Source organism: Psychrobacter sp. UBA3480, from assembly GCF_002377945.1.
Lineage (GTDB): Bacteria > Pseudomonadota > Gammaproteobacteria > Pseudomonadales > Moraxellaceae > Psychrobacter.
On the sequence record NZ_DFQV01000012.1, the window covers coordinates 1 to 57,671 of the forward strand.

Annotated in this window: 39 protein-coding genes and 1 pseudogene; 15 read left to right on the forward strand and 25 right to left on the reverse strand. The window is 42.7% G+C overall.

The annotated features are described in order from the left end of the window. Positions 1–49: 49 nt before the first annotated feature. The 3 genes and pseudogenes from B2863_RS04455 to B2863_RS04465 form a co-directional block, all read right to left on the reverse strand. A pseudogene (locus B2863_RS04455) lies at positions 50–982 on the reverse strand (methionine synthase); the annotation flags it as partial. Positions 983–1,036: 54 nt separating this feature from the next. Beyond that, positions 1,037–2,074: a DUF1852 domain-containing protein gene (locus B2863_RS04460; RefSeq protein ID WP_201566766.1), complete on the reverse strand. Its 1,038-nt coding sequence runs from the start codon at positions 2,072–2,074 to the stop codon at positions 1,037–1,039. A gap of 309 nt (positions 2,075–2,383) precedes the next feature. Next, positions 2,384–3,271, reverse strand: a complete 888-nt coding sequence (locus B2863_RS04465; RefSeq protein ID WP_296207820.1) for an SDR family NAD(P)-dependent oxidoreductase — start codon at positions 3,269–3,271, stop codon at positions 2,384–2,386. Positions 3,272–3,481: 210 nt separating this feature from the next. Between B2863_RS04465 and B2863_RS04470 the strand changes: the two genes are divergently transcribed. Beyond that, positions 3,482–3,883 carry a DUF1622 domain-containing protein gene (locus B2863_RS04470; RefSeq protein ID WP_296207823.1) on the forward strand — a complete coding sequence of 134 codons (402 nt, stop codon included), beginning with the start codon at positions 3,482–3,484 and terminating at the stop codon, positions 3,881–3,883. Positions 3,884–3,962: 79 nt separating this feature from the next. On the opposite strand, the gene dusB is transcribed toward B2863_RS04470, so the two are convergent. From dusB to B2863_RS04485, 3 genes are all read right to left on the reverse strand, one after another. Beyond that, positions 3,963–4,994 (reverse strand): tRNA dihydrouridine synthase DusB, encoded by a 1,032-nt coding sequence (dusB, locus tag B2863_RS04475; protein WP_296207825.1) that lies wholly within the window; start codon positions 4,992–4,994, stop codon positions 3,963–3,965. Between the two features lie 120 nt (positions 4,995–5,114). Beyond that, on the reverse strand, positions 5,115–7,160 hold the full coding sequence (locus B2863_RS04480; RefSeq protein WP_191115093.1) for a BCCT family transporter: 2,046 nt from the start codon (positions 7,158–7,160) through the stop codon (positions 5,115–5,117). 311 nt (positions 7,161–7,471) lie between these two features. Beyond that, positions 7,472–7,912, reverse strand: coding sequence for an HIT family protein (locus tag B2863_RS04485; protein WP_296207829.1), 441 nt, complete (start codon positions 7,910–7,912; stop codon positions 7,472–7,474). A 233-nt stretch (positions 7,913–8,145) separates the two neighbouring features. On the opposite strand from B2863_RS04485, the gene B2863_RS04490 reads away from it, so the two are divergent. From B2863_RS04490 to B2863_RS04500, 3 genes are all read left to right on the forward strand, one after another. Next, complete coding sequence (locus B2863_RS04490) at positions 8,146–8,901, forward strand: hypothetical protein (RefSeq protein ID WP_296207831.1); 756 nt, start codon at positions 8,146–8,148, stop codon at positions 8,899–8,901. Positions 8,902–9,121: 220 nt separating this feature from the next. Further along, positions 9,122–11,008 (forward strand): dihydroxy-acid dehydratase, encoded by a 1,887-nt coding sequence (ilvD, locus tag B2863_RS04495; protein WP_296207833.1) that lies wholly within the window; start codon positions 9,122–9,124, stop codon positions 11,006–11,008. Between the two features lie 250 nt (positions 11,009–11,258). Then, positions 11,259–12,506, forward strand: coding sequence for a cation:proton antiporter (locus tag B2863_RS04500; RefSeq protein ID WP_296207835.1), 1,248 nt, complete (start codon positions 11,259–11,261; stop codon positions 12,504–12,506). Positions 12,507–12,561: 55 nt separating this feature from the next. Here B2863_RS04500 and B2863_RS04505 read toward each other — a convergent pair whose 3' ends face one another. The 4 genes from B2863_RS04505 to B2863_RS04520 form a co-directional block, all read right to left on the reverse strand. Then, positions 12,562–13,998, reverse strand: coding sequence for a serine hydrolase domain-containing protein (locus B2863_RS04505; RefSeq protein ID WP_296207836.1), 1,437 nt, complete (start codon positions 13,996–13,998; stop codon positions 12,562–12,564). Between the two features lie 211 nt (positions 13,999–14,209). Then, positions 14,210–14,782: a beta-lactamase hydrolase domain-containing protein gene (locus B2863_RS04510; RefSeq protein ID WP_296207838.1), complete on the reverse strand. Its 573-nt coding sequence runs from the start codon at positions 14,780–14,782 to the stop codon at positions 14,210–14,212. A gap of 57 nt (positions 14,783–14,839) precedes the next feature. Further along, a complete protein-coding gene (locus B2863_RS04515; RefSeq protein WP_296207840.1) occupies positions 14,840–15,754 on the reverse strand; it encodes a MaoC family dehydratase in 915 nt (304 codons plus the stop codon). A 324-nt stretch (positions 15,755–16,078) separates the two neighbouring features. Then, complete coding sequence (locus tag B2863_RS04520) at positions 16,079–17,479, reverse strand: 3-oxoacyl-ACP reductase (RefSeq protein ID WP_296207841.1); 1,401 nt, start codon at positions 17,477–17,479, stop codon at positions 16,079–16,081. 549 nt (positions 17,480–18,028) lie between these two features. Between B2863_RS04520 and B2863_RS04525 the strand changes: the two genes are divergently transcribed. Together B2863_RS04525 and ppk2 are read left to right on the forward strand one after the other, a co-directional pair. Then, the gene (locus B2863_RS04525) at positions 18,029–19,543 is read left to right on the forward strand and encodes an acetyl-CoA C-acetyltransferase (RefSeq protein WP_296207843.1); all 1,515 of its coding nucleotides are present in this window, start codon (positions 18,029–18,031) and stop codon (positions 19,541–19,543) included. Positions 19,544–19,730: 187 nt separating this feature from the next. Next, a complete protein-coding gene (ppk2, locus tag B2863_RS04530; protein ID WP_296207844.1) occupies positions 19,731–20,810 on the forward strand; it encodes a polyphosphate kinase 2 in 1,080 nt (359 codons plus the stop codon). Between the two features lie 166 nt (positions 20,811–20,976). Here ppk2 and B2863_RS04535 read toward each other — a convergent pair whose 3' ends face one another. The 10 genes from B2863_RS04535 to rsmG form a co-directional block, all read right to left on the reverse strand. After that, positions 20,977–21,324 carry a PilZ domain-containing protein gene (locus B2863_RS04535; protein WP_201572079.1) on the reverse strand — a complete coding sequence of 116 codons (348 nt, stop codon included), beginning with the start codon at positions 21,322–21,324 and terminating at the stop codon, positions 20,977–20,979. 111 nt (positions 21,325–21,435) lie between these two features. Then, on the reverse strand, positions 21,436–22,566 hold the full coding sequence (locus tag B2863_RS04540) for a DNA polymerase III subunit delta' (protein ID WP_296207848.1): 1,131 nt from the start codon (positions 22,564–22,566) through the stop codon (positions 21,436–21,438). 110 nt (positions 22,567–22,676) lie between these two features. Then, positions 22,677–23,489 (reverse strand): 3-deoxy-manno-octulosonate cytidylyltransferase, encoded by an 813-nt coding sequence (kdsB, locus tag B2863_RS04545; RefSeq protein WP_296207850.1) that lies wholly within the window; start codon positions 23,487–23,489, stop codon positions 22,677–22,679. Positions 23,490–23,538: 49 nt separating this feature from the next. Continuing rightward, positions 23,539–24,669 (reverse strand): tetraacyldisaccharide 4'-kinase, encoded by a 1,131-nt coding sequence (gene lpxK / locus B2863_RS04550; protein WP_296207851.1) that lies wholly within the window; start codon positions 24,667–24,669, stop codon positions 23,539–23,541. A 66-nt stretch (positions 24,670–24,735) separates the two neighbouring features. Continuing rightward, positions 24,736–26,523 carry a lipid A export permease/ATP-binding protein MsbA gene (gene msbA, locus B2863_RS04555; protein WP_296207852.1) on the reverse strand — a complete coding sequence of 596 codons (1,788 nt, stop codon included), beginning with the start codon at positions 26,521–26,523 and terminating at the stop codon, positions 24,736–24,738. Positions 26,524–26,598: 75 nt separating this feature from the next. Next, positions 26,599–27,030 carry an ExbD/TolR family protein gene (locus tag B2863_RS04560; RefSeq protein ID WP_057759437.1) on the reverse strand — a complete coding sequence of 144 codons (432 nt, stop codon included), beginning with the start codon at positions 27,028–27,030 and terminating at the stop codon, positions 26,599–26,601. A 65-nt stretch (positions 27,031–27,095) separates the two neighbouring features. After that, positions 27,096–27,821 (reverse strand): MotA/TolQ/ExbB proton channel family protein, encoded by a 726-nt coding sequence (locus tag B2863_RS04565; protein WP_296207854.1) that lies wholly within the window; start codon positions 27,819–27,821, stop codon positions 27,096–27,098. 86 nt (positions 27,822–27,907) lie between these two features. Then, positions 27,908–29,077, reverse strand: coding sequence for a ParB/RepB/Spo0J family partition protein (locus tag B2863_RS04570; protein WP_296207856.1), 1,170 nt, complete (start codon positions 29,075–29,077; stop codon positions 27,908–27,910). Positions 29,078–29,235: 158 nt separating this feature from the next. Beyond that, positions 29,236–30,015, reverse strand: coding sequence for a ParA family protein (locus B2863_RS04575; RefSeq protein WP_296207858.1), 780 nt, complete (start codon positions 30,013–30,015; stop codon positions 29,236–29,238). 238 nt (positions 30,016–30,253) lie between these two features. Next, positions 30,254–30,970 (reverse strand): 16S rRNA (guanine(527)-N(7))-methyltransferase RsmG, encoded by a 717-nt coding sequence (gene rsmG, locus B2863_RS04580; protein WP_296207860.1) that lies wholly within the window; start codon positions 30,968–30,970, stop codon positions 30,254–30,256. 357 nt (positions 30,971–31,327) lie between these two features. On the opposite strand from rsmG, the gene B2863_RS04585 reads away from it, so the two are divergent. The 3 genes from B2863_RS04585 (at position 31,328) to B2863_RS04595 (ending at position 36,297) form a co-directional block, all read left to right on the forward strand. After that, entirely contained in the window at positions 31,328–34,168 is a 2,841-nt protein-coding gene (locus B2863_RS04585) for an ATP-binding protein (protein WP_296207862.1), read from the forward strand. A gap of 241 nt (positions 34,169–34,409) precedes the next feature. After that, positions 34,410–35,552 carry a helix-turn-helix transcriptional regulator gene (locus tag B2863_RS04590; RefSeq protein ID WP_296207865.1) on the forward strand — a complete coding sequence of 381 codons (1,143 nt, stop codon included), beginning with the start codon at positions 34,410–34,412 and terminating at the stop codon, positions 35,550–35,552. Positions 35,553–35,649: 97 nt separating this feature from the next. Then, positions 35,650–36,297: a TerD family protein gene (locus tag B2863_RS04595; protein WP_296207868.1), complete on the forward strand. Its 648-nt coding sequence runs from the start codon at positions 35,650–35,652 to the stop codon at positions 36,295–36,297. 127 nt (positions 36,298–36,424) lie between these two features. Here B2863_RS04595 and B2863_RS04600 read toward each other — a convergent pair whose 3' ends face one another. Then, positions 36,425–37,408, reverse strand: a complete 984-nt coding sequence (locus tag B2863_RS04600; RefSeq protein ID WP_057759421.1) for an ion transporter — start codon at positions 37,406–37,408, stop codon at positions 36,425–36,427. Positions 37,409–38,122: 714 nt separating this feature from the next. Between B2863_RS04600 and B2863_RS04605 the strand changes: the two genes are divergently transcribed. Beyond that, positions 38,123–38,755, forward strand: coding sequence for an OmpW/AlkL family protein (locus B2863_RS04605; protein WP_296207900.1), 633 nt, complete (start codon positions 38,123–38,125; stop codon positions 38,753–38,755). Positions 38,756–38,951: 196 nt separating this feature from the next. Here the strand turns inward: B2863_RS04605 and B2863_RS04610 are convergent, their stop codons facing one another. Beyond that, complete coding sequence (locus B2863_RS04610; RefSeq protein ID WP_296207870.1) at positions 38,952–40,676, reverse strand: 2-oxo acid dehydrogenase subunit E2; 1,725 nt, start codon at positions 40,674–40,676, stop codon at positions 38,952–38,954. A 28-nt stretch (positions 40,677–40,704) separates the two neighbouring features. Beyond that, positions 40,705–43,515: a pyruvate dehydrogenase (acetyl-transferring), homodimeric type gene (aceE, locus tag B2863_RS04615; RefSeq protein WP_296207872.1), complete on the reverse strand. Its 2,811-nt coding sequence runs from the start codon at positions 43,513–43,515 to the stop codon at positions 40,705–40,707. Between the two features lie 587 nt (positions 43,516–44,102). Between aceE and B2863_RS04620 the strand changes: the two genes are divergently transcribed. The 5 genes from B2863_RS04620 to B2863_RS04640 all read left to right on the forward strand — a co-directional run bounded on the left by B2863_RS04620 (position 44,103) and on the right by B2863_RS04640 (position 55,451). Further along, a complete protein-coding gene (locus tag B2863_RS04620) occupies positions 44,103–46,157 on the forward strand; it encodes a hypothetical protein (RefSeq protein WP_296207874.1) in 2,055 nt (684 codons plus the stop codon). Positions 46,158–46,398: 241 nt separating this feature from the next. Next, positions 46,399–46,863: a hypothetical protein gene (locus B2863_RS04625; protein WP_296207876.1), complete on the forward strand. Its 465-nt coding sequence runs from the start codon at positions 46,399–46,401 to the stop codon at positions 46,861–46,863. 77 nt (positions 46,864–46,940) lie between these two features. Further along, positions 46,941–49,052, forward strand: a complete 2,112-nt coding sequence (locus B2863_RS04630) for a beta strand repeat-containing protein (protein WP_296207878.1) — start codon at positions 46,941–46,943, stop codon at positions 49,050–49,052. A gap of 139 nt (positions 49,053–49,191) precedes the next feature. Beyond that, positions 49,192–54,519: an SdrD B-like domain-containing protein gene (locus tag B2863_RS04635; protein ID WP_296207879.1), complete on the forward strand. Its 5,328-nt coding sequence runs from the start codon at positions 49,192–49,194 to the stop codon at positions 54,517–54,519. A 155-nt stretch (positions 54,520–54,674) separates the two neighbouring features. Then, positions 54,675–55,451, forward strand: coding sequence for a hypothetical protein (locus B2863_RS04640; RefSeq protein WP_296207880.1), 777 nt, complete (start codon positions 54,675–54,677; stop codon positions 55,449–55,451). 116 nt (positions 55,452–55,567) lie between these two features. Here B2863_RS04640 and B2863_RS04645 read toward each other — a convergent pair whose 3' ends face one another. Both B2863_RS04645 and B2863_RS04650 read right to left on the reverse strand, forming a co-directional pair. Further along, positions 55,568–56,260, reverse strand: a complete 693-nt coding sequence (locus tag B2863_RS04645; RefSeq protein ID WP_101205430.1) for a TetR/AcrR family transcriptional regulator — start codon at positions 56,258–56,260, stop codon at positions 55,568–55,570. A gap of 236 nt (positions 56,261–56,496) precedes the next feature. Continuing rightward, positions 56,497–57,519: an endonuclease/exonuclease/phosphatase family protein gene (locus tag B2863_RS04650; RefSeq protein WP_296207883.1), complete on the reverse strand. Its 1,023-nt coding sequence runs from the start codon at positions 57,517–57,519 to the stop codon at positions 56,497–56,499. Positions 57,520–57,671 lie beyond the last annotated feature (152 nt).

Consider the following 57,671-nt stretch of genomic DNA (forward strand, 5'->3'; position numbering starts at 1 on the left):
CTGCGGCGTGACCACGTGCGACTTGGCGAGACAAAGGTGCCATGCCTCAGTTGGTCGCAGTATACAGCTTATCAGCATCGACAAATTGTAGCGCTTTTCGTATCGTATCTGCCACCTCTTCTGGTGTCTCCATAGTGTTGGTTGCCACCTCAATGCCACCGACCATCACCGTTTTACCGCGAATCACTTCAATCAGATCCATAGGTACACGTGAGTTTTGACACTCCAGTGAGATGATATCGATTTTCGACTGTTGCAGTTTAGGGAATGCTTTTTCGTATTCGCGCCACTCTGAGCCCAGTGTCTTTTTCCAATCGGTATTGGCTTTGATGCCATAGCCGTAGCAAATATGAACAGCTGTCTCACACTTTAGACCTTCAATGGCACGCTCTAAAGTTGCAATACCCCAGTCGTTTACATCATCAAAGAACACATTAAATGCGGGCTCATCAAACTGGATAATATCGACACCAGCCGCTTCTAATTCTTTTGCTTCTTGATTCAGGATTTTAGCAAATTCCCAAGCCAATTTTTCACGGCTTTTATAATGACCGTCATATAACGTATCAATCATCGTCATCGGCCCTGGCAACGCCCATTTGATTGGCTGATCGGTTTGCTGACGTAAAAACTTGGCATCATCAACGAACACGGACTTTGGACGGCTCACCGCACCAACGACTGATGGCACGCTCGCATCGTAGCGATTACGGATTTTGACCGTCTCACGCTTCTCAAAGTCAACACCATCAAGGTGTTCGATGAACGTAGTCACAAAATGCTGACGGGTCTGCTCGCCATCACTTACAATATCAATCCCTGCATGCTGCTGCTCTTGCAATGATATACGCAGCGCATCTTGCTTGGCTTCAAGCAACTGCTCGCCCTCTAACGCCCAAGGTGACCAAATTTTCTCAGGTTCTGCTAGCCAAGACGGTTTTGGTAAGCTGCCAGCGGTAGACGTCGGTAATAGTAGTTTCATACGATTTATCTTCTGATTAATTTATTTTTTATTATGTTGATGAGTGATGCTCAGTTAAGCGGCTTGCTTCCTAGCCGTTTCTTTATCAGCAGCTTCTTTTTGAGCAGTATCGCCTGTTACATCATAGCTTGTAGCCCATTCCTCAAGGATTGTTTGATACGGCTTAATAAAATGTGTCTCAGTAAATCTGCCTTGGGTCACTGCCATCTGACTACGTTCGGCACGGTCATAGACCACTTGAGTCAATGAATAGTCTTGGTAGTTCAGGCTAGGTTGATACACTTGTCCAGCGCTTGAGTTGGCATTGTAAATCTCAGGACGGTAAATCTTCTGAAAGGTCTCCATAGTACTGATTGCACTAATCAGCTCAAGATCGGTGTAATCACTCAGCAAGTCCCCTGCAAAATAAAATGCTAATGGCGCGGCGCTACCTTCAGGCTTAAAATAACGTACCGTTAAGCCCATTTTATGAAAATAGTCGTCGGTCAACGAGTATTCATCTTGCTTGTACTCAATGCCCAATACAGGATGCTGATTGACAGTACGGTAGTAAGTCTTGCTGGTTGAAACGCTCAGGCAAATCACAGGTTTTTTGTGAAAGTGAGCGTTGTAAGCTTCTGAATTCAATAAATATTGAAACAGCTTACCGTGCAACTCACCAAAATTATCTGGCGTTATGGATGCTAGGTTTTTGTCGCGATGCTCTGGTAATACAATACTAAAGTCATAATCACGCACATAAGATGAGAAACTGTTGCCAACCATGCCGTCGATACGCTTGTTCTCTTTGTGATCCACAATCGTGGTTTTTAGCGTTTCGATAATAGGAAAGGTCTGACCATTGCCTTTAACATCTAGATCGACAGAGATGATATCAACTTCAACAGAATAACGATCTGCTGTCAGATTGTCCCAATGCGCCAATGCATTGAATCGATTATTAATCATGGTTAACGTTTTGCGTAGGTTCTCTTGGCGGTGCTCACCGCGTGCCAAATTTGCAAAGTTAGTCGTCAAACGCGTACTATCTGCAGGCTGATAGTTTTCGTCAAAACGAATGTGCTTAATTGAACAATTGAATTCTTTACTCATGGTGATCCGCTACCTTATTTATCTGAGATAAAACCAAATATGTGTATGAGGTGAATCATACCGAAATCTAAACATGAATAAAAACGATACAATCTAAACATAAGATGAATTTTATTCATCTTATTAAAAATTAGAGATACAAAGGAAATTTAACAGCGGAAGTTTTAAGAGTTCACTTAACGTATAACTAAGCCTTTAACATACTGGCGGCGAAGAAGGCTTTTATACTGCTTAAGAGTATTTGAGGCATAAAAAAAGGATACCGTAGTATCCTTTTTATTCAAATTCGAGCCTGATAACACATCGATTCTAGTGATGCTCACCAGGAAGAATTTTGGCAAAGGCACGCTGAGCAAGGTTAGGCTTGCTATCAGTCGTTTGTGCGGCGGTCGAACTTGGGAAAATGCGATAACCAATGGACTGGACGCCAACGTTAAAGGCTGGTACCAGTGAATAAGTCGCCGATGCAAATTTACCCATATTACTAGCGATGCTATTTGGCTTATGAACGATGGCTTTTGCGACCATCATCGCTGCTTCGTCAGGCATCAGTGCTGGCATATAACGATATAGCTTGGTTGGCGCAATCATCGGGGTACGCACAAGTGGCATAAAGATATTGGTCACTTTGATATTATCGCCTTTGACTTCAGCAGCCAAACAGCGACTAAATGCGTCTAAGGCAGCTTTTGACGCGACATATGCTGAAAAGCGAGGGCTGTTTGCCAATACTCCAATTGATGAGATATTCACGATTTGACCAGTTTGGCGACCAATCATCGTTGGCAAGAAACCAAGAATGATTTTGACCGCGCCAAAATAATTAATCTCCATGGTACGTTCAAAATCATGAAAACGGTTGACCGACTCATGCACTGAACGGCGAATCGAACGACCCGCATTGTTGACTAGTACATCGACATGCTTAAAGTCAGCCAAAATATTTTCACTGGTTTTTTCAATCTCATCCATATTGGTCAGATCGCATGGATAGTAACTAGCCGCGCCGCCAAGTGTTTCAATATTTTCTTTGACCATTTTTAGCTTATCTTCAGTACGGGCCAGCAAAATAACATGCGCGCCGCATTCACTGAGCAAAAAAGCCGTACGCTCGCCGATACCACTTGAAGCGCCTGTGATGATAATATTCTTGCCTTTGACGGCTTTGGTGATTGCTTTTTTCGAGAGATTGGCCATAAAAAGTCCTTTTCGTTTATTCTATAGTTATTGGTATTCGGTTATAGCATAGCAAAAAATGTCGTATGGAGTGAACAAAACCATAGTGGGCGTTAGCTAACGGGACTTTTACAAATTTCGTCGACATAAATATTTATAAATATATTTTTAGCTTGTTGTTAACTACTAAGTGCTAAGCTTTTTTCTGATCAATTATGAGGGGCACCTGCTTTGATAGACACACTAACTCACTATATCGACTTAATTGCCAAAATGATCGAAGTCATTGGCGTCCTCATTATGTTTTTTGGACTATTTCTTGCTTTATATAGAGCTTTTCGAGCGTCTGGCCATTTCAACAATGATACTTACGTCGAGATCAGACAGACCGTAGGCAAGTCTATATTGTTGGGGTTAGAAGTGCTGATTGCCGCTGATATCGTGGCTACTGTCGTCACCGAGCCATCGCTACGTAGCGTACTGGTGCTAGGTTTTATCGTACTGATTCGAACCTTTTTAAGCTTATCGCTACAGGTTGAACTAGAAGGTCGATTCCCTTGGCAAAATAGAAAGCCTGCGCCTGACAAACAGTCTGATACTGACAATCATACTGTGCCAATTGACAAAGCATAGCTGTTGGACAAAAATGCCATCAAGAAACGATGCATAGAAATAACTAGCACTGATTTATAAAACAATATTTAAGCGATTACTATTCGTGCGCCTGCAAAAAAGTTTCGACAACTTTGAATTGCCCAGTGGTACTTTCTTCGCCATACATCGCCTGTCTAAAGGCGTTAGAGTTTGGAATGCCTGTCGTATACCATGCAATATGTTTACGAGCGATACGGCAGCCTGAGTACTCCCCGTAGAAATCATAAAGCTCTTGCAAATGAGCCAGTACGATCTCTTTTATCTCACTAACGCTCGGTGCCTCTAGACGCTCGCCAGTACGCAAGAAATGCTCAATATCGCGAAATATCCATGGTTGCCCTTGTGCAGCACGCCCAATCATCACCGCATCACAGCCTGTCATCTTATAGACGTGTTGGGCTTTTTGTGCGCTATCGATATCACCGTTAGCAATGACAGGAATACTGATGCTTTCTTTGACTTCACGTATTAGCTCATAGCGTGCATTACCTGTGTACATGTCTTCACGCGTACGTCCATGAATAGCAATCGCTGCAATGCCCGCCTGCTCAGCACGCTTGGCGACTCGTAAGATGTTTTCACGACCGTTTTCAAAGCCTAGACGTGTCTTTAGCGTGACAGGCGCATCAACGGCATTGACCGTTGCATCTAGCAATCGCGCGACCAAATCCTCATCTTGCAACAATGCAGAGCCTGCCAGCTTACGACAGACCTTTTTGGCCGGACAGCCCATATTAATATCGATAATCTGTGCGCCATTATCAATTTGATAACGAGCCGCTTCAGCCAGTTTGTCCGGCTCAGCACCTGCTATCTGCGCCGAAATAGGCGCAATCTCATTGTCAAAATTGGCACGGTACAGAGATTTTTTGCGTGCATAAAGCGCCGTGTCAGCGATGATCATTTCACTGACCGCATGGCCTGCGCCAAATGATTTGCATAATCGGCGAAAGGGATTGTCTGTCACGCCTGCCATCGGTGCGACCATCAAACGGTTTTCAATCGTCAGGCCACCGATATTTAGTGGCTGTAATAGCGGATGATCAGACAAAGTCGAGGACGAAGGTAAAATGGGAGAATCAATAGACATAAAAAACGGCTTGATTTGTAAGGAAAACAAGCCGTTATTCTAAGGATTCGTGCACATAATGCAAGCTATTCACGTGAATAACTTGCATAAGCATTGGTCATTTTTGATACATTTCATACATTATTTATCAAGCACACTGCCCTGCTCTAGCGTGATGTCATCATCATGCTCCTGCATGCGCCACGGCAGGCTATCAGGCGATACATTGAGGAAATGTAAATACTTCTCAAACTGATCGATGATGTCATTAATCACTGATTCAGATTTGTAGCCGTATAAGTCATAGGTCTGACCACCACGGCGTAGATACACCTCAGCGCGATGATGATGCTCTTGTGGCAAGGTATCCGCACTGTCTTCAGTATAATAATCAGGCGCATCATGCTCAGATAAGCGAACTTCATACCAAAATTCAACATCGTCACCGCGCTGTAGCTCTAATACGGCTCGGTTATTAACCGCGTCATAGTTGACCTCAGTCGTCCAACCAGTTTCTGCAAATTTAGACGACACCTCCATCATCGAAGGCATAACCACTTCTTTGATATAACTTAAGACCTTTTCACGCGTTGGCTTATCGGTCATATAGTCAATACGCTCGCGCCATGCAGACGGTTTGAGTAGATGCGGCGGCAGTCTGTTGTCATTACCAAGGCTTTGATTACGATGTCCTTCGATACGCAGCGCACGCCACATGCCAAACATTGAAATAAGAATAATAATCGCAAATGGTAACGCACTAACGATAGCCGCTGTTTGTAGGGCTTCTAAACCACCTGCAAGTAGCAATACTGCTGCGACAGCACCTTCAGTTACTACCCAAAAGCTACGCTGCCACCATGGTGTATCACTGCGACCACCTGCCGCTAGCGAGTCGATTACCAATGAGCCAGAATCCGAAGACGTCACAAAAAAGGTAATAATCAATAAAATGGTCAACGACGACACAAATTCAGTAAACGGTAGATTCTCTAACAGTTTAAACAAAGCAATCGCTTGGTTGTTTTGTACTTCACTGATTAATGAGGTATAACCATCGACCATAATCATGTGTAGCGCGGTATCACCAAACACCGAAAACCAGAAGAACGTAAAGAAAGTCGGTACCAGCATCACACCCAATACAAACTCACGAATAGTACGACCACGGCTAATCTTGGCGATAAACAGACCTACAAAAGGTGCCCATGCAATCGTCCATGCAAAAATAAATAAAGTCCAGCTGCCGATCCAATTGCTATTCTCGTATGCTTGCAAGCTAAAGGTACGTTCAACGATATTACCCAAATAGCTACCCGTATTTTCCATAAAGGCGTTCAAGATAAAAATGGTCGGACCGACAACAAATACGAACAGCATCAGCGCAGTTGCCAATAGCATATTCAAAATAGATAAGCGTTTTACGCCCTTGTCCATACCTGCCAATACCGATACCAATGCCGCGGCTGTCACCAAGGCAATGGCAATCACCTGTACGGTCGTATTCACTGGAATGATATCTGGCAATAGATAATTGAGTCCCGCATTGATTTGCGACACCGACAAGCCAAGACTGGTCGCAATACCAAACATCGTACCTAGTATCGCAAACACATCGACTGTATGACCGATAGGGCCATGAATCCTGTCACCAATAATCGGGTACAACGTCGAGCGTATTGATAGTGGTAAACCATGACGAAACGCAAAATAAGCTAGTGATAAACCAACGACACCATAAATCGCCCAAATATGGAACCCCCAATGGAAATACGCAATTTGCATCGCCTCTTTTGCCGCAGCAATAGTCTGCGGATCCGACATTGGCGGACTAGAAAAGTGCATCACTGGTTCCGCTACCCCATAAAACAGTAGCGCAATCCCGTAACCTGCCGAAAACAGCATGGCAAACCATTCAAGAAATCCGTACTCCGCCTCAGCATGATCAGGGCCCAGCTTGATACTGCCATAAGACGAAAACGCCAGTACAATAATGAACATCAAAAACAGTGCCACTGCCAGCATATAAAACCAACCGAATGTCTCAGTCGTAAAACTAAGCACATCACTAAACAGAGCACCCGCTGCTTCAGGATTGATCGCGGTACCAATGACCAATAACAGCATAATAATTGCTGCAGGCACAAAGACTGGTAATAAAATAGTCGAACGAGGTAATTTACTCATTAAAGATAATATCCTCAAAAGTTGACGATGCCTTTTTATAGAAAAGTTTTAATTAAGGCAAAGATTAGAAAGTGTGTGTGAATGGTTATAATAATTATCACACTCTTTTCCAAAACCCTAGACAAGCGTTCAACTCGTAACATGACTTTAACGAATGTTACATGACTATTACCAAGAAAATAAAAAAGGCAGCTTGCTAGCTGCCTTTTGATTGTATATGTATTTTTTTAGTGATTTATAATCTATAAATGCTCGCTAATTCGTAAATACCAATATTTTTTATACCTAAACAGAAGCACTCTGTTTCCTAACTAGGCATTAATCACTGCCGCCAACTTCTGCGCAATATCTGCCAAATCATTATTATCAGCTTGGGTCACTGCATGACGTCCTAACTCATGAATACTTGATGGAATGAGATGCACATGATAATGAAAGACCGTTTGACCTGCTTGTGAGCCATTCAACTGCATTTGGATAACACCTTCACGCTCAAACACTTGACGCTGGGCTTGCATAACCTTTTTAGAGGTCATTAATACCGCAGCAGCATACTCTGGCTCAAGATCGGCCAAATCAACAGCTTTTTGCTTCGGTATCACCAATACGTGGCCTTCTGCTTGCGGCATGATATCCATAAAGGCGAGCGTTTTATCATCTTCATATACTTTATGATACGGAATATCACCATCTAGCATTTTGGCAAAGATATTATTGTCGTCGTAAGTAGTCTGTTGATTCAATTCAGTCATTATTTCTTCCTTTAAGGGTTTTATTATTAGTTAATTAATAGTTTACTAGCTATCCAAAATAGATAAAAGCATCTGTCATATAGTGGACGAAATATAGTTTTAGTACAAGTCAGTATGACAATCGAATTTGAAAAATATCAAGCCATATTCCAACCATGCTAGCTCACTAATTTATTGGCAGGCCGTACCCTTAAAATGTTATATTAACCCTCTATTTTAATAACGCTATGTTTATGGATTTGCCTACTTTGCCAACTCAAACAGATATGGATAACACTGCTGCAACCCTTGATAATAAGGAAGAACACTCTGATATTGAGAGTGAAAGTGGTACTCAAACCATTGATCCGAACGCTATCATATTAGCAGAAGCATTGACTGATAAAGCCATCAGCTGGCAGATACACAATTGTAAAATTATAAAGAAAACTGTCACGCAAGATTTGCCTCTGCCTTTTTTGTATCACTATGACAGTTTGGATGATGCAATCAAACAAACGCACCCGCTCACTCCTAAGCTACTGATTCAATTCAACACACCCATGTCGGCTCATAAAGCTGCCAAATTAATCGGCATTGACGAGGAGCTGCTGACCAGTCCTTGGCATGTGAAAATTATTGGCTCGTTGGTCGTCTTTAGTGAGGCATTGCAGTTGGCTGTACGGCTACACTGGACCAATACGGGTAAAGAGACGCAGCAGGTATATACCAAGAATGCTGCCGACGCTATTATTGCCGCTTTTAAAGACTGGCAGTTTTTTGGTCGTGTAGACGTCCTTTATAAAAATAATAAGCAGACATTAGTTAGTATTGACGAGCAAAACCCTAATACGCAAGCACTACCTGCCGAATCATTGCTGACGATTGAAGCTAGTAGCGATTATCAACAGCTACTGGCTACTCATGCGCTTGCAGCCATTGTGAAATTAGAAGCAGACAAAGCTGATCTTCCTTGGTTTGACAAAGCCATATTAGAACGTATTGAATAGATGTTTTGAATAACTGTTTTTTCGCTCATCGCTTGTGATTATTAATTCATTATTATTAATTCACTGTTATTAGCATATTGTTTTTAGTTATTCATATCTAATGGTATGGTAACGAATTAGTATTATTCACTAGTACTCACTCTCTATAAAAAGCACACTATCCCTATTAAAACTGAGGGTGCACATTTTAACAACCCCGCCTATTTGTAAGGAATATCACATGGATTATCGCTCAAAAACCTCTACCGGCGGTCGTAATATGGCAGGCGCGCGCGCATTATGGCGTGCAACCGGCATGACTGACGGCGACTTTGGCAAGCCAATCATTGCGATTGCTAACTCTTTTACCCAGTTTGTACCCGGCCATGTGCATCTAAAAGACCTTGGACAACTGGTCGCCCGTGAGATTGAGCAAGCAGGCGGCGTTGCCAAAGAGTTCAATACCATTGCGGTCGATGATGGTATTGCGATGGGCCATAGCGGTATGTTGTACTCGCTACCAAGCCGCGATTTGATCGCTGACTCTGTCGAATATATGGTCAATGCCCACTGTGCAGATGCGTTAGTATGTATCTCCAATTGTGACAAAATCACTCCGGGTATGTTGATGGCCGCCATGCGCCTTAACATTCCAGTGGTGTTTATCTCAGGTGGCCCAATGGAAGCGGGCAAAATCTTAGCCAGTACCGTTGGTAAGAGCCACAATACCGATAGTAGTGACAGCAGTGCTGTTCGCAAGCTTGACCTTGTCGATGCGATGATGGACGCTGCTGATGATAGCATTAGCGATGAAGACGTCGCTGCTATCGAAGCTTCAGCCTGCCCTACTTGTGGTTCGTGCTCTGGTATGTTCACAGCCAACTCGATGAACTGCTTGACCGAAGCTTTAGGCCTAGCACTACCAGGTAACGGCTCACTGCTAGCTACTCACTCATTGCGCCGCGAGCTATTCTTAGAAGCGGGTCGTACCATTGTTTCGCTTGCTAAGCGTCGTTATGAGCAAGATGATGACTCTGTGCTGCCACGCTCTATCGCTACCAAAGCTGCTTTTGAAAATGCCATGAGCCTAGATATCGCTATGGGCGGTTCTACCAATACCATCTTGCATTTACTTGCTGCGGCCAATGAAGCAGAGATTAACTTTAAGATGGCTGATATTGACCGTTTGAGTCGCGGTGTGCCTTGTCTTGCAAAAGTAGCACCTGCCTCACAGAAATACCATATGGAAGACGTGCATCGTGCTGGCGGTGTCTTTGCATTACTCGCTGAGCTTGATCGCGCTGAATTACTAAAAACTGACGTGCCGACTATCCATAGCGCAACGATGAAAGAAGCGATCGACAAGTGGGATATCATGAACCCTGACAATCATGAAGCTCGCGCACGCTTCCTTGCAGCACCTGGTGGCGTACGTACCACAGAGGCGTTTTCACAATCAAAAGAGTGGTCAAACCTCGACGTCAACCGTGAGTCAGGCTGTATCCGTAGTGCCAAACACGCCTACTCTACAGATGGCGGCTTAGCCGTACTATATGGCAATATCGCCGAGCGCGGCTGTGTGGTCAAAACCGCAGGCGTCGACGAAAGCATCTTGACCTTTACTGGTCGTGCGCGACTATTTGAATCACAAGATGATGCGGTTGCTGCGGTATTGGCTGATCAAATCGTTGCAGGCGATGTCGTCATCATTCGCTACGAAGGCCCTAAAGGCGGCCCTGGTATGCAAGAAATGCTTTATCCAACGACTTATCTGAAGTCAAAAGGATTGGGTAAAGAATGCGCCCTACTCACCGATGGTCGTTTCTCTGGTGGTACATCAGGTCTATCCATTGGTCATGCTAGCCCAGAAGCTGCTGAAGGCGGTGCGATTGGTTTGGTCGAAGAAGGCGATAGTATTCATATCGATATCCCAAATCGTACCATCAACATGCAAGTGAGCGACGCAGACTTAGCCGCTCGCCGAGAAGCTATGGAGGCGCGTGGACGTGATGCATGGAAGCCTGTCAATCGTGATCGTCATGTCTCACCAGCATTACGTGCTTATGCGGCTATGACCACTAGTGCTGATACTGGCGCCGTACGTGACGTGAGCCAAGTGGAGCGCTAGTCTGTAAGCTATCAATGCTCCAAACATACTGATAAAAATATATTAAGCCTGCGTAATGCAGGCTTTTTTTTCACCAAAAAACAACGTAGCGGTCGTTTTGATAACTATTTTTTGCGGTAATTATTTTATTTTGACGTCATGATAAAGAGTATCAGTGACTGACTATCAACTATTGCTGTTAATTGTCATCGATATCTAAAACTACTTTTTTAAAATCGACCCTTAAAACATAACGACGTGCGTAAACCTTATGATTGAAAAATACAACTTATTCTTATTAATCTGCGGGATTGCCTTTTTACTCGGGGCCTTGTTTCCTGTTATTTTTAAGCGCACCTCTATATCATTACCGATGCTCCAAGTCAGCTTCGGTCTGATGATGGGCTACTGGTGGACGTCTTTATCCTTTTTAGACCCACTTGATAACGGTTTACTCATCGAGAAACTGACTGAGATTGTTGTATTGGTCTCATTGGTTGGTGCTGGTATTAAAATCGACACTGAGTTGTCTTGGCGACTGTGGCGACCAACAGTAAGACTGCTACTTATCACCATGCCTATTGGTATTTTTGCGATGGCAGTCTTGGGGTATTACGCGTTTGGTTTGAGCCTTGGTGCAGCTATTTTATTAGGTGCAGTGTTAGCACCCACTGATCCAGTATTAGCTTCGAGCATTCAGGTGGGACCTCCCAATACAGGAGGAGAAGACACACCGCGCTTTACTTTAACGTCAGAGGCAGGATTGAACGATGGTCTGGCTTTTCCGTTTGTGTACCTAGCGATTAAGATTGCAGAAGCATTCAGTGAAGGCAAAGCCTTTACCTACGAGATGCTATGGTCGTGGTTTACTCATGATGTCTTATGGAAAATTGGCGCAGGCGTAGTGGTGGGTGTATTAGTTGGTAAATTATTGGCCAAAATCGTGTTTTCTAAACATACCCGTGAGACTACTATCTCGCAAGGCTATGTGGTTATTGCATTGACGCTACTAGCCTATGGTCTTGCCGAGTATGTGCACAGTTATGGCTTTATCGCTGTATTTGTGGCCGCATTTGCGTTTCGTCGCTCGGAGTGTGAGCATACCTATCACCAAAAACTGCATGATTTCGCTGAGCAATCAGAAGGCTTACTGATGTCATTAGTTCTGGTTATCTTCGGTATGTTCCTTGGTCAAGGATTGCAGGCAGGTGTCGAGTTGACATGGCGTGTCTATATCGTCAGCTTTACTTTCCTACTACTTATACGTCCGATTGGTGGATTTATTGCTTTATCAGGATTGAACTTACCTCATACCGAGAAATACGCGATATCAGCTTTGGGTATTCGCGGTATCGGTACTTTGTATTATCTGTCTTATGCGCTTAATCAAGGTTTCTTCGCGGATGAAGATGCGCTTAAATTGTGGATTGTTTGTTCAATTGTCATTTTGACTTCTATCTTTATCCACGGTCTCAGCGCATCAAGATTGCTCAAAATGACACCAAACAAGCAGCATTAACATTAATGCTGCTTATATTTGAAACAGAATTAATTCGCGATTGAAGTTGGCACTATTAAAGTATCTCTTCTACCCAGCTCAAGACAGCTTCTGTCAGCGAAAACTGACGAACGTCATTGAGCATGGTGGTATCAAAATTGTGAATAAAAGCAAATGACAATTGGCGCTCAGGGTCGCACCAAGCAACCGATCCGTTATATCCCATATGCCCAAATCCTGATAAAGCAGGACTTATTCTCTTATCCGTATCATTGTTGTTAGCATACAAGCTAAATAATCTATGATAGCCCAATCGCCATTTCATGGCCGCTGGCATAACCGCATCTAAACCCTCAACCTGCGGTGTAGATAACTGCTCAAAAGTAGCACTATCGATCAGTATTTTTCCTTGCCATATACCGCCATTAGCGAGCATTGCATAAATCGTTGCCAGTGCTTTAGCGGAAGCGACACCATTTGCCGCTGGAATGATCGCCTGTAGTGTCTGAGGGTTATGATAATCAAGCGCGTGCTTGCCAGCAGGTATCAGAGCTGCCTTATAGTTTTTTAGATTGAGCTGACTGGTATTAAAATATAAGCTATTGATACGCGCCGTATTTAATATAGGTTGTACGCTATCATTATTAGAGCTATCTAGATTTTCATCAAGGCTGTCATCAAGGCTACTTTGCGTCTCAGCTGCACGCTTGTCGTTTAGCATTTTCTGTTGCCAGCAATGATAACTAGGTAAGCTTGCATAAGTACGTAAAGTCTCTTGAGAGTCTACTTTTAAGGTTGGTTTTTGACGTCTCGATTTTAATTGAGAGCTTGTATCCTCTGTTTCTTCAAAATCTTTGGCCAATTTTGCCACCTGATCTACTTTACTCTCTGGCACACCAAAATAGCAGCTGTCGGCAATACCCAGAGGCTCCGTTAGATACTGGCGCAGTGCTGCAGCGAATGGTAAGTTCGTAACCGCCTCTACTACGCCGCCCAATACCCAACCGTAGACCAATGCACTATAAGCGCTGTCATATTTGGGCGCATCTTCGGGAGAGTTAATGGGCATCGCTGCAATGTGGCGCAGCATCGTATCCCAATCGAGTACTGTCTCACTATCGACATCGATACTTTGAATCGAAAACAAATCGGCCTGATGTGACATAACTTGTCGTAACGTCATTTGGTCTTTACCGTTTGCAGCAAACTCTGGCCAGTAATGGGCAATAGGTTTGTCATATTCGATCAGTTGCTGCGAAACCAGCACATGAACCAATGTTGCCAATACCCCTTTACCAGTAGAAAAATTAATCGCCAACGTATTGGGCTGCCACGACATATCAGGACGCGCCATACCTGTACTGGCTTGCGCAATGCACTGACCTGCTTGATACACGGCCACAGCCCCGCCAGCAGGTGCATCATCAAGCTGTAAATCTGTCAGTAGTTGCTGTAATTTGTTTTGAAAGTCAACGTTTATAGATGTATTAGAATTTTCTGTATTATGATCCATTATTATTACCTTGCTCCAGTGATATAAGTTATTCTATTTTTAAGATGATAGTAATACACAAGCTATATAAAATATTCGAACCAGTATAAATGAATTATGAGCCAATAAAAAAGGCCACCTATTGGTCGCCTTTTTTATTATTTATTCCGATAATATTTTTAGAGTTTGCTAACGTCTAAGACAGCACTAACATTCGATGCCATAAATCTGGTTAGCGCGGTACTAGCAAACGATTATGGACTTCTTGTTCAAGCTTAGTCAAACCATGACTGCGACCACGTTCCATCGCTGTATCCATCTTACGTCCACGTAACCATCCTGCCCGCAGCGCAATTGCGGCTCCTACTCTATTACCCGACCCACAGTGCATAGCGACTTTTTTGCCATGGTGCTGGCGTAATACATTATCAAATGCCAATATTTTAAGCTGCTTTAACTCTTTAGCACCGCTGATAGGCAGCTGTTCGTAGTGCATACCTGCCTGCTCAACTGCTGATGCCTCATCAAAGCTCAACTCGTCATCAGGCTGCAAGTTGATGACCAGCTCGACGCCCGCTTTCGCTAAAGCCGCGACTTTTTTGTCATCTAACGCACCGCATACGATAGTGTTTGCGTCTGGACGAAAATAAGGCTCAAAGATAACGGCCAAATCAATGCCATTATCGGCACTAACATGAATGTTAGCGACGCTATCGTTAGCAGCGACCGTATCAGTCGCTATCGAGTTATCTGTTTGATCTACGTCTATCGCGTTTTCTTCTGAAGGCATGTTTTGTGAAGTCATAATAATAAATATGTACGTTAAATATGGCTGTTAAATAGAAGCTTTATGATGTTTATACTACTTGCTGTCACTCTTTAGTGTTACAACACCCGCCAAATGAGGTTTATTGTTTTTAGAGCTATATAGTCCAAACTCACAAGTATCATCTACGTTTGTAAGTTGAACTACTGGCTCAGCAATCAACTCTACTTCAGCTGGTAAAAAGATAGGCAGCTTAAATGAGACGTCAATCGTGTAAGCATCAGGCAAGTCGCCCATTAGAGCAAGGCACTTAGCCTTTGACCACATACCGTGTGCAATCGCTTTAGGGAAACCAAACGCGCGTGCTGATAGTGGATGCAAATGAATCAAGTTAAAGTCGCCTGAGACAAAAGCATAACGACGACCGATATCTTCTGGCACTTCAAAAATGCTATGAACACCTTCTTCGTTTACTTCAGGCTTGACCATGACCGGACGCGGTGTGCTCTTTTTATCTTTACTGCTAGGTTTTTTGCTACGTGATAAATAAGTTGACGTGCCTTCCCAGATGACTTCATCTTCTGACTTTACGATAGTCACAAAGTCAAACTGCTGACCTTGGGCATGATCGCGCAGGTTATCAAAAGTGACCGACATTGCTACCGTTTCACGCTCTCCAATCGGGCGATACTGGGTGACGCTATTATCAACGTGAACAAGACCCAACATAGCAAATGGGAATGGCTCTTTGACCATCATGTTCATCTGCAGCGTCTGTGACAATACTGAAAAGTAAGTTGCTGGCACTTTGCCATCATCAGCAAAACCGCAAATTTTACGATAGTCATCTAGGTTTTCTTGATCGATATGCAAGTCATCTACATAGTAAGTAGATTGTGGCAACTGGTCTCTACTGACCTTGCCACCATTACCGATAGGCAATAAGCTTTTGACAATATTGGCATAAGTGGTGTGCGCTTTTGGCAACGCATCATAATGTTTGTCTGACATAAGTACATCCTAAGTGTGGCTTGAACAAGTTCTTTAATGTATATAAAGACAATCTGCAGTCATTGACTAAAGCCTACTATTAAATCATCTAATAAGCATTAAATTCAATCAACCTCATGAGTATCTTTAATAGCAAAAAATAGTTTGGCTATTGGTTCTTGTGTTTTTATCATAAAAAAGCCACCCTTGGGCAGCTTTATTACACTTTATCAGAGATTATTTCGTAAGCATATGTGATACAAACGAGAAATAATAGCTCATATGATACAACTACTTTCTCTACCTGCACCTTATTTCTCACATATACCTATCAATTAATCAATGTTATGCACCAAGTAAGCTTTGACCACAGACGCGAACCGTGTTGCCATTTAGACCGCCAGACGCAGGTGAAGCGAACCATGCGATAGTCTCAGCCACATCTACTGGCAGGCCGCCTTGGCTCATTGAGTTCATGCGGCGACCAGCTTCACGAATAGCAAATGGAATGGCTTCTGTCATTTGGGTTTCGATGAAACCAGGAGCGACTGCATTGATCGTCATGCCTTTAGCATTGTCTTCTAATTGCTTGGCAGTTGCGTTAACCAAACCAATTACCCCAGCTTTAGAAGTGGCATAGTTGGTCTGACCCATGTTGCCAGCGATACCTGAAATTGACGACACACATACGATACGTGCGTTTTCTTTCAGTACGTCATTGTCCAACAAGTAGCGATTCAATCTAGCGATACTGCCCAAGTTGATATCAATGACCATGTTCCACTTTTTCTCATCCATTTTAGCCAACGTCTTATCACGAGTCACGCCAGCATTATGGATGATTGAATCTAAACCACCACGTTTTTGGGCAGCGTCAGCGATTTCTGCACCAGCGTCTTCACTAGTGATATCTACTGTCAAAGCAGAGCCACTGATTTCGCTAGCAACTTTTTGTAGGTCAGCTTGCTGCTGCGGTACATCTAGACAGATAACATGCGCCCCTTCACGAGCCAATACACGAGCGATAGCTTCGCCAATACCACGACTTGCGCCAGTCACTAGCATAGTTTTACCGCCCAAAGGCTGGTTCCAGTCAACATCGACTGAGCTGCCTTTACTGACACGTACTACTTGTCCTGATACGTAAGCTGAACGAGCTGAGGTAAAAAAGCGTAAGGTTGAATCTAGGTTTTGCTCTGCGCCTTCTTCAACATAAATCAGCTGCGCTGTGATACCGCGCTTAAACTCTTTACCCACTGACTTCACAAAACCCTCAAGCGAGCGTTGAGCCATTGCAGATTCAATATCAGTGATGTTCTCTGGCGTACGACCAACCACAACCACACGGCCTGATTTTTCTACGCGGCGTGCAACTGTATGGAAAAACTCATAAAGCTCTTTTAGCTGTTCAGCATTGCTGATATTACTGGCATCAAAAAGCAGTACTTTGAATTGATCATCGCCGCCCGTGTTAGCTTTTGTCTCAACGCCTGCATCAGCAAGTGCGTCTTTGATATCATCACTGCTGTTTACATATACTTCGGCATGGACGTCTGACAGGATACGGGCAACAGACTCACTGACACTCTTGTCATCACCAGTAGCACGGCCAACCAATACGCTACCACGCACCAAACGCTCACCGCTTTCGAAACGATCAAGCGTCGTTGGCATCGGCAAACCTAAGTTTTTTGCTACTTTTTTGCCAATAGAAGATTGAACAAAATCACCGTAACGGTCTGACATAATATAATCCTTATAATTAATGATTCGTATAATAATAAAAAATGCAATGAATCTATTATATAGAGACATTGACATCGTAATTATTTAAATTTAGTAAATCGCCTCAAAACTAGCCTAACTATACACTTCCCTTATAAACAAGTCCAAAAACAGATAATGTCTACAACAATCTGTAAACAAGTCAGTATACAAGCCAGTCGTTTTTAGCAGCGTTAAGCGCCACTATAACATGTTAAAATCTGACCTATAGGTTATGGCATACTTAATTATTGATAACAATATATTATCAAACGTACTGTTATGCAATGCTAATATTTCTTACTAGCCAGTCTATTAGAGCGATGCGTCATGGTCATGAATCTACTACCGACCTCATACAAGCGTCACATAGTTTGCTAAAGAGATACATTAAGTGAATAAAAAACGCCTTATGATAAACAGCTGTATTGCGTAATAAATGATAATATTTGCTTGTATAAAATAACTTAACTATTTTTTATTGTTACCTATCACTTTTTACTTCTACCCATACTTTTTAAGGATAATATTATGAGTAATAAAAACAATCATCCAGATAGCCCTGTTGTTGAAAGTACAGTTGTTAAAGCAACGGATACAAAATCAGATACAGCAAAAAAAGAAACCGCTGCAAAAAATACCTCGACTAAAGAAACTAGTGCTAAAGAAACTGCTAGCAAAAAAGCGGTCGATGAAAAAGTAGAAACCACTACTGCCAAAAAACCTGCTCCAGCTAAAAAAGCCAGCACAACCAAACCAGCTTCAAACCTGAATCGTGTTGCTATTTTAGGTGGTAACCGTATTCCATTCGCGCGCTCGAACGGATCATACGCTGACGTTAGCAACACAGATATGCTAACCGCTGCATTGGACGGTTTGGTTGAGCGTTATAACCTGCAAGGCGAAACCGTAGGTGAAGTGGTATCTGGCGCAGTCATGAAACTTAGCCGTGATATCAACCTTACTCGTGAAGCCACACTGAATACTGCGCTAAACCCACATACGCCAACTTATGATATTTCACAAGCTTGCGGTACTGGCTTACAAGCGACCTTTGCTTCTGCTAACAAGATTGCACTGGGTCTGATCGATTCGGCAATCACTGGCGGTGTAGATACTACTTCTGACGCTCCTATTGCTGTCGGCGATGGCTTGCGTAAAGTACTGATCAAACTTGGTGCAGCAAAAGACAACAAACAACGTCTAAAAGCACTAATGGGTCTCAATCCAAAAGACTTAATCGATTCACCGCAAAACGGTGAGCCACGTACTGGCCTATCAATGGGCGATCATCAGGCGATTACTACGCTTGAGTGGAATATCAGTCGTGAAGCGCAGGATGAGCTTGCATTTAACAGCCATCAAAACCTAGCACGCGCTTATGACGAAGGTTTCTTTGACGACTTGATCACGCCATATAAAGGCCTGACTCGTGATAACAACTTGCGTCCAGATACTACATTAGAAAAACTGGGTAAATTAAAGCCAGTTTTTGGTAGAAAAAATGCCAATCCAACGATGACAGCTGCCAACTCTACGCCGCTTACTGACGGTGCTTCTTGTGTACTACTAGGTACTGATGAGTGGGCAAAAGAGCACGGGCTAAAACCACTGGCTTATATCGTCCATCAAGAAACCGCAGCGGTAGACTTCATCGGTAAATCTGGCACCACAGAAGGCTTACTAATGGCACCAGCTTATGCGGTACCACGTATGCTTGAGCGCGCTGGTCTGACTCTACAAGACTTTGACTTTTACGAGATTCATGAAGCCTTCGCTTCACAAGTACTATCAACCTTAGCTGCTTGGGAAGATGAGAAATTCTGTGAAGAGCGCTTAGGCTTAGATGCCCCGCTAGGTTCTATTGATCGTAGCAAGCTAAACGTAAATGGTTCATCATTAGCCGCAGGCCATCCATTTGCGGCAACTGGTGGTCGTATTCTAGCTACTGCTGCTAAATTATTGGATCAAAAAGGTTCAGGCCGTGCACTTATTTCTATCTGCGCAGCAGGTGGTCAAGGCGTGACTTGTATCCTAGAAAAATAAGCTTGGTCACTTTTAAGTGAACAAGATACGCTGACTTATTATTTTAATCAGTGCATATCTACCAATAAAAAAAATGCCCTTTAATTTATTTAAAGGGCATTTTTTATTGTCTGTACTTTGCTATGATAGAAACGACCTAGATAGTAGCCTCTTAAAAAAGCCGATACGCAAAACAAAGGTAATATTTATGGGTAAGACAAAAATTTTATTAAGAAAAATGAGGCAAGTCATTTTTGGCTCTGAAAAACTGGTGATGACAGAACCGCTTGCAACCGCTGATTTTCAATCTCTAACGGTTAAGGAGGATTTAGATCGGTACCATCAGGAACAAGCCATTCTTACTGAACGCATCGAAAAAGACATTCTTGATGATGATTTACGTCGAAAAATGCACCAAGACTTAATCGATACATATGATGAAGAACTAGAAAATGAAATAGATGACTATGCACGTGACTTTCGTTTTAACGGACGTGAGATGAGCGAGCAAGAAAAACTGGATCGACGCACCTACTTTCAAGAGTTGGTACGACTACAGCGAGAACTGATAAAACTACAAGATTGGGTCGTTGATCGCGGTGAGCGTATTGTCGTTATCTTTGAAGGGCGGGATTCTGCTGGTAAAGGTGGCGCCATTAAACGCATTACCCAACGATTAAACCCACGCGTTTGCAGGGTAGCTGCCCTACCGGCTCCCACTGAGCGCGAGCAAACGCAGTGGTACTTCCAACGTTACGTGGCCCACTTACCTGCAGCAGGCGAAATCGTATTGTTTGACCGTAGTTGGTACAACCGCGGAGGCGTTGAGCGTGTCATGGGGTTTTGTACTGACGCGCAATATGAGGAATTTTTTCAATCAGTACCAGAGTTTGAGCGTATGCTCGTACGCTCAGGCATTCGCTTAGTAAAATACTGGTTTTCTATCACCGATGATGAGCAACATGCACGATTTATGAGCCGAATATATGATCCGCTTAAGCAGTGGAAACTCTCACCAATGGACCTACAGTCGCGCCGACGCTGGGAAGATTACACCAAAGCAAAAGAAACCATGTTTGAGCGCACTCATATTCCTGAAGCACCTTGGTGGGTTGTCGAAGGCAATAATAAAAAACGTGCTAGGCTGAACTGTATTGCCCATTTGCTCGACCAAATCCCTTACAAAGAAGTGCCTCGTGACGAAATTGAGTTACCCAATCGCAAACGCGATGATGAGTACTACCGCGAACCTATTCCCGATGATATGTATGTGCCGCCTCGTTATTAAGCGACTAGCGCCTACTACTATAAAAATCTAAAGAAACTTGATCTAAAAAAGCAGCCTTACTAATTAATAAGGCTGCTTTTTTTATATTAATAAGTTCAAAACCACAGCCAAACTTATTAAAGATACAGGTGTGATTTCTAGTTATTGCCTAGTTATTACCTAGATACTACATAGTATAAGTCGATTGCAAGCTATCGATTTTTCCAGCTAATAAGCGCTCAACTTCATTCTTGATTCTTTGGCCAGAGACATCACTACCAATTTGCACAGCAAACCCTGCTGGGCGACTGCCTTGACTCTTAGAGTTAATCCAAACAACCTTACCATTCATTGGTAGGCGTTCACTAGAGTTAGGTAGCGTGATAGCAATAAACACTTCATCACCCAATTGCTGAAGTTTGTCCGACGGTACAAACAAAGCACCATTACTGACAAAAGATAAATAGCTGGCATATAACATTTCGATACTTTCATAATGACAGGTTAAAATCCCGCCACGTCCTGGCATTGCCATAGTCAGCTTCCTTCATCAACTGGGTTTAGTATGTTTATATAAATAATTGATAGTATATAGTTAAGAACAATTGCAAATTTACGAACACAAATTAAGCGTTAAAACATGGCTCTATAAGCTTGCCAACTCTTGCATTAGCTTATCATAGGCAAATTTTTCTTGCACATTTTGTTGCAGCGCAATTTTGGTCTGCTGCACGCTGTTAGCAAATGCCTCTAACCCGCTATCAGTAGGTTGATAAGTAGCCAATATCGTTGATAGATTGACATCCTTTTGTAGTTCACTCAGCCCCAAACAGACACGGCGTATATCAAGGAACATCAGCTCAGACAGCTGTATAAACTCTTTAATATTAAGCTGACCTTGCCAATAATCACTTGCCGCCACACCACTACGTTTACCACTACGTAATGCCTGCCACGTGGTCAGCCATAAGCTGCGCTTGCTATACCATGGTGCTTGCGCCAAAGCTATAGCAGCTAACGGCGCACCATTGGCTAATTGTATCAATTGCTCAATCGCAGCGTTACCAACGGCTTCGCGGTTAATCGTATGACCTAGCGCCTGCGTCACATAATCGACAGCAACAGTCGGCTCAATTGTCTGTAGTGCCAACTGTTGAACACGACTCTTAATCGTTGGCAATAGCTGAGCAGGCGTATCACTAATCAAAAATAGATGCACCTGCGCTTGTGGTTCTTCCAATGTCTTAAGCAGCGCATTAGCAGCGGCCACCGTCATTTTCTCAGCGTGATCTAATACACAGATGCGCATTCCCTGTCCGCCTTGATAAATAAAAGGCTGCAAAGCACGAATATCATCTACTTTGATCTTAAAAGCACTATTGCTAGTAGCTTTAGCGCCTTTTTTATCTTTTGTACTACTTAATTTTTCTTGAAGCGTATCGCTTTCGGCACTGATAGGCATACTAACGAGTGGTAATACTTGCAAGCTCGGATGAGTTCCCGACTTGAGCCACTGACAACTCTCACATACTTCGCAAGCACCTAGTGGGTGTGCGCCACGCTCACGGCACAATAGCCAAGCTACCAATCTCCATACAAAGGCGCGTTTGCCCATACCGTGCATACCAGCAGCGAGCAATGCATGCGGCAAGGACTGCTGCTTAAGTACGCGCTCGGTCAACTGTAACCACAGTACTTTTTGCCATGGCAATAGTGGCGCAAAATACATACGGTCTGTGTTATCTAGTGCGTCCATATTTCCTGTCAAATTATTCATGGTTATGGCTCTGTCACATTGATTAGGTATTTCAGGTATAGCCACAACAACGATACTTTAGCGTCGTAGGAAGCTTAGAATCACACGCAACTTTGCTCAGACTATTACTATTACTTGTTAGGGTTGTAAAAGTTATCTAAGCTCATCGCGTTTAGACGGTCTAGATCTTCTTGTGTGTCGACACCCGCTGGTAACTGACAGGCAGCTTCTGCGATAGCGATATGCTGACCATTTTCTAAAACACGTAGCTGCTCTAGACTTTCGAGTATCTCAAGTGGCGTTTGTGGCCAGTTTACGAACTGCTGTAATAGACTGACACGATAAGCGTATAAACCCAAATGTCGATAGGCATTTTTTGGTGGTTGCATCTGATTATTATCAACCAATACAACATCACGATCACAAGGAATCGGTGCGCGGCTAAAATAGAGCGCACGCTGTAAGTTATTAGCATATTGACTGACCACTTTTACTACCGATGGTCTTTGGAACGTATCATAGTCATCGATAGGCTCACAAAGTGTAGCCATCACGCTATCCTCATCCGCTACCAAAAGCGCCTGTACTTGCTCCAAAAGCAATGGCGGTACAAGGGGCTCATCGCCTTGCATATTCACCACAATATCGTGGTCAGCCCAACCTTTGATAGCTGCTACTTCTGCTAAACGATCCGTACCTGAAGCATGCTCGCTACTGGTCATAACGACATCAAAACCTGCATCGGTGCAAACTTTTGCAATTTGCTCATCATCAGTCGCTATACACATGTCATCAGCAAAACTTGCTGTCTGCGCTTTTTCTGCTACCCAAAGTATCATCGGTTTACCATGAATAGCTAGCAATGGCTTACCAGGTAGTCGTGTACTCTTAAAACGTGCAGGAATCACGATGTGGGTCTTGGCAGGTGTGGTGGCGAACGACATGGCGTATTCCTATAAAAATTATACGGCGATTTAAAATATTAACTGATATTTATAATGAGGCTGACGTGTTCATATCATGGTCGATACGAACCCCTAGTGCCTTTAGTTGCTCATCTAGATTATGATAACTATTCTCAGATAATACAGCCGTCACTGGCAACACCCATAGTCTACTGACAAGTTCTACATACTTATCACTGAGTGCTTGTGTCGCTATATAGTCTGCCAATAATGCGCTGATTTTTACCGCATCTTTACTGGTTACGATGATAGGATAATCACCATATTGTAAAAGCTCAGCCAAACTAAAATCATAATGGTCAGGGTAAGGATGCCCTATGACCTCAAAGCCAATAGATTCTAAGGTATCAAAAAACCGCTGCGGATAGCCGATACCACTAACAGCATGGACGCGGCTACTATTAGTAGGCTTCACACTATTTATTTGAGCTGCATTCGATGTAGGATTCCATAGGCGCTGTAACTCAGCTGGTTGCAAATGCATGGACAAACGGTCAGTAGACTGTATCTTATTATCACTTCTAGAAGTCCGAGTTAAATCTGTACTTGGCTTTTCATGATAGATAACATTTGCACCCTCTAATCGTGACATCGGCTCACGCAAAAAACCTGTTGGTAATAGCTGCTTGTTACCAAACCCACGGGCAGCATCTACCACAATCCATTCGATATCACGCTGTAGTGCATAATGCTGCAAACCATCATCTGCAATAATCAATTGCAAATCAGGCGCTGCATTTAACAGAGTGGCAATCGCTTGCTGACGATTGGGGCACACTGCCATAGCAGCGCCTGTCATATGAGCAATCAAGCACGGCTCATCCCCTACTACATGGGGTAAGCTAGTAGCACTAACCAATGCTGGCATTTGACTCGTATCACCGCCATACCCGCGACTGATTACCCCTACTTTTATGCCTTTTTTTTGTAAGTAGTTGACCAGAGCAATAATCAGCGGCGTCTTACCACTACCGCCCACACTGATATTACCAATGACCATCACGGGAATAGGTGCTCGATAGCTTGATAACAGGCCGGCCTTATAAGCTTGACGGCGCAGCAATGTGATTAAACCGTATAACCAACTGATAGGCAGCAACAACCACAACCAAGCAGCTTGACGTTGCCATGCGCGGGTAATTGTCGTCTCAATACTCATTAATCAATATCGCTTATCTTATTGGTTCATGGCTGCGTGAAAATTGGCTAAAAACTTCTAAATTGACTACTCAAAATCTCGAGCATACATTTGCGCATAGTGGCCTTGCAGTTGCATTAGCTCATTGTGCGTTCCTAACTCAACAATCTGGCCGCCATCCATCACAGCAATACGATCCGCTGATTCGATAGTCGTCAGGCGATGGGCAATGACCAATGTGGTACGGTCTTTCATCACATTATCGAGCGCTTGCTGGATATAATACTCAGACTCATTATCAAGCGCGCTGGTGGCTTCATCTAAAATTAGAATCGGTGCATCCTTTAATAGCGCACGAGCAATAGATAATCGCTGACGCTGACCACCAGATAACTGCAATCCTTCGGCACCAATTTCACTTTGATAACCGTTTGGCATTTTTATAATAAAGTCATGAGCGAAGGCATCTTTCGCTGCTCGTTCAACCTCAGCTTGAGTCTTATCAGCTAGACTGCCGTAAGCAATATTATTAAATACGGTGGTATTAAACAATACTACCTGCTGGTTCACCATTGCAATCTGAGCACGCAAACTCTCTAACTTAATCTCTTCAATTGGCATACCATCTAATGTGATTTGCCCTGAGGAAGTTTCTAGAGTACGTGTTAATAAGTTAACCAATGACGACTTGCCTGCGCCACTTCGCCCTACTAATGCAACTGTCTCACCTGCTTTGATGTTCAAGGTAAAGTCACGTAGGGCCACCGTCGAATCTGGATAAACCAAGCTGATATTGTCTAACGACATTTGCCCTGATAGCGCTTTACTGATTGTGCCTGTGTCTTCTTCTTCTGGCTCATCAAGTAGCGCAAAAATCGACTCACCAGCAGCCAGACCTTTTTGCAGCTTCTGATTGATATCAGTCAGCGAACGTACTGGCTTACTCAATAACCCTGCGGCTGCAATGTAGGAGATGAACTCACCTGCTGAAATATCATCTATTACTGCAGGTCTCAGCGCAAGCCAGACGACAACGGCCATCGCAACTGCCATCAACAGCTGTACGGCTGGCGTATTAATACTATTGGTAACAACCACCTTCATACCTTGGCGTAGGTTTTTCTTCGATGTTTTGTCAAAACGTGCTGACTCGTATGATTGACCGCCGTAGTTTTTGACCACTTGATAGCCGCCGATGACCTCATTGGTAATGTGACTGACATTACCCATCGTCTCTTGGATACCTTTTGAGAGCTTAAGATAGCGCTTTGATGCAATACGAATCAGCCATAGTATTGGCGGCAATACCACAAATAGAATAAGCGTTAGACGCCAATTGCTATAGAACAAAAAGCCAATCAATGCGACAACGGTCAAACCATCACGCAGCAAGGTCTTCATTGAGTCTGTACTGGCGGCCGTGACCTGTTCAACATCGAATATCAACTTCGATGAAATTGTCCCCGCTGGATTGGCCAAATAAAACGAGCTAGGCAAGCGCAGTAATTTGTTGAAAACTTCTACACGTAGCTCATAAACTAAGTTGCGTGAGACCAGTGCAGAGTAGTAGTTACCCAAAAAGCTACCAACCCCGCGCACAAAGAATAGCAATATAATCAATAGCGGAAATAAGGCTTGTTTGCTTTGATCATTCTGGTTGATAGCATCAGTAATATATTGCAGAAGCTTGGCAGTCCAAATCTCTGTCCCTGCATTAATCGCAAAACCTAAAGCTGTCAATAGCAATGCCCACCAATAAGGCTTTAAATACCTTAATAAGCGTAATAACGTCTTACTCTTAGGGGTAACGGGCGATACTGCCGATGCATTTTTAGCAGAAGATTTTTTAGAGTCAGGTAAATAAGCTTGGCTCATAAAAGCCTCAATTTGGGTATCATGGTATGAATGGGCTGTGTGTCACACAGTTTTATGATGGTAAAGCTATATATGTTATTGCGGCAGCGTTTGGCCAAGTGGCACCACTGTACTGATGTTTAAATTCAAAAATCCGAGCTTTCCAGCGATATCCATCACTCGTACCACAGACTGATGGGTCGCATTGGCATCCGCTGCAATGACAAATAGCATATCGCGATTACTGCCCGCCTCCTGCTGCAACATACTGGTCAGTTCAGCCTCATTGCTACTAGCAAGCGTAATGCCGTTGACCAAATAGCTACCATCTTCTTGCACAGCTACTTCGATACTATTGTTTTGTTCTGTCAGTGCAACACCTTCGGCTTCCGGAAGGATAATATTTAAACGACTAAAGTGATTGAATGAGGTAGCAAGCAATAAAAATACAATCAAAAATAGTAAACAATCAATCATCGGTGTTAGATTAATTTCAAGCGGTTCAACCGTTGGTTTTCTAAAACGCATATCAATCTCTTTAATTCAGCTACCATGTATAGGCTTAAGACTTCTATTCTTCAAAACCGCATTGACTACACTGCCGCTATGCTAGTCTTATCCGAATCCAACCCACCGAATGAACGTTCTTGCACAATGCTATCATCTATTGACTTATGGCTAGAAGATGTAGATGGCTGCGTACTAGCAAGTAAGTGATAATCATACAGCTCTTGAATCATAAGCCCTGCTTGAGTCTCAAACTGAGCGTTAATATCAATGATACGGCGCTGAAAATAACGATAAGCAACCAACGCAGGGATAGCAACGATCATACCAGCAGCGGTAGTGATTAGTGCCTGTGATACACCAGCAGCTAGCATCGTCGGATCTTGCATGGCACCATCGGTAATCGCCAAGAACGACGAGATGATCCCTAGTACCGTACCTAACAGGCCAAGCAACGGCGCTATCGCACCGATAGTTCCTAACATATTGATGTTTTTTTCTAACTGATGAACTTGGACGCTAGCACGATTTTGCATGTGCATCGTCATCGACTCTAGCCCGTACTGACGATATAGCAAACCCGTTGCCAAAATATCACCAAGTGCCGTCTTCTCTTTTACATTCATCAACTGTGTGCGACCAATATCGCCATTTTCACGTAAACGAGTTATTAGCTGTTCGCGTAACCTGCTAGGAGCGACTTTATTAAACTGTAGTGTATGGCTACGTTCAATGATGATGACTAATGCCAATATAGAACAGACCACGATAGGTGTCATTAGCCAGCCACCTGCTTTTACCAATTCCCACATACTCACTCTCTTCCATATTTTCACAAAAATAATTATTACAGAAGCGACTTAGCAATTGGATAGATACGGCTAACTCGCAAACGTTATTAAGCTTGAGCTTCTATATGTTTAATCAACGCAGCTAATTGATCTTGATTGTGGAAAAATATCTCAACACTACCTTGACCATCTTTTTTATGCTTTAGTTTGACTTCAGCACCAAGCATGTCTGTCAATCTTTGGGTCAAACGCTCTACATCACGAGATTGTGCTTGTTCAGCACGGTTGATCTTGGGCGCTGGCTGCAAAATCGATTTGACCAATTTTTCAGCCTCTCGCACGGTCATACCGCCATCAATAATTTTCTGCGCGATGATAGGTTGTTGTTCAGAGGACAATGCTAAAAGCGTACGAGCATGACCCATATCTAGCGCACTATTGGCCAAATGGTCTTTTACTGTATCATGCAGCTGATTCAAGCGGAGTAGATTCGATACTGTCGTACGCGCCTTGCCGACGACTTCAGCGATCATGGCATGACTCATACCAAACTCCGTATGAAATCGCTGCAAAGCCGCTGCCTGCTCAATCACTGACAAGTCTTCGCGCTGGATGTTTTCAATCAATGCTAGGGCAATCGCCAACTCGTCAGATAAAGCACGCTCAATCGCAGGGATAACCGCTTTTCCTGCCATTTTTGCTGCACGCCAGCGGCGTTCACCAGCGATAATTTCGTGAGTGACAAATGCTTCGCTCTTATCTTCATTTGCCAATAGCGGGCGGATAACGATAGGCTGCATCACGCCATGCTGTTCGATAGAAGATGCCAATTCTGCAAGTGCTGTCTCACTCATATCACGACGAGGCTGATACTTACCTGCTTGCAAACGTGTGACATCGATCTGGACAAGGCTAATCTGGTCTTCGGTTGTGCTCGTATCTGCACTATTGCCACGCGATTTGTTGAGCGACGTCTTGCTAGTAGTGCGAGATGAACGTGGCGCGCGAGTACTACTCTCACTAGCAGCATCGTTATCAGTAGTCTTCGCAGATGATTTTTCACTGGCTTTTGTCGGAGTGATATCAGGCGCTATATCTGTGGATACAGTATCTACAGGCGCATTAGTATCTGCAGGCACATTAATATCTGGCGCAGCATTTTCACGCGCCACCATGTCGTCTTGCAAGGCAGAGGCGGTAATTTGCTTTTCTTTTTTGATTGACCCTAATAAGGCATCTAAGCCCCGATTAGCAGCCAACCCTCTTTTCTTCGCCATGATTACCTATCCTCTAACGCTAAAATAAAAGCCAATTGATTACTGATGCGGCTTACTAAATACAATGTTAAGTGTTCTATACTTATGCTATTCATTTACTGTCTTGATCAGTGACGCTTTTTATCTAAAAATCCTTTGTAAGAGACTTTAGATAAAAACTAGTTGCTTTGTTTCATCACTTCAGCGGCCAGCTTTTGATACGCGCGTGCGCCTTTTGACCATCTCTCATACGCAATAACTGGTAAGCCGTGCGCAGGAGCTTCTGCCAAGCGAATATTCCTTGGAATATGGGTCTTGTACATGATATCGCCAAAATGCGCTTCTAGCTCAGTAGAGACATCACGGGCAAGCGTGTTACGCGCATCAAATAGCGTTCTGACCACACCGCGAATATATAGCTTAGGGTTCAACTCTGTAAGACGTTCAATCGTTTGCGATAAGTCAGCCAACCCTTCTAGTGCATAGTACTCACACTGCATAGGGATAATCACACTATCTGTAGCCACCAACGCATTAATCGTCAGTAGATTCAAACTAGGCGCACAATCTATAATCACATAATCGTATGGCTGTTTTTGTGTGGATATCTGATCGTTAGCCAATTCGGCCATCGCAGTTTTAAACAGCTCATGACTGTCCGTCTTACTCATTAGCGTAATGTCCATGCCAGCCAAATCGCGATTGGCACCGATGACATCGAACCCTGCAGGACTAGTAACAATCGCTTCAGACAATGCAACACCATCTAGCAAAACGTCCGCTATGGTAAGATCTAACTCGTTTTTGTCGACGCCTGTACCACTGGTCGCATTACCTTGTGGGTCTAAGTCAATCAGCAGTACATGCTTGCGTTTAGCAGCCAAGCTGGCGGTCAAATTTACTGCCGTTGTGGTTTTACCCACACCGCCTTTTTGATTCGCAATTGCTATGATTTCCATACACTCACTCAATTTTATTAGGGTCTATTACTTTTGACTCGGTTGGTACGATTATTTTTATTCAATCTTGTACAGCGACACTCACTCAGTATTTAGAAGTCAGCCATTCATGGTCTAAAATACTCAGTTTGCGGTCGAGCATTTTAAATGCTTTTAAATACTATGTCATTTAGATACAGACGTAAACTGTGTTTCACAAAAAACAGTGCCTGTTTCATGACTGCGAAGTGTTTATGCCTTAGCTATCTTTGGCAGACATTTCAATTAAATGACGACTGTCGTGCAAACGTGGCACTGTCAGTTTAATAGTTTTGATATGCCAATCATTATCTAGTGCTTGTAGCTCTTCCTCACTCGGCACTTTGCCCTTCATAGCACATAAGAAGCCACCATCTGCTAATCTTGGCTGCGCTACTTCTACAAAATCTATCAAACTGGCAAACGCTCGTGATGTCACCACCGCATAGCTTGCTTCATGCGCTTCAATACGCGATGCAATCGGCTGCATATTACTCAAACCAAGCTCGCTACTGATTTGCTTAATAAAGCGAATTTTCTTCTGATTGCTATCAAGCGCAGTACACTGGCGCTCAGGCTGACAAATGGCAATAATCACTGCTGGTAACCCTGCTCCCGTGCCGATATCTAGCAACGATCCGGCGGGTAAATGCGTTATAATAGACAAACAATCTATCACATGCTTGATCAGCGCTTCTTCTGGATCAGTGATCGCGGTCAGATTATACGCTTTATTCCATAATAAAAGCTGGTCTAAGTACAATAATAACGTGCGCTGCTGCGTTTCACTTAACGGCAGACCCAGCTCATTTATCGCTTGCGCCAAGATATTAGCCAGCTTTGGCAATTGTGAACCAAGCTTTACGAAACCAGTCGGATCAATATTGATATTACCCGCACTAGCAGACGATGAAGAGTTTTTAGCGGAAGCTGACATACAACGAGTTATCCAGTTTTGACTTGTGAACCGTTTATTTTATCATGCAGTCTGCCCATTGAATAGTTGCAGATTGCGCCAATGTGGGACATCTTATACTATCTACGCTTATCATGAGGCGTTATTCTGCTTTGATTGCCTCCAATTCGTTGATTAATTCATTCGTTTTTTACCAGTTTTACTCAGGCATTTGTCTAAATATGATACAAAACTGCGCTTAATGACTTCGCTAATAGGTGACTATATCTTGTAAGATGTCATGATTGACTATAAAAAACTCAGAATACGCATGAACAGATAAAACCAATCACTTCTCATATTCCTTTAATACTTTTTAAGATGATTTTTCAAACGCCTATGACAGAACAACCCTACACCCCTATATCGCAAGTATCAAAAGACGCTAACAATATGGTAGTACCTACTACCAATACAAAAAATACTAAGCAAAAAGCACCTGATACCCCAAACCCTATCTTCACAGAAGTTCAGAAAAATTGTCGCATTTCCGCTGAGCAATTAAAACGCTATAGCGACCCTGATGAGTTGCCTACAGACACACGTACTGCGCCCGACTTAGATGTGGGCTTCGGTCAACAACGCGCGCTTAAAGCATTGCATACAGCGCTGGATATTAAAGCCAGTGGCTACCATGTGTTTGCCGCTGGTGAAAACGGTTTGGGCAAACGTACTGTGATTAGTCGTCTGTTAACACGTATTGCCGCCGACGCACCGACGCCTGATGATTGGGTATATGTGCATAACTTTACCGATCCACGCACACCATTGGCGCTGCGTCTACCAGCTGGTCAAGCCTCGCTATTACAGCAGCAAGTTAATAACTTATGGCAGCAAGCAAAAAAGCGTTTAAGCCAACGCTTTCGTAGCGATCAATACCAAAGCAAAATTGAAGCCATCAAAAACAGTACTCATCAAAAAGAAAGTCATGCCTATGACGCGCTTAATGCTGAAGGCAAACAATATGACCTAGCATTAACGTTTCGCTCGTTCGATAATAAAGCCGTATTTGTTCATCCTAGTCAGCTGCCTACAGAAAGTAATAGCGATGATGACAAGCAAATAAAAATACCTAGCAATCATAAAAATTCTGAAAAGCTCGATGATAGCGAAAAAGTTAATATTTTGAGCGAAAAAAATAATGAGCGTAAGGAAAACCAAGACTCTACATATGGCAATAATGAGTATGAAGCTGAGCTGAATAACTTCGTGCAAAAGAACCATATGCAAAAGCGCCTAAGTCAATTGACTATCGCTTTAGAGCAACTAGAAGACGAAGCCAACGATGAGATAGAGGCGTTACATCGTAGTATTGCGCAACGTGCTCTACAGCCGCTATTTACCCCTATCTATGAGCAGTTTGCGACTCATCCACTTGTCGCGGCATATCTCAAGGCTGTATTTGATGACATGGTCACTCACGTAGAGCGTATCGTCAATGGAGATGATGAGGAGTTTGTGACAGCAGTGTTGGCTACGACGCCCAGTCGTTATGCAGTAAATGTTATTGTCAGTCATACACCTGACAGTGGCGCACCTGTGGTCTTTGAGGATTTGCCAACCCATCTCAATTTGTTAGGGCATGTCGAGCAAATCACCCAATTAGGCACAGTAACCACTGACGTAAGTATGATTCGTGCAGGTGCTCTACATCGCGCCAATGGCGGCTATTTACTGTTAGAAGCCAGCCACGTCCTTGAGCATCCATATGCATGGCAGGGCTTAAAGCGCGCATTACAATCACGAAAAATAAAACTATCAAGTCTAGAGCAAATGCTGACGTTAACAGGCAGCTTGTCTCTGTCACCAGCGCCTATTGATTTAGATATCAAGGTTATCTTGTTAGGTGAAGCAGATTTATATTACGAGCTGCTAGAGCTTGAGCCTGAATTTGATGCCGTATTCAAAGTCCGAGCTGATTTTCATGACGATGTGCCTCGTACCATTGAGCATGAATTGGCATTGGTCGCAAAAATGGCTGATATCATCGACTACGCCGACCTTTATCCGTTTGATAGCAGTGCGCAAGCCACGCTACTTGAGCACTTAAGCTTGCAAGCTGAAGAACAAGATCGCTTAAGCCTACACAGTGATTTGTTGATTAAACTACTGCATGAATCAAACCGTCACGCTCGATTAAACAATGAGACTATGGTGACGGCAGATCACGTCACTCAAGCAATCGATGACATGGATGAGCGTTCAGGATATTTACGCGATCTGTATTGGGATGAGCTGAAAAATGGCCAACAGCTGATTCAAACGCAAGGCGATGCTATCGGACAAGTTAATGCATTAACCGTAGTCAGTTATGCCGATAGTGAGTTTGGTATGCCAGCACGGCTTACTGCGGTCATTCAGCCCAATATTGGCACAGGTGAAATTCTTGATATTGAGCGTGATGTAGACTTGGGTGGTAGTTTACATGCCAAAGGCATGCTGATTATGACCAGCTATTTGCGAGCGCTGTTTAGTCAACATCATGCACTGAATTTTAGTGCCTCACTGGCGTTCGAGCAGAGCTACGCGCAAATCGATGGCGATAGTGCCACCGTTAGCGAAGGCTGTGCATTGCTATCCGCGTTAGCAAACGTGCCTATCAATCAGTCTCTTGCGATTACTGGATCTATGAACCAGTTAGGCGAAGTACAAGCAGTTGGTGGCATCAATGCTAAAATCGCAGGTTTCTTCGATGCATGCCGCGAGCAAGAGCTAACAGGCGATCAAGGTGTCGTCATTCCGATGGCTAATGTCAAACAACTGATGCTACGTGACGATATTATCGATGCGGTAAATAGAGGAAAATTTCATATCTATGGCGTCTATACTCTAAGTGAGGCCCTGACGCTGATGACTGGTTTGCCCATCGACACCATCAATAAAAAAGGCCGTTATCGTAAAGATACTTTATTTGGCAAAGTATTAAGCCGTCTGATGCTGTGGGATGAAAACCAGGAAAGCACTGATGACATCGATGATGAAAAGTCCAAAAAGAAAGCGAAGAAAAAGCGTAAAGAAAAACGTCAAAAGAAAGAAGATAAGAGAATAAAAGAAAAGCGAAAAGGTGAGAGAAGTAATGAGAAAGGTAGCGAGGAAAGTAACAAGCAAAGCGATGCTAAGCCTATTGATGACACCCTAAACGATAGCGAGACAACAGCTGTCGATGAGGATGGCAATTAAAATTTAAACGGTACTACCGATACGCACGCACATTGCTGTTCGACTAGATTCATTGTTATGTCTATGGCTAGATCGAACAGCAACCATTGAATAATAACCATCGAATAGCAACTATTAAATAAATATACGCATGCATGAACGTCGCTAGACGCTACGCTGCTTTTCTGCGATGATTAACGGTTCCTGATCGAGCAATATCGTGCCAGAAACCGACTTGTAATTTCATAAAGGGTATCTCTTAATGACTGTACATCCTACTGATGCTGATAACACCCAAGCTCAGTCCAATCCTAGTGAGCAGGCAGGTGCGCTTGCAGCTGTAGACACTGGCACCTCAAAAGAAGCCAGTGCCGCCAATATTAGTGACAATCGACATGGTGCGGCAACGACTGCTCGGCAATGGCAGGTACTATCACAACTACAGCGCAATCGCTGGGTAGGCACCACGCATATTTATGAGCAACTGATGATGGCAGGCTTTGATATCAGCCTACGTACTGTCCAACGCGATTTAAATGCCCTTGCCAAACGCTTCCCTATCGAAAAAAATAATGCCAATCCTCAAGGTTGGCGCTGGAAAGAAGACGCACCATTGCAAAGCTTGCCGCATATGAACTTATCACAAGCGGTTGCTTTTAATATGGTCGAGGCCAATCTGACCCAGCTATTGCCACCTGTTATCTTAGATGAATTATTTCCTTGGTTTGACTTAGCACGGCGACAGCTCAAAAACAGTAAAGTGACCCACTCTTGGATAGACAGAGTCCGTATCGAGCCTGCCACACAGCCGCTTATTGCACCAGATATAGATTTGGATAGTAAAGACAATATTTACCACGCGCTATTTTATCAACTACAGATTCATGCTTGTTATACTCGTAGCAACAAATTACAAGCCAGCGAATACATCCTAAATCCAATCGCAATTATCCAGCGTGGCGTGATTATCTATCTACTGGCAACTCGTACCGACGACCCAGAAGCCACCATTCGCACCTTTGCCTTACATCGGTTTGATAGTGTTGAGATTCTCGAAACCGCTGCAAAAACACCAGAGAATTTTCAACTCGATACGTATTTGGATGAAGGCAGCATGGGCTTTAGCCACCCACTGTTTGGCGAATTGGATGAGCGTGGCAAGAATACTGCTGTTGAGCTTAGGTTCACTAGGCAAGCAGGTAAAAGTCTGACCGAAAGTAAGCTTAATGACGATCAAACCGTTACGTTAAATGAGGATAACACCCTTACTGTAAAGGCCACTGTCAACTTAACCTCACAGCTGGTTTGGTGGCTACGTGGATTTGGTAGTGGCTTATTAGATGCTAAGCCTGAACTACTTTATCAAGCAGTATTAGATAAGTCTTCGACAACAATCAGTGAGTGATATCACTGACCTGAGATAGGCTTACCTCAGCACGCCTTAAGTAAGCAAATACCAAATCTAGATAACGGTTAGAAACTAAGAATAAAAAAGGAAAGTTATGTCGACCACTGCCCCATCACCACTGTTGTCAGATAGTTTACGAGGACTGGGACTAGACGCAGGAATATTGTTCTTTGCGCTCAATTATGAATTTACCAAAATTGAGCCAAAAGGCATGTTTAAGCGCTTCAAAAAAAATCAAAGCGCGATGGATATTGATCTGGCTTGCGTGTTGTACGATGACAATTGCGTCATCAGTGACATCGTTTGGTTTAAGCAATTACGTGATAAAGCTGAATCGGTCAAGCATCAAGGTGACAGTTTAAATGGTAAGGATCGCGGTGAACAAGCCATGTATCTTGCCCCACTTGATCAAGAGCAAATCAGATTGGAGCTCGAAAAAATTCCCGCTCATATTACTCACATTGGTTTAATTGCCAACTCATACCACGGTCATTCGTTTTCTAGGGTGAAAAAAGGCGAAATTCATCTGAGTGACGATGAAGGAAACCGTTGTTTTGAGGTAAACCTTAAGCAGCTTCCACGCGACTGCACCACGTTATGGGTGGCGCATTTGCGCCGATCTGTTGATGACTGGCATTTAACGTTGCAAAACTTACCACTCACTGCAGAGGGTCTAGCAAATGCAGCACAAGAAGTGGCTCATGAGTTAGCACGTGCATTGCCTATCCCTCAGGGAATATAAGAGCAATTAGTAATCGCATATAAAAGAGGTCTTGTGCTATCCAAACACAAGACCTCTTTTTATGGGCAAATCATTAGCTGTAATTAATTGCTAAAAACATATCTGTTATAAATCATTTCACACTTGCCTATAAAACTTCACCGCAATGCGGACAGAAGTTTTTTTGGCGCGTTTCAACTTCTTTCTCACGCCGTTCAAGCTCTTGCTCTCGAAGTACCTGTAAGACGATATTTTGTGCTTGCTCTTTATCTAAACCCAGCTCTCGACGAATTTTATCAATCATCATCTGATTCTGTACCAGATCAAAATCGCTATCAATTAACTGCTCACGAAAATGCTGTTCAAGCTCTTCACGGCGCTGAGCCAATTCATTCGCCAATCCCGTCGCTAGAATACCAGCCGGCAGTGCAGCGAGACCCACACCCAATATCGTAATGACCGCACCCAATATTTTGCCAGCATTAGTAATTGGCGTGACATCTCCGTAGCCTACTGTTGTCAGTGTCACCACAGCCCACCACATCGCTTTAGGTATGGACTCAAACTCGTCTGGCTGTGCGTGATTTTCTACTAGATAAATACCGCTAGAGGCGGTCACAATCATAATAATAAGAATAAAGATAACAGCCTGAAATGAGCCTCGCTCCTTGCTAATCACAACTAGCAAGATACGCATTGAGGCAAAATAACGCGTCAATTTTAGGATTCGAAATAAACGTAAAATACGCAAGAAACGCAAATCAATATTAACAAAGAAATTTAAAAAGGCGGGCACAATAGCTACTAAATCAATCAATGCGGATGGGCTTCTAAGCCAATCCCATCGCTGTTTCCACGTTGTATTATCGGGCTTGGCTTCAGCCACACTCCACAGGCGCAATAAGTATTCAATAGAAAAGACAACGATAGAGAAATTTTCAAATAAGGTGAAGTAATCTTGATAAGGGTAATACCACTGATCGACAGACTCTGCTATTACAGCCGCTACGTTAGTCATAATCAAAAATATAAGAAAATAATCAACGTAACGGCTAAATAACGTGTCATGTTCTTCATTTTGTAAAATATCATAAACAAAATGACGCAAGCGCCGTATAGATTGGAATAACATGCCAGCCCTATGCGGTGAAATACCGATTTGATATTAGTAGAATAAAACAACGGTCAAACAATAAGAACCAAACTTTCATCACAGAACATAGGAGATATTTGCAGCAATCATCCGTGATTTTTATCAACAACGCTTAATTTAAGTACTGATTTGTTCGTTATCAGCCATGACTATCGGCTATACAAAATGCAGATAATAAATATAGACCGATACCAGCAGTATAAACACAATTAGTAGGATAGAGAACCTTAAGAACTGTTCGTCAGCACGAAGCTGTTGGCTAATATCCTGCGCAGGTATCAAAAACAAGTGACATTCAGGACAACAAGAGTCTACCTGATTCAATATTTTCATCGTACGCGCATTCGTACAGCGTAGAGGGGAGTTACTGCAATAGCCAAGCATAATATATTGCACCTCTTGTTGAATCATAAATAAGAGATACCGACTTACGTCAATGACACTTACTTAAAAAGCAGCTTTTGTTTTGTTTAATTATAGACTGTAGACAATTGAATTACATGTAAATGTAACTTATTGCAGAGATATTGCTACTTTATGCTCAAAACCTTACCAATAATAATGATTTTCGTATTATAATAGAGATTAAATGTTACAGATTAAACTTTAATCATGACATTATGTATCAGTAGCTAATGCCATCCCTCATTAGAAAACTGCTGATAATTTTTTATTACGTTAAGGAATGAAATGATGAAACTACAATCCCTAGTTTTAGCGACTGCTGCTGCACTTACAATGACAACTGCTTTTGCAGTCCCTGCTGGTACTTGGTCTGTTGCTGCTGGCGCGCACATGGTTGATCCAAAAAGTGATAATGGTCAATTAGCTAACGGCACTTTAGCTGTAGAAGTTGACGACGACATTCGTCCAACTATCAGTGGTGAGTACTTTATCGCTAACAACGTTGGTATCGAACTGCTAGCTGCTATTCCATTTCATCATGACATTACCCTAACAGATAATGCTGGTAACGAAATTGATGCAGAAACTCAGCACTTACCACCTACTCTATCTGTACAGTATCACTTCGATGGCTATGATCTGCCTATGAATGTGAAGCCTTTTGTTGGCGTTGGTGTGAACTACACAACTTTCTTCAAAGAAAGAATCTACCTTGGTAATGGTAATGATTTAGAGCTTGATGATAGCGTTGGTGTAGCTGGCCATGTTGGTCTTGATATTCCTTTTGCTCCTACCGAAGCTTTCCGTATTGATGCCCGTTATATGGACATCAAAACAGATGCCAGCCTAAACGGTACTGATATCGGTGAAGTTGATATCAGCCCTTGGGTATATGGCGTAGCATTCGTTAAACAGTTCTAAATTAGTAAAGATACCATGCGTAATAAAAGCCAGCTTGATAGCTGGCTTTTTTTTGGCTATTAACTATGGTTACTATCGTCTGTCTACACTAGCTACTAAGCAATTATTTATAAAAATAGCTAATAACCTACAAGAACAAATAATCTCCATAAAAAAAGACCACCCGTGGGCAGTCTTTTCTAATTGCTAGCTAGCTTTAGATCAAGATACGACGTGGGTCTGCTAATAGCGTTGCGATATAACGAGTAAATACAGCAGCGTCTGCGCCATTGATCACACGGTGGTCATAAGACAAAGACAGTGGCAGCATCAAACGTGGCTCAAAGCTTTGTGTCTTAGCATCCCAACGTGGCTGCATGCTTGCTTCAGAGACACCTAAGATACCAACTTGTGGCCAGTTCACTAACGGCGTAAAGGCGGTACCACCCAAGTTACCTTGGCTAGATATGGTAAAGCTTGCCCCTTGCAAATCTTTAGTGCTGAGCTTCTTATCACGAGCTTTTACAGCAAGCTCGCCGATCTCAATCGCGATTTGCTTCAGACCTTTATCTTGTACGTTTTTGATAACAGGTACGATAAGACCATCATCTGTTGCCACTGCGATACCCATATTGACACTTTTACGTAATATGACCTGAGTATTGTCATCGCTCAAATGACTATTGAATCGTGGGTGCTGGGTCAACGCATAAGCAGTTGCTTTAACCACAAAGGCCAAGATAGTAAAGCCAATACCTTCAGCTTTCATACCACCTTTTAGCTCACCACGTAGTTTCTCAGTTTCAGTGATATCAGACAGATCAAACTGCGTTACTTGCGGTAGCAAAGTATTGTAGTTGAGCTGTGGTATCGAGACTTTCTGCAAGCGGCTGAGATCTTGTGTTTCTGTTTCACCCCAGATCTCAGCGTTACTCATGTCAGGCAGTTTCGGTAGACCTGAGCTAACAGGATTACTGCTCACAGGTGCCGCTTTCTGCTTGGTTAGACTGCTCTTAACATGTGCAAACAAGTCCTCTTTTAGAATGCGATCGTTTAGAGCTGAACCATTCACTTGTGTGATATCAACACCTAGCTGACGGGCTAGCTTGCGAACAGCAGGACCTGCATACACATCAACCAATTTTTCATTGACTTGTGCTTCAGTTAATTTGCCCTCTGTTTTGCTAGCAGCTGTATCAGTATTGGTCGGTTTGGCAGCTTGTTTTGGCTCACCAGTGGTTTTAGCAGCTGGTTTATCTTCTGTTTTGGCTGGTGCTGACTCTTGTGGCTTAGGCGCCTCAGATTCACTATCACTAGCATCATCTGTACCACTCGCCATAATAACGATAAAGTCCTGACCATTAGCAACCATATCACCTGCTGCGACCAAGATTTTTTCAATCTTACCGGCAACTGGTGCTGGTACTTCAACCGAAGCTTTGTCTGATTCGATTAGCAAAATCGACTGTTCAGCGCTAACAGTATCACCAACGCTCACCATAATTTCAGAAACTTGTGCCTCATCAACACCTAAATCAGGTAATGCATGAGTAGTTGCTTTACCAGTATTAGCGGCTGGCTTGGCAGCAGACTCTGATTGCTTCGATTCAGTTGCAGCAGGCTCAGGTTTTGATTCTGGCTCGGCATCAGTATCGTCTGAGCTGTTCTCTTTTTGCTCTTCAGCAGCATTGTCATCATTGCTTTCTGCGCTATCGTCTGCGCTTTCAAGCTCAATTAGTACCATACCTTCGCTAACTTGATCACCGATAGCAACGCTAATCTTAGTCACTTTACCAGCAGCAGAGCTTGGTACTTCAACCGATGCTTTGTCAGATTCTAATAATACAATGTTGTCGTCTTTTGCGATGACATCACCAACTTCTACCATAATCTCGCTGACTTCGGCGCTATCCACACCTAAATCGGGGGCTTTAATGTCCATGATTTATTTCCTCGTCTTATGGTTATTATTATTTGACATCTTTATCATCAAGTACATTTGCATCTGCTTGATCTTCATCACGACCTTCATTACTGATTTCATCATCGTCTTCAGCGATAAACTCAGGTACAGGATTTGGATTTACATTACCTGGCGCTGGTGCATCTGGAGACTGGTCATAGTAAGACTGCTGTTGCCACGCAGGTGGATGATCCACATCGATACCTAAGCTTGAAATCGCGTCTTTAACCAAACGCATCTCAACTTCGCCTTCATCGGCTAGGCGTTTAAGCGTTGCCACAACGATATGCGCCGCATCAACGTTAAAGAAACTGCGTAGGTTTTCGCGTGTATCAGAACGGCCATAACCATCGGTACCCAGAGTCGTGTAAGGACGGTTGTCTGGTAACCAAGCACGGATTTGCTCTGAGTAGTTACGCATATAATCTGTCGCTGCAACCACGATACCTTCGTGCGGTGCTAACTGCTCAGTAACCCAAGGCACTTTCTCTTCGTCCATTGGATGTAGACGGTTGTAATCGTCACAAACCATACCGTCACGAGTCAGCTCGTTAAAGCTGGTTACACTCCAAACGTTAGACGTAATATTGAACTCGTCTTTTAGTATCTGTGATGCTTTTTGTACTTCGCGCAAGATAACGCCAGAACCTAATAGCTGTACTTGTGTTGAACAATTGTCTTCAAGCAAGTACATACCACGTTTGATACCTTCCTCGGCACCTTCTGGCATAGCAGGTTGTTCGTAGTTTTCATTCATCAACGTCAAGTAATAGTAAACGCGCTCGCCTTCACCATACATACGGCGTAGACCGTCATGCATGACAACGGCTAGCTCATAACCAAAGCAAGGATCATAGCTGACACAGTTTGGCACGACATTGAACAGAATCTGCGAATGACCATCTTGATGCTGTAAGCCTTCGCCATTAAGCGTTGTACGACCAGCGGTTGCGCCTAACAAGAAGCCTTGTGCTTGACAGTCACCTGCCGCCCAAGCCAAATCGCCCACACGTTGGAAACCAAACATTGAGTAATAGATATACATCGGAATCATCGGTAATGCGTTCACAGAATAACTGGTTGCCAATGCAATCCAAGTACTCATTGCGCCCGCTTCGTTGATACCTTCTTCTAACATGTGACCATCGATAGCCTCTTTATAGCCCATCAACGCTTCACTGTCTTCTGGTGTATATTTTTGACCAACAGCCGAGTAGATACCTAACTGACGGAACATACCTTCTAGACCAAACGTACGCGCTTCGTCAGGTACGATTGGTACGACGCGATCTTGGATGTCTTTGTTTTTAAGCATTGCAGATAGCAAGCGCACAAATACCATCGTTGTAGATTGCTCTTTACCATTGCTACCTTTTAATACCCGATCGAACATTGATAGTTCAGGGATATTTAGTGGAATATGACCACTACGACGGTTTGGCAAATGACCACCTAACGACTCACGACGACCTTTAAGATACTTCATCTCCGCCGAACCCTCTTCAGGGCGGTAGAACGGTAGAGTCTCTAACTGCTCATCAGTAAATGGCAAATCAAAACGATCACGGAAATACATCAACGCTTCTTGATCAAGCTTCTTCACCTGATGCGATTTGTTGACTGCTTGCGTTTGAGCAGATAAGCCATAACCTTTAACGGTCTTAACCAAAATAACCGTCGGTTGGCCTTTGGTTTTCATAGCTTCGCTAAAGGCAGCATAAACTTTAACTGGATCATGGCCACCGCGGTTCAGACGCGAGATTTCTTCGTCAGTCAACGCATCTGCCATCTCTTCTAACTCTGGATATTTACCAAAGAATTCTTTGCGAGTAAATTCAGGCGTACGAGCTTCATATAGCTGATACTCGCCATCCACCACTTCTTCCATACGTTGTTTAAGGACACCCGTATGATCTTTACCAAGTAATGAATCCCAGTTACCACCCCAAATGACTTTGATAACTCGCCAGCCTGCGCCGCGGAATACTGACTCTAGCTCTTGAATGATTTTACCGTTACCACGGACTGGACCATCAAGACGCTGCAAGTTACAGTTGACTACCCATATTAGGTTGTCCAGCTTCTCACGACCTGCCAGAGAAATAGCACCCAAGCTTTCTGGCTCATCCGTTTCACCATCACCTAAGAATGTCCAAATCTTACGACCTTCTTTTTCTAGCAAGCCACGGTTTTCCATATAGCGATGTACATGGGCGTGATAGATAGACATGATTGGGCCAAGTCCCATTGATACCGTTGGGAACTGCCAGTAATCAGGCATTAGATATGGATGCGGATAGCTTGATAGGCCTTTGCCGCCTACTTCACGGCGGAAATTATCGAGCTGATCTTCGGTCAAACGACCTTCTAAATAAGAGCGTGCATAGATGCCTGGCGCTGAGTGACCTTGATAATAGATCATGTCACCACCGAAGTGATCGCTAGCCGCGCGGAAGAAGTGGTTAAAACCCGTTTCATAAAGTGTCGCACTAGAGGCGAATGTCGCTAAGTGACCACCTAGATCATCGTCGTTTTTATTGGCACGCATAACCATGGCGAGTGCGTTATAACGAATTAGTGCACGTATCTTACGCTCCATGCCTAGATCGCCTGGGTACATTGGCTCATCTTCAACAGCGATACTATTGACGTACGCAGTGTCTAGTCTATTAAACGGCAGCCCTTCTTGAACCGCCATATTGTATAAGGCTTTTAGTAGAAACTGAGCACGGTCCTTGTCTGCATGTTTAACCACAGATTCAAAGGCTGCTAGCCATTCCTGAGTTTCGGTGCTATCAGCATCCTTATAATAATTCATTCTTGTTAATCCTTTTATATCAGTCATACCTACCTAATGGCAGGGCTTCATTGAAAAATGCATGATGAGAGATTGGTTTACTTATGACATCCTTGCTACGTCCAAGCATTCCATTGTTTTGTACGATGATATACAGCTTAATTATAAAAATAGTATTACTCATATCGACAAGTGCATCAAGTCAACACACCTGCCAAACCGTCATAATGCTACGACTATTCTATTCAAACGTTAATTACTATGACATTCCATTATAAGTGTTTACGCGCTGGTTGTTTATGGCTGTAGAGAAATGAAGAAATCGCAAGTATTTTTTAAATAAATAATGATTAGTTGTTAGGTAAATATTATTAACCATTCTTCCATTAATACCAAGATTTTAGTAATAGGTAAATGAAATTTACTGTCCATAGCGGTAGATATCTGCTTTTCTAATTAATAAATAAATACATTAATCGAAAATACACTTCTTGTTACTCATACCCTATAAATAGACATTCGTCTCATTTGTGTATATTAATTGTGATTTAAGTATTATTCTTATTATAAGATTATATGTATATTCTATCCTTGTTCTTGGAGCTATTATGAACCCGTCTATTATACCATCGACTCTAAAGTCAAGAGTAACGCGTTGGATAGCTCTACCATCCTTATTAATACTGCTACCTAATTATTTAGCTTTTGCAGCGATAACAACATGTCCTGCTGGATACATTTCTGATGAGTTTTCAAGCGTTGATTACAGCAACTTAGGATCGACAGCATCACCACCTATTCTTGGTGTAAACCAACTTTTAAATGGTCTTAAAAGTGAAAGTTACACTGTTGCTTCTAACAGTTTGATTACTACTGGCAGTTTAGAAGCAGGTGGCTCAAACTTTTATAGACCTAAAACGCTAGCGGGCAACCTTCAATCGTTTGAATTTTTTCAGGATTTTACTAACAAGGCATCATCTCGTACGGCCTCATATACTTTTAAAAACAGTTTCACCAACGAGTCTCAAGCCCTTACCAATGTCAGCTTAAGTATTTATGATATAGATGTGAACTATCTAGGTACAGGTACAGGAAACGGAGGAACAACACTAAATACTAGGTATTTCGAGTTTTCCGACCAAGTAACCATCACTGGTTTTACTAGTGCAGGTACTAGTGTGACGCCAACTTTAATATATAGAGGCACCGGAATAACGACTACGGCACCCTATCGTCAAACCACCACTACCGGTAGCGTTTTGTGTAGTACAGACTCTGTAGACGAAAGATGTAAAGTATCCGTTGCTTTTAATCAACCTATCGTTAGAGTGGATGTGTCTTATGGCAATAACCCTAACCTAGAATACTACGATAATACTACTGGCACTGTTGGTAACCCTGGTGATCAGCTGATCAACATTGTATTTGATGGTTACTGCTACCTGCCACAACCGCGCCTAACATATACTAAAGTGCTCTCTTCTTCTCGTAAAACAAATACCGATCAATTCACTGTTCAAATCAAGGACAATACAGATAACTCAGTCGTTACCAGTGGTATTAACTCAGTTACTACAACGGGTTCAGGTAATACAGTTACTACGGGCACAGGTACTACAGGAACTTTCAAGGTGAATCCTGCCAAGACCTATACATTGACAGAAGCGGTCTCAGGAACGACCAACCTAGTAGATTATACTGCGTTATATGCATGTAGAAGATCGGATGGTACAACCGTTACTACTTTAGATCCAAAGAATCTAAAGCTTACGTACGGAGATAGTTGGACATGTACAATCACAAATGATAGATCTAATTATGTATTTTCAGGTACAGTGTTTAACGATAACGGTAATGTTTTAAGTCCGTCTAAGGATGATATATCTAGCAAATACCTAAATAATAGTCTCTATTTCAATGGCAGATACGATTCACCAACTGAATCTGGTATTCCCTTTACTACAGGTCATACAATTACTCTAAACAAATGTACAGGTGATAGTGGTACGTTCTCACCTCAGACGGTAAATATTGGTAATGATGGAACCTATAGTTTTAGCTTGACGGCAGCGCAAGTAGGTAGTTATACAAGGCTTTGCGTTACTCAAAATGAGCCTAGCAACTATACATATTCTGTAGATACTACGAGCAATGTCCTACAAATAGACATTACTAACAGTAAATACAACTACCCTAGCAATGATTTTGGTGATGTTGTTCAAGAAAATGCTGCGTTGGTATTAATCAAAAGTCAGTATGTCCATGACTGTAGCCTAAATAACCTTGCCACAATTGGTGTTAATTATGACGGTAGTGCTAGTAGTGCGTATAGTACAAAACCAATATCTAACATTATCCCTGGACAATGTATCGCTTATAGAATTGAAGCTATAAATCGCGGTAATGTTTCCTTAGCAGATATTGTTATTAAGGATACGTTACAGAGTAAAAATGACTCTAATAATGCATCGATTACCTCTACCTTAGCCAATCCAACACCTATTGGTGAAAATAGTGGTACTCCATCATTTGCAACAAATTCGGTATCTATTGGCAACAACGGTACAGTTACTACCAATATTTTTTCTTTAGGTACTACCACCACTACTCGCCGTCAGGCCATTCGTTTTAATACTAAATACGGTACTACCATTAGTAACTAAACACCTGTTTATTAAACCTTTACTCAAGCCCTGTCTAACCAGACAGGGCTTTTACCGTTTGTATACTCCAAAATGCCAGTTGTCATTTTTGTGATGATTAATTGTATTAATTACGTGAAAATAAAAGAAAGGGAGATAGATGCCTTTTAAAACGACGAATGATATTAGATTACTAGCTCCTCCATCATGATATACGACGTTCGCTTTTTACTGATAGTCATGTTCTAAGAAAGGATTTTATATGAAACGTTTTAACCTATTACATAATGTCATGCTAGCAACTTTTGCCTCTGCTTGTTTGCTAGGTACTGCTCATGCTGACGACGCTCTAAAAATGGAACTGACTGCTAATCAGGTCATTAAGAATGCGGACGGCAAAACAGTATATTCACCAGTACGTACAGCACCAGCTGGTACTGTCATTCAATACAAAGCAACTTATACCAATACCATCAATAAAGACATTAATGATCTGATGGTGACACTGCCTATCCCTGCAAACATGACTTTTACTGGTGAGGCAAATCCTGCAAGCGCACAAGCCAGCACTGATGGCAAAAACTATGCTGATATGCCGCTAATGCGCAAGGTCGATGGCAAAATGGTGAAAGTTCCGTATTCTGAATACCGTACCTTACGCTGGAATATCAAGTTGTTACCAGCTAAGAAATCAGCTGCTGTGGCTTTAAACACTACTGTTAACTAATTAACAGAAGGTTAAACCTTTATTTTTCACCCTTCCATTATTTATTCGACCTTTTACCATCCATTTTGGAGTACTACATGAAATCAAATACTTTTAACTATAGCTTGCTTGCTGTCGGTATTGCCGCAGTAATGGGTATCTCTGGTGGTGCTAATGCAGCTACTCCTAATACTACTGGTGGTGTTAGTGCAGGTGCTGCTGCTATCAATAACGTTGCAACCGCAAACTATAGTGTTGCTGGTATCGCTCAGCCAAACGTGTCGTCAAACATCGTAACTGTCAACGTTAGCGAAACGGCCAACTTTTCACTCACGTCGACTATTGATGATGGCAGCATTGGTGACGATATTGCTATCAATCAGACTGCTACGCCAGGTGGTACGACTACCTTTACTCATAACTTAACCAACACGGGTAACGTTACTGATACTTATACCATCAATACCACAGGTAATGATTCAGCACTAGTAACGGCTACTCCAGACTATGCGTTAGGTACTGCGTCTGTTAAGTTTACTATTGTACAAGCAGATGGTACTCCTCTAACTACTGCTCAGATAAACGCTTTGAACGGTCAAGCACAGACAGGTACCGTAGCTAATGGTGGTACTATTAAACTACAGCCAGGCACTAGAGCTAATCTAAGCTACGAAGCAGCTACGCCAGACGCTCGTAACGGTAATGACAAAGGTGTAGGTACATTAACAGCAACCAGTACTTTCTTTACTGCTAATCTTCCAGCAAATGCGACATTGGTGAATGAAAACCAAACTATTGTAAGACTACCTACCTTTAAAATTGTAAAAACAGCTACGAGTACTGTCGATTTGACAGTGGCTAATCCGCAGATCAACTATAGTATCGTAGTAACTAACGCTACTACTGACTATAGTGCTGCTGCGACCGATATTGTCATCAGGGATGTCCTTCCTACAGGTTTAAGTTTGCCTAATGGCGCAGCATCAGACGTGACCGTAACTGGTGGTGCTGGTACCGCTACGATTTCTACTATTAATGGTCGACGAGCTATTGATGTTGCCGTAGCAAACTTAGCCGTTGGCGCAAGTCGCACAATTACTTTCACAGTTAACGTCGATAAAACTCAGTATACAACTGCTAATAGTTCAGCAACGAATAACGTGGAAGTCTACGATAAGTTCGTCGGTCCGATTGGTGTGTTACCTGCTGTTCCTGTACTTGGTACTGACTATAATATTTTGGATAGTACAAATAACAATATAGATGTTACTAGAGTACCTGCTGCTGCGGATCTAGCTAACGGCGCTGGTATAGATACTGCTGGTGTGACTAACTTTACCAGACGAGCGGTCGTAGTGAGCAATCCAACGACTAGAGAGATTGCCCCTGCCTCAGGTACTGCTAATCAAGCTATTCATTCAACTCTTATTACTAACAGCGGTCAAGATGCTGAAGGTACTAATACCAATCCATTGACTTTCACTATTGCTGATGGTGGCAACAATGCGGCTGTCAGACCTGTTACTGGTCCTGTTAGTGTTACTTATACGCCGCCTGGTGGTGGAGCCCCGGTTACTATAACACTGCAACCTACCGTTGCTGGTGGTAATACGTACACTCTTAATAGCTCTACACTACCAACAGCTCAATTTCCAAATGGTATTGCACCTGGTGGTACATTAGCGATCAACTATAATGTGTCTTCAGGCAATGTAACCACTCCTACAACTGTTGCTGACGCTGCAGCTGTCGGTAGCACTGAAACGACTATCGTAACTTTGACCCCAGCTGGCACTAATCCACCTGCTGTGACTTCAGTGACTGATACGACTAATGTTAGAGGCTTAAGTTTAGTGAAGGCTCAATCATTAGATGCGACTTGTTCAGGTACGGTTGCTTCAAGTACCTTTGTTCAAACTGCTATTGATGCAACCCCTGATCAATGTGTTATCTATCGTATTCAGGCGACTAACACTTCTTCAGCAGCATTAGGTTTTAATCTTACTGGCGTAACGATTTCGGATTTGCTGTCTAACTTTTCAGCTGGTGCGGATTTAGTAGCTAACTCACCTGCTACTTCTGCTACTACGTCATCTACTGCAGGCACAGCTAGTACTACCAGTACTGCGGTTCTTGGTACTAACTATACTATAGTTCCTCAGGGCGTTGGCACTTTGACCTTTAAGATTAAAATCAAAAACGCTCGTTAATTTATATTTAATATTTCAAAGTCTATAAGCTTCACAAGACGCTTATAGACTAATGCTCCAGCTTGACCTAATCGATTTTGATTAGCCAAGCTGGAGAGTTACTACTCTACCCCTTTATATTTTATTGGATAAGCGACATATGACTAAATCTTTAATGACACTGTCTAATCGTGCTACGTTGCATACAGCGAAGATCTCTGCGCTGTCATTTGCAATGTTGCTTATGCAATCAAATACCGCATCTGCTGCAACTGATACATTGGTACAGCTGATCAGCAATACTGCTCAAGCCAGCTACAACGTTGACAGTGAGACCAGCACGACTATCAGTACTGACTCAAACCAAGTACAAGTAAAAGCCTCAAATTTACCTGAATATGGTATCAGTTTGACTCAGCATGCTTTACGTACAGTCATGCCTAATACACAGGTAAGTTGGGTCAACGTACTGAGTAACACCAGCTATAGTGATCAGACTGTTGAATTGACACTTGCTATATCGCCAACTGTCTCTAATTTAAAAGTCTATCAAGATCTTAATAATAACGGAGAAGTCGATTCAGAAGATCGACAAATCATGCTCGTTAACCTGAGCGCTCAGATCAAACTTGGTCAGAGTGAGAGTATTCAGCTTATCGTACAGGCTCTATCAGATGCCGACGGTGAAGATGGCGATACCGCTGATGTGAAGATTGGCGCTATCATATTAGAAGACCCATCAATAGCAGCTGTTGAAGCAATTGACAGACTGGTTATTGTTGAACCTAAAATCAACTTTACTACCCCTCAATTTGACGGTACTAAAACCACCTCGCAAATCGGGGACAACGTTTATATTGATGCCAGTTACGCGCAGTGTAACGTGCAATCTGATAAACCTGATCAAGTATGGATTACTGTTAAGTCGCCAATGACTGGTGATACCTACTCTCTTAAAGGAATTGAAACTGGTAATAATACAGGCAAATATCACTTATCTGTACCAACACAGAATAATGCCAATGCTATTGACGATAAACTGATTCAGACATTGGTCGACGATACGTTGACTGCTGAGTTAACAGCTTGTATTGCTCCTTCTGTTGGCACAGGTGCTGATCAGCTACCAAATGATAGCGATTTTACTGTACGTATCGATGATCTGAGCTCTCAAGTAAACATCATCGATAATAATGCAAGCCTAGTCGTCACTAAAGAAAGCGATGTCAAAACTGCAGAGCTTGGTGATTATGTCAGCTATACCATTGATATTACCAATAACGGCAAATCGACTGCTTACGATGTACAACTAAAAGACGCTTTACCACGTGGTTTTGACTACGTTGAGAACAGTGTACGTGTTAGTCCAACGACTAATCTTGATATCAATCAAGCACAGACTACCGAGTTTAAAGCTGATGGTAAATATCAGGTATTGAACTTAGGAAACATGGCAGTTGGCGAAAGTAAAAAAATTACTTATCGTGTGCTCATAGGTGTGTCATCACTAGGCGGCGATGGTATCAACCGCGCCACCGCAGTTGCTAGAAATGACCAAGGTCAAAGCGTAGGCTCAAGAGAAGCTCAGTGGAAAATTGATGTAGAACGCGGAGTGATGAATACCGACGGTATTATCGTCGGCAAGGTCTATCACGATATCAACCGCGACGGTATTCAGCAAAAAGAAGACGGCGAACTTGGTGTCGCTGGTGTACGTATCTATATGGAGAACGGCAACTTCATCGTGACTGATCCTGAAGGTAAATATAACTTCTATGGTATCAGTGCCAAAACACACGTACTAAAGGTCGATCGTACTACTATCCCTAGAGAGACTGAACTGGTTACCCAAAGCAATCGTAATGCTGGTGATGCCGGTAGTCGTTTTGTTGATTTGAAGTACGGCGAATTACATCGTGCGGATTTTGCAATCGTTGCTGGCATGGCAGATAGCACTGAACGCTTAAACGCTGAGCTAATTGCTCGTAGCAAATTAGTAGAAGCTAAAAATGACACGTTAGAGCAAGCGGTAAAAACCGAGCTGACTTTAGATCCTGATTATGATACCGATACTACTGACAATGTAGATGCTAGTGGTTGTAACATCAATGGTGACTTAGACCTTGGTAATAACTGTGATTCGGCTATCGTTAATGACATGGCCAATCCAGTAGATAGCCGTGTTGATATGACAGTGACCACTGTTGCTCCGCCAGTAGAAAAAGAGCTCGAAGAATACTTAAAAGAAGTGGCGAGTAACGATGTTGCCTTCATTAACCTAAACGAAGGTCAGCAGCTTAGCACTTATAAACAAATGGTACAGGTTCAGGCACCGCTTGGGTCTGTGTTCACACTATATGCCAACGGCAAAGCTGTATCAGAACAAAAAATAGGTAAAACTGCTGAGCAAGAAAAACAGAATGTAACGGCTTTCGATTACTATGCTGTTGATATACAGCGCGGCAAGAACACATTACGCGGTGTTGCGACTGATATAAATGGTCAGATCATCTCTGAGCAGACGATTAAGGTATTAACTCCTGATAGCCTACAAGCTATCGACTACCGTACCCAAGCACAATTAGTTCCAGCTGACGGTATTAGTGAATACCAAGTCGTCATCAGCCTAAAAGATCGCGATAATCGTCCTTATATTGGTACTACTTCTCTTACGCTTGATACTAATATCGGTCGTATCAATTTGGAAGACAGCAGCAAAGATCAAGCTGGCACCCAAGTGACTGTATCAGGTGGTGAGCTACTCATACCAGTCATCGCGTCAAGCGTACCAGGTAAGGGCGAGCTAGTAATTGACACTGGTAGCAGCAAACAAATCATTCCGTTACAGTTTACTGCTCAACTACGTCCACTACTCGCTGTTGGTATTGTAGAAGGTGCTATTTCACTAAAAGACTTTGATGGTAGCAGCATTACCGATGCTCAAGGTGCGTTTGAGCAAGAGCTAAATGACTTTGCTGGCAATGATGATTACACAGCTTCTGGTCGTGCCGCGATGTTCCTAAAAGGAAAAGTACGTGGCGACTATCTGCTAACGCTTGCATATGATAGTGATAAAAAAGGCGAGCGTTTGTTCCGTGATATCGAGCCTGGCGAATACTATCCTGTCTATGGCGATTCATCAGCTAAAGGCTTTGATGCGCAGTCTACTAGCAAGCTTTACGTGCGCCTTGATAAAGGTCGTTCGTTCGCTATGTATGGTGATTTAAAAACTCAGATTGATGATGACGAAGGTATCAAGCTTGGTCAATATAACCGTACATTAACTGGCCTAAAGGCTCAATTTGAAGATAGCAATACTCGTGTTACTGCCTTTTTAGCAGAGACCAGTACTAGCCAACGTGTAAATGAGACTCGCGGTTTGGGCATTTCAGGCCCATATCCATTGGCTGAGAACTTCGATGCGGTATTAGAAAACTCTGAAACAGTTGAAGTTATTACTCGTGATGCCAACAACCCTGGGCTTATTATCAATCGTGAGACGCTTACTCGCTTTGCTGATTATGAGATTGACCCCATCAGCCGCAGCTTATTCTTAACTGCACCAATTGCTAGTCAAGATATCGAAGGCAATCCTATCTATATCCGTGTCACTGTCGAAGTTGATGAAGGTGGTGAAGATTATTTGGTCGGTGGTATTGCCGCGAAGCAGCAACTAACGAATAAAGTCGCCATCGGTGGTAGCTATGTGAATAGCGATGACCCATTGAACAAAGAAGAGTTGGCTAGTGTTAATAGTGTTGTTAAATTCAATGATAAGCTAAAGCTGGTCGCTGAATATGCGATGAACAAAGCTGAGAACCCAAATTTTCAGTCAAGCAATCAAATCAACGCGACAGAATTGACTGATAGTGACGTTGAAGGTAACGCATTACGTATTGAGCTTGATTTTGATAATAAGAAAAATACGCGAGCTAAAGCTTATTATAATGATGCTGATGAAGGTTTTGTCACTGGTGCATCACCGCTTACCGCTGGACGTACTGAATCTGGTGTAGAGGTTAATCATACTCTAAATGATAAGAAAACTGCTCTTAAGTTAGAAGGTATACGCACAGAAGAGCATACTACTGACGCTAGCCGCGAAGGCGTGCAGGCAAGCGTTGAGCATCGTTTAAGCGAAAACATCGTTGGTGAAATTGGGGTTCGTTATTACAAACAAGACGCGACTGCTGCCTCACGTAATACTCAAGCCGCGACAGACGTTGTAGATATTACAGACGACACTTTGTTTAATGATGACATTATCAATCAGTCAGCGTTGAGCAGCGTTAGTAACGCTGAAGAAGATATTGAAGGTACGACTGTTCGTGCTCGTGTTACCTCTCGTCTACCTAAGTTGAATAACAGCTTGGTATTTGCAGAGTATGAGCAAGATATCGAAAACAGCTCACGTAATGCAACTTCTATCGGTGGTGAGACACCACTCGGAAATCTAGGTCGACTATACGCACGTCATGATTTGATTAATAGCCTATCTGGTACTTATGGTCTTGATGATACAGATGAGCGTCAACGTACCACTGTTGGTTTTGATGCCACTTACATGAAAGATGGTAAGGTTTATAGCGAATACCGCATGCGTGACGCCATCAGTGCACGTGAGGCAGAAGCAGCTATTGGTCTAAAAAACAAGTGGTATGTTCAAGAAGGTTTAACCTTAAACACTTTATTTGAGCGTGTTGAATCTCTGGAAGGTGAAGAAAGTAACACTGCAACAGCGGCAGGTGTCGGTGTTGAATATCTTGCCAAAGAGAATTATAAGGCATCGGGACGTTTTGAAAAACGTTGGGGCGAAACAAGTGATACGCTACTTGGTAGTGCTGGTATCGCCTATCGCTATACTGATGAGGTTACCTTCTTAGCCAAAGACATCTATTCACGCACTGACTATAGTGATGGTGATCGCACTATCAATCGTTTTCAGCTAGGTGCTGCGTATCGTGACTACGACAGCAATCAGCTAGATATGCTTGCAAAGCTCGAATATCGTTTGGATGACAACAACACTGGTGACGATGCTTATCAAAAAAATACGACCGTTTGGTCATGGAATGGCAATTACCATCCCACACGTCCGCTGACATTGTCTGGTCGTTATGCAGGTAAGTATACAGAGTATCAAGCAGATGGATTGACCAGTGATAACACGGCTCATGCGGTCTACGGCCGTGGCCTTTATGACATCAGTGAACGATGGGATGTTGGCTTGCAAGCGGGAACTTACTGGAATGAGCAAGCGAATGATTTGGCCTATATGCTTGGTGCAGAAGTGGGCTATAGCCCAATGACCAACCTTTGGTTATCACTTGGTTATAACTTCATGGGCTTTGAAGATGAAGATATTGCTTATGACGACAGTACTCAGCAAGGTGCTTACTTTAGATTGCGCTTTAAGTTTGATGAAGACTTATTTAAACGTGAAGACCCACGTAAGAACCAACGTCTGAGCAGCAATTCTGCATTTTAATTGATTGATACTAATGACACTGTCGTAAGTACAATCTTATGACAGTATCATGATTGTCTTATGACAAATTATTTTGTCATTCAGTAAACAATTAAGTCAGCCCTAGTAATGGTAAATAATACCAACGTTTATTACCTTAACATAAGGTTTACACCATGTTTGATTCAGCCATCAAAGCAGCACCTTTCAAGCGCTCAGTATGCGTTACACTGTCAGCTTTATTTTCATTAACCTTTATGCAGCCAGTTTTAGCTAAGAGTGAGACTGTCCAAGTGGCTAACTCAACTAGCATGGCTGAATACTGCCGCAATGATAGTCAGACTCAAGTACGCTCTTATAGATATCAAAGCGAACAACAGCGCCTGTTAAATTGTATGGTCACGCAGTTAAAACCTTATCAACAAAAAAACAAGACAGCCGCTCAACAGTATTTCGCTTATAAAGCGCAAGCGTGGTTGAACTATGCTATTCATCAAGACAGTATGAATAGCCGCTCATCCGCAGGTCAAGTTGCGTTAGAAATGGCAGAGCCTATATTGCAAGCGCTAGATGATGATACGGTACAAGACTTGGGCCTGCATCAAGATATTCCGTCTACCTCTGCCTTAATGCGTCCTGATCTATGGGCAACGTTAAGCGCACTTAAAGACGGCGATGGCATAGCATCAGCACCACGTGAGATGGCATTTAGTGAAGTGGCTTTAATTTGGGCAGCAACCAATCAATGCGCACGAGGCTGGCGCGAATCTGGTATGCATTTTCGCATGGCTGATCGCTGGCTTGAACAGGCCCGCGAAGCTTACGTCAATGCCAATGACTCACAGACCAATGTAGCGCTAGAGAAGTCAATAGTCAGTTATCATAAACAGTACTCGCCTTTAGACGCGAGCGATGATACTTGCCGTGGACAAGATTTGACATCTAACCGTTAAAATAATTGCTGCTTTATTAAAAATATGACTTTCTATAACTTTTAATCTTATGCTAAAAATTAGACGCGAAAAAGCCGACATATTTGTCGGCTTTTTTATGTTTAAAGTGAGCTCAATTAGCGGTTTTTACGTGGCAACTTTTCTGGTAGGTAACAACGTAAATAAGCAATAAATGCTGTATTTGCTTCTTGGATATACTCTTCAGTGATACTCTGATGACGGCGATAAGACAACGTAAAGATAGCATTTACGATGCTATAAGCAATCAACAAGGTATCTTGGATATCGTGGAAGTTTGGCATCTCATAACGCTCTGACAAACGCTTATAGACCAGATCAACGATTTGATGATCCATATCTTCACCAAAGCTGTCGCCTTCAAAATCAGGTGTATTGGTGTCATAGATAAGCTTGGCTTTTGTCTCATCGTTATGGAATATCGTAATACAATGATCGATAAGCGCCGTTAAATACCCTTGCCATCTGTCATAGTTACCAATATCGACCGTTTCTACCATCTCTAATATTTCAATCGCATTCAAAAAACGCAATGCTAAAAATATTGCTTCAATATTAGGGAAAAAATGGTAAGCAGAAGCTCTTGGTATGCCTGCTTCCTCACACACAGCTGCTAACGTAATATCGTTAATAGCATGTGTTTCGCTCAATTTTTTGGCACCAGCCAATAGTTTTTGACGACGTGCACGGCCTTGTTGACTAGTAAACTTAAACTTATTAGGTACAAGCTTTTTTGCCAATTCCGAATCTACCAACACATCTTCAATCTTTTCGTCTTTATTATCACTCATTGTGAATCTCTTAATGTTGCGCCCTATTTTATAAATATAATCTTCATTGAATAGTATTTATCCTCAAATAAAGGATGATGACTGTTGGCTAAAATATAAAGCCTATATGGTCAATACTCTATTCAATGCAGAGGCATCATAAACGCTTGCACATTATCAAGCAAGGGACATGAATAGGTTAAAAAACAATACTACGATCAGCAATTTAATAGAGCTAACCGTCTAATTTTATAAAGTTAATCATTGAGTTTTATTTTCGCCCTTATAATACCATGATCAGTGACTCTATCGGCATAGTCCCACTTCAAATGATCATTAAAATAATCAACTCGTTCGACATAACCGAGCGAAAACTTACTATCAGGCAAAAATTCTTCTGAGACAAATAACTGGTCGATAACTTCTGGCATACCTTGATATATATGGGTATAGGCAACATCTTTCATCCAGCCATATCTTGCTTGAATCCGAGCGGCATCAAAAAGTGCGACATCACGCATACTTTTATCGTAATTGACTTCCCCAGTTTCTGTCATCAACTGAGTAGTCACGCTACCTGTGACATCATTCATATCGCCCAGTAGAATCAATGGTTCGCGGGTATGTTGCAATCGTTCTATGATAGACATACGGATAGAGGCCGCTTCTGCCGCGCGCATACATAAACTACGAAGCTTGGCGCGAACACGAATATTTGGATCGTCCATATCTTCTAATAGGTCACCATTTTCGTCGCGTAAGAAAAAAGCACGTTTGCTTTTTAGATGCGCTGTAATAATAGTAATGGGCTGCCCATACGCGTCAACACGTAACACTAATGGAGGACGGTTGAAGCGTTGATAAGGACCGATATCAGGTATATCAATAATGGCTTTTGGTGCTATATCTTCTAGCAAACTGGTTTCTAACTGCTCAAATCTACTGATAATACCGACAGCAGGTGTATTCTGTGCACCCATGCCTTTGGTATATACGCTGGCGCTATCATTACTTGCAAGTGGAATGACCGCCTGCTCAGGCTTAAATCCTAATGAAATAGCCAACGCTTCTAATGCGTCACTATCCCAAACCTCTTGTACTGCGATAATGTCAGCATGCGCTTTAGCCAATAAATCTGTAAGACCTCGCAGCTTATGTTCATAGGCTTTATCGTTATAAGCTGGCGCATTTTCATAATAAGTTCGATTAGGGTTCGCAAAGTTCAGCAAGTTTGCCGTTGCGATATAAAACTGTTTATTGCCTTCAGTGTTATTACTCATATATTCCCCATCGCTCTCATTATTATAGTACATAATATTCACGTATATGTATACGTTGCAAATTTTATGCCTAAAAAAACTCCCAAAGTTAAACTTTGGAAGTTTTAAAATAGCATAAATGTTGATAAGTAGATTTACTAATAGAACTGAAC

Coding starts and splice junctions, on each gene's coding strand:
- B2863_RS04460 (WP_201566766.1), bottom strand. CDS start 2,074: ATGAGTAAAGAATTCAATTGTTCAATTAAGCACATTCGTTTTGACGAA.
- B2863_RS04465 (WP_296207820.1), bottom strand. CDS start 3,271: ATGGCCAATCTCTCGAAAAAAGCAATCACCAAAGCCGTCAAAGGCAAG.
- dusB (WP_296207825.1), bottom strand. CDS start 4,994: ATGTCTATTGATTCTCCCATTTTACCTTCGTCCTCGACTTTGTCTGAT.
- B2863_RS04480 (WP_191115093.1), bottom strand. CDS start 7,160: ATGAGTAAATTACCTCGTTCGACTATTTTATTACCAGTCTTTGTGCCT.
- B2863_RS04485 (WP_296207829.1), bottom strand. CDS start 7,912: ATGACTGAATTGAATCAACAGACTACTTACGACGACAATAATATCTTT.
- B2863_RS04490 (WP_296207831.1), top strand. CDS start 8,146: ATGGATTTGCCTACTTTGCCAACTCAAACAGATATGGATAACACTGCT.
- ilvD (WP_296207833.1), top strand. CDS start 9,122: ATGGATTATCGCTCAAAAACCTCTACCGGCGGTCGTAATATGGCAGGC.
- B2863_RS04500 (WP_296207835.1), top strand. CDS start 11,259: ATGATTGAAAAATACAACTTATTCTTATTAATCTGCGGGATTGCCTTT.
- B2863_RS04505 (WP_296207836.1), bottom strand. CDS start 13,998: ATGGATCATAATACAGAAAATTCTAATACATCTATAAACGTTGACTTT.
- B2863_RS04510 (WP_296207838.1), bottom strand. CDS start 14,782: ATGACTTCACAAAACATGCCTTCAGAAGAAAACGCGATAGACGTAGAT.
- B2863_RS04515 (WP_296207840.1), bottom strand. CDS start 15,754: ATGTCAGACAAACATTATGATGCGTTGCCAAAAGCGCACACCACTTAT.
- B2863_RS04520 (WP_296207841.1), bottom strand. CDS start 17,479: ATGTCAGACCGTTACGGTGATTTTGTTCAATCTTCTATTGGCAAAAAA.
- B2863_RS04525 (WP_296207843.1), top strand. CDS start 18,029: ATGAGTAATAAAAACAATCATCCAGATAGCCCTGTTGTTGAAAGTACA.
- ppk2 (WP_296207844.1), top strand. CDS start 19,731: ATGGGTAAGACAAAAATTTTATTAAGAAAAATGAGGCAAGTCATTTTT.
- B2863_RS04535 (WP_201572079.1), bottom strand. CDS start 21,324: ATGGCAATGCCAGGACGTGGCGGGATTTTAACCTGTCATTATGAAAGT.
- B2863_RS04540 (WP_296207848.1), bottom strand. CDS start 22,566: ATGAATAATTTGACAGGAAATATGGACGCACTAGATAACACAGACCGT.
- kdsB (WP_296207850.1), bottom strand. CDS start 23,489: ATGTCGTTCGCCACCACACCTGCCAAGACCCACATCGTGATTCCTGCA.
- lpxK (WP_296207851.1), bottom strand. CDS start 24,669: ATGAGTATTGAGACGACAATTACCCGCGCATGGCAACGTCAAGCTGCT.
- msbA (WP_296207852.1), bottom strand. CDS start 26,523: ATGAGCCAAGCTTATTTACCTGACTCTAAAAAATCTTCTGCTAAAAAT.
- B2863_RS04560 (WP_057759437.1), bottom strand. CDS start 27,030: ATGCGTTTTAGAAAACCAACGGTTGAACCGCTTGAAATTAATCTAACA.
- B2863_RS04565 (WP_296207854.1), bottom strand. CDS start 27,821: ATGTGGGAATTGGTAAAAGCAGGTGGCTGGCTAATGACACCTATCGTG.
- B2863_RS04570 (WP_296207856.1), bottom strand. CDS start 29,077: ATGGCGAAGAAAAGAGGGTTGGCTGCTAATCGGGGCTTAGATGCCTTA.
- B2863_RS04575 (WP_296207858.1), bottom strand. CDS start 30,015: ATGGAAATCATAGCAATTGCGAATCAAAAAGGCGGTGTGGGTAAAACC.
- rsmG (WP_296207860.1), bottom strand. CDS start 30,970: ATGTCAGCTTCCGCTAAAAACTCTTCATCGTCTGCTAGTGCGGGTAAT.
- B2863_RS04585 (WP_296207862.1), top strand. CDS start 31,328: ATGACAGAACAACCCTACACCCCTATATCGCAAGTATCAAAAGACGCT.
- B2863_RS04590 (WP_296207865.1), top strand. CDS start 34,410: ATGACTGTACATCCTACTGATGCTGATAACACCCAAGCTCAGTCCAAT.
- B2863_RS04595 (WP_296207868.1), top strand. CDS start 35,650: ATGTCGACCACTGCCCCATCACCACTGTTGTCAGATAGTTTACGAGGA.
- B2863_RS04600 (WP_057759421.1), bottom strand. CDS start 37,408: ATGTTATTCCAATCTATACGGCGCTTGCGTCATTTTGTTTATGATATT.
- B2863_RS04605 (WP_296207900.1), top strand. CDS start 38,123: ATGAAACTACAATCCCTAGTTTTAGCGACTGCTGCTGCACTTACAATG.
- B2863_RS04610 (WP_296207870.1), bottom strand. CDS start 40,676: ATGGACATTAAAGCCCCCGATTTAGGTGTGGATAGCGCCGAAGTCAGC.
- aceE (WP_296207872.1), bottom strand. CDS start 43,515: ATGAATTATTATAAGGATGCTGATAGCACCGAAACTCAGGAATGGCTA.
- B2863_RS04620 (WP_296207874.1), top strand. CDS start 44,103: ATGAACCCGTCTATTATACCATCGACTCTAAAGTCAAGAGTAACGCGT.
- B2863_RS04625 (WP_296207876.1), top strand. CDS start 46,399: ATGAAACGTTTTAACCTATTACATAATGTCATGCTAGCAACTTTTGCC.
- B2863_RS04630 (WP_296207878.1), top strand. CDS start 46,941: ATGAAATCAAATACTTTTAACTATAGCTTGCTTGCTGTCGGTATTGCC.
- B2863_RS04635 (WP_296207879.1), top strand. CDS start 49,192: ATGACTAAATCTTTAATGACACTGTCTAATCGTGCTACGTTGCATACA.
- B2863_RS04640 (WP_296207880.1), top strand. CDS start 54,675: ATGTTTGATTCAGCCATCAAAGCAGCACCTTTCAAGCGCTCAGTATGC.
- B2863_RS04645 (WP_101205430.1), bottom strand. CDS start 56,260: ATGAGTGATAATAAAGACGAAAAGATTGAAGATGTGTTGGTAGATTCG.
- B2863_RS04650 (WP_296207883.1), bottom strand. CDS start 57,519: ATGAGTAATAACACTGAAGGCAATAAACAGTTTTATATCGCAACGGCA.